This window comes from Streptomyces sp. NPDC008125, from assembly GCF_042957125.1.
Taxonomy (GTDB): Bacteria; Actinomycetota; Actinomycetes; order Streptomycetales; family Streptomycetaceae; genus Streptomyces.
Window position 1 is genome coordinate 113,240 of record NZ_JBIBHR010000020.1, and the last position, 49,598, is coordinate 162,837.

At 73.3% G+C, this 49,598-nt stretch carries 40 protein-coding genes, 1 other RNA gene and 1 pseudogene; 17 read left to right on the plus strand and 25 right to left on the minus strand.

Annotated elements, in window-relative coordinates; all coding sequences use genetic code 11:
* Positions 1-53: 53 nt before the first annotated feature.
* Positions 54-1,298: a peptidoglycan-binding protein gene (locus ACFZAX_RS28810; protein ID WP_390965211.1), complete on the minus strand. Its 1,245-nt coding sequence runs from the start codon at positions 1,296-1,298 to the stop codon at positions 54-56.
* A gap of 138 nt (positions 1,299-1,436) precedes the next feature.
* On the opposite strand from ACFZAX_RS28810, the gene ACFZAX_RS28815 reads away from it, so the two are divergent.
* Positions 1,437-3,503 (plus strand): DHA2 family efflux MFS transporter permease subunit, encoded by a 2,067-nt coding sequence (locus tag ACFZAX_RS28815; RefSeq protein ID WP_390965212.1) that lies wholly within the window; start codon positions 1,437-1,439, stop codon positions 3,501-3,503.
* Between the two features lie 726 nt (positions 3,504-4,229).
* Here ACFZAX_RS28815 and ACFZAX_RS28820 read toward each other — a convergent pair.
* Complete coding sequence (locus tag ACFZAX_RS28820) at positions 4,230-7,508, minus strand: tetratricopeptide repeat protein (RefSeq protein WP_390965213.1); 3,279 nt, start codon at positions 7,506-7,508, stop codon at positions 4,230-4,232.
* 181 nt (positions 7,509-7,689) lie between these two features.
* Between ACFZAX_RS28820 and ACFZAX_RS28825 the strand changes: the two genes are divergently transcribed.
* The 4 genes from ACFZAX_RS28825 to ACFZAX_RS28840 all read left to right on the plus strand — a co-directional run bounded on the left by ACFZAX_RS28825 (position 7,690) and on the right by ACFZAX_RS28840 (position 12,455).
* A complete protein-coding gene (locus ACFZAX_RS28825) occupies positions 7,690-9,807 on the plus strand; it encodes a tetratricopeptide repeat protein (protein ID WP_390965214.1) in 2,118 nt (705 codons plus the stop codon).
* 80 nt (positions 9,808-9,887) lie between these two features.
* Entirely contained in the window at positions 9,888-10,310 is a 423-nt protein-coding gene (locus ACFZAX_RS28830; protein ID WP_390965215.1) for a hypothetical protein, read from the plus strand.
* Between the two features lie 493 nt (positions 10,311-10,803).
* The gene (locus ACFZAX_RS28835; RefSeq protein WP_390965252.1) at positions 10,804-11,967 is read left to right on the plus strand and encodes a hypothetical protein; all 1,164 of its coding nucleotides are present in this window, start codon (positions 10,804-10,806) and stop codon (positions 11,965-11,967) included.
* Positions 11,964-12,455 carry a hypothetical protein gene (locus tag ACFZAX_RS28840; RefSeq protein WP_390965216.1) on the plus strand — a complete coding sequence of 164 codons (492 nt, stop codon included), beginning with the start codon at positions 11,964-11,966 and terminating at the stop codon, positions 12,453-12,455. The genes ACFZAX_RS28835 and ACFZAX_RS28840 overlap by 4 nt, the downstream gene beginning before the upstream one ends.
* Positions 12,456-12,690: 235 nt before the next feature.
* Here ACFZAX_RS28840 and ACFZAX_RS28845 read toward each other — a convergent pair whose 3' ends face one another.
* A complete protein-coding gene (locus ACFZAX_RS28845) occupies positions 12,691-13,170 on the minus strand; it encodes a GNAT family N-acetyltransferase (protein ID WP_390965217.1) in 480 nt (159 codons plus the stop codon).
* 209 nt (positions 13,171-13,379) lie between these two features.
* On the opposite strand from ACFZAX_RS28845, the gene ACFZAX_RS28850 reads away from it, so the two are divergent.
* Together ACFZAX_RS28850 and ACFZAX_RS28855 are read left to right on the plus strand one after the other, a co-directional pair.
* A complete protein-coding gene (locus tag ACFZAX_RS28850; protein WP_390965218.1) occupies positions 13,380-15,488 on the plus strand; it encodes a phosphatase PAP2 family protein in 2,109 nt (702 codons plus the stop codon).
* Positions 15,489-15,730: 242 nt separating this feature from the next.
* Entirely contained in the window at positions 15,731-16,849 is a 1,119-nt protein-coding gene (locus ACFZAX_RS28855; RefSeq protein ID WP_390965253.1) for an MFS transporter, read from the plus strand.
* A 95-nt stretch (positions 16,850-16,944) separates the two neighbouring features.
* Here the strand turns inward: ACFZAX_RS28855 and ACFZAX_RS28860 are convergent, their stop codons facing one another.
* From ACFZAX_RS28860 to ACFZAX_RS28890, 7 genes are all read right to left on the minus strand, one after another.
* Entirely contained in the window at positions 16,945-17,382 is a 438-nt protein-coding gene (locus ACFZAX_RS28860) for a transglycosylase SLT domain-containing protein (RefSeq protein WP_390965219.1), read from the minus strand.
* 271 nt (positions 17,383-17,653) lie between these two features.
* A complete protein-coding gene (locus ACFZAX_RS28865; protein WP_390965220.1) occupies positions 17,654-18,565 on the minus strand; it encodes an ECF transporter S component in 912 nt (303 codons plus the stop codon).
* Entirely contained in the window at positions 18,562-20,322 is a 1,761-nt protein-coding gene (locus ACFZAX_RS28870; RefSeq protein WP_390965221.1) for an ATP-binding cassette domain-containing protein, read from the minus strand. The genes ACFZAX_RS28865 and ACFZAX_RS28870 overlap by 4 nt, the downstream gene beginning before the upstream one ends.
* On the minus strand, positions 20,319-21,476 hold the full coding sequence (locus ACFZAX_RS28875) for an energy-coupling factor transporter transmembrane protein EcfT (protein WP_390965222.1): 1,158 nt from the start codon (positions 21,474-21,476) through the stop codon (positions 20,319-20,321). The genes ACFZAX_RS28870 and ACFZAX_RS28875 overlap by 4 nt, the downstream gene beginning before the upstream one ends.
* Positions 21,473-22,201: an SCO2322 family protein gene (locus tag ACFZAX_RS28880; RefSeq protein WP_390965223.1), complete on the minus strand. Its 729-nt coding sequence runs from the start codon at positions 22,199-22,201 to the stop codon at positions 21,473-21,475. Before ACFZAX_RS28880 ends, ACFZAX_RS28875 begins: the two co-directional genes overlap by 4 nt.
* Positions 22,198-23,484, minus strand: a complete 1,287-nt coding sequence (locus ACFZAX_RS28885; protein ID WP_390965224.1) for a prenyltransferase/squalene oxidase repeat-containing protein — start codon at positions 23,482-23,484, stop codon at positions 22,198-22,200. The genes ACFZAX_RS28880 and ACFZAX_RS28885 overlap by 4 nt, the downstream gene beginning before the upstream one ends.
* Before the next feature lie 340 nt (positions 23,485-23,824).
* The gene (locus ACFZAX_RS28890; RefSeq protein WP_390965225.1) at positions 23,825-24,427 is read right to left on the minus strand and encodes a TetR family transcriptional regulator; all 603 of its coding nucleotides are present in this window, start codon (positions 24,425-24,427) and stop codon (positions 23,825-23,827) included.
* A 163-nt stretch (positions 24,428-24,590) separates the two neighbouring features.
* Here ACFZAX_RS28890 and ACFZAX_RS28895 point away from each other — a divergent pair, with 163 nt between their 5' ends.
* The 3 genes from ACFZAX_RS28895 to ACFZAX_RS28905 are packed head-to-tail and all read left to right on the plus strand — an operon-like array spanning position 24,591 to position 27,764.
* Positions 24,591-25,904 carry a glycosyltransferase gene (locus tag ACFZAX_RS28895; RefSeq protein WP_390965226.1) on the plus strand — a complete coding sequence of 438 codons (1,314 nt, stop codon included), beginning with the start codon at positions 24,591-24,593 and terminating at the stop codon, positions 25,902-25,904.
* Between the two features lie 58 nt (positions 25,905-25,962).
* Positions 25,963-26,694, plus strand: coding sequence for a methyltransferase domain-containing protein (locus ACFZAX_RS28900; RefSeq protein WP_390965227.1), 732 nt, complete (start codon positions 25,963-25,965; stop codon positions 26,692-26,694).
* The gene (locus ACFZAX_RS28905; RefSeq protein ID WP_390965228.1) at positions 26,691-27,764 is read left to right on the plus strand and encodes a prenyltransferase; all 1,074 of its coding nucleotides are present in this window, start codon (positions 26,691-26,693) and stop codon (positions 27,762-27,764) included. The genes ACFZAX_RS28900 and ACFZAX_RS28905 overlap by 4 nt, the downstream gene beginning before the upstream one ends.
* 20 nt (positions 27,765-27,784) lie before the next feature.
* Here the strand turns inward: ACFZAX_RS28905 and ACFZAX_RS28910 are convergent, their stop codons facing one another.
* On the minus strand, positions 27,785-28,078 hold the full coding sequence (locus ACFZAX_RS28910) for a hypothetical protein (protein ID WP_390965229.1): 294 nt from the start codon (positions 28,076-28,078) through the stop codon (positions 27,785-27,787).
* 140 nt (positions 28,079-28,218) lie between these two features.
* On the opposite strand from ACFZAX_RS28910, the gene ACFZAX_RS28915 reads away from it, so the two are divergent.
* Positions 28,219-28,506 carry a hypothetical protein gene (locus ACFZAX_RS28915; RefSeq protein WP_390965230.1) on the plus strand — a complete coding sequence of 96 codons (288 nt, stop codon included), beginning with the start codon at positions 28,219-28,221 and terminating at the stop codon, positions 28,504-28,506.
* Between the two features lie 81 nt (positions 28,507-28,587).
* On the opposite strand, the gene ACFZAX_RS28920 is transcribed toward ACFZAX_RS28915, so the two are convergent.
* The 4 genes from ACFZAX_RS28920 to ACFZAX_RS28935 form a co-directional block, all read right to left on the minus strand.
* Positions 28,588-29,418: a hypothetical protein gene (locus ACFZAX_RS28920; protein ID WP_390965231.1), complete on the minus strand. Its 831-nt coding sequence runs from the start codon at positions 29,416-29,418 to the stop codon at positions 28,588-28,590.
* A gap of 202 nt (positions 29,419-29,620) precedes the next feature.
* Positions 29,621-30,532, minus strand: coding sequence for an N-acetylmuramoyl-L-alanine amidase (locus ACFZAX_RS28925; RefSeq protein ID WP_390965232.1), 912 nt, complete (start codon positions 30,530-30,532; stop codon positions 29,621-29,623).
* A 107-nt stretch (positions 30,533-30,639) separates the two neighbouring features.
* On the minus strand, positions 30,640-31,227 hold the full coding sequence (locus ACFZAX_RS28930) for a class I SAM-dependent methyltransferase (RefSeq protein WP_390965255.1): 588 nt from the start codon (positions 31,225-31,227) through the stop codon (positions 30,640-30,642).
* Positions 31,228-31,484: 257 nt separating this feature from the next.
* The gene (locus tag ACFZAX_RS28935) at positions 31,485-33,395 is read right to left on the minus strand and encodes an MFS transporter (protein ID WP_390965233.1); all 1,911 of its coding nucleotides are present in this window, start codon (positions 33,393-33,395) and stop codon (positions 31,485-31,487) included.
* Positions 33,396-34,067: 672 nt separating this feature from the next.
* Here ACFZAX_RS28935 and ACFZAX_RS28940 point away from each other — a divergent pair.
* On the plus strand, positions 34,068-35,495 hold the full coding sequence (locus ACFZAX_RS28940) for a DHA2 family efflux MFS transporter permease subunit (protein ID WP_390965256.1): 1,428 nt from the start codon (positions 34,068-34,070) through the stop codon (positions 35,493-35,495).
* Between the two features lie 19 nt (positions 35,496-35,514).
* Here ACFZAX_RS28940 and ACFZAX_RS28945 read toward each other — a convergent pair whose 3' ends face one another.
* From ACFZAX_RS28945 to ACFZAX_RS28970, 6 genes are all read right to left on the minus strand, one after another.
* Complete coding sequence (locus tag ACFZAX_RS28945) at positions 35,515-36,156, minus strand: response regulator (RefSeq protein ID WP_390965234.1); 642 nt, start codon at positions 36,154-36,156, stop codon at positions 35,515-35,517.
* 92 nt (positions 36,157-36,248) lie between these two features.
* Entirely contained in the window at positions 36,249-37,016 is a 768-nt protein-coding gene (locus ACFZAX_RS28950) for a DUF2071 domain-containing protein (protein WP_390965235.1), read from the minus strand.
* A 67-nt stretch (positions 37,017-37,083) separates the two neighbouring features.
* Positions 37,084-38,367 carry a histidine kinase gene (locus tag ACFZAX_RS28955; protein ID WP_390965237.1) on the minus strand — a complete coding sequence of 428 codons (1,284 nt, stop codon included), beginning with the start codon at positions 38,365-38,367 and terminating at the stop codon, positions 37,084-37,086.
* The gene (locus ACFZAX_RS28960) at positions 38,364-39,098 is read right to left on the minus strand and encodes an ABC transporter permease (RefSeq protein ID WP_390965239.1); all 735 of its coding nucleotides are present in this window, start codon (positions 39,096-39,098) and stop codon (positions 38,364-38,366) included. Before ACFZAX_RS28960 ends, ACFZAX_RS28955 begins: the two co-directional genes overlap by 4 nt.
* The gene (locus ACFZAX_RS28965; RefSeq protein WP_390965240.1) at positions 39,098-39,994 is read right to left on the minus strand and encodes an ATP-binding cassette domain-containing protein; all 897 of its coding nucleotides are present in this window, start codon (positions 39,992-39,994) and stop codon (positions 39,098-39,100) included. Before ACFZAX_RS28965 ends, ACFZAX_RS28960 begins: the two co-directional genes overlap by 1 nt.
* A gap of 861 nt (positions 39,995-40,855) precedes the next feature.
* Positions 40,856-42,466, minus strand: coding sequence for a hypothetical protein (locus ACFZAX_RS28970; RefSeq protein WP_390965241.1), 1,611 nt, complete (start codon positions 42,464-42,466; stop codon positions 40,856-40,858).
* 562 nt (positions 42,467-43,028) lie between these two features.
* On the opposite strand from ACFZAX_RS28970, the gene ACFZAX_RS28975 reads away from it, so the two are divergent.
* The 3 genes from ACFZAX_RS28975 to ACFZAX_RS28985 are packed head-to-tail and all read left to right on the plus strand — an operon-like array spanning position 43,029 to position 45,939.
* Positions 43,029-43,865, plus strand: a complete 837-nt coding sequence (locus tag ACFZAX_RS28975) for a Nif3-like dinuclear metal center hexameric protein (RefSeq protein WP_390965242.1) — start codon at positions 43,029-43,031, stop codon at positions 43,863-43,865.
* Entirely contained in the window at positions 43,862-44,605 is a 744-nt protein-coding gene (locus ACFZAX_RS28980) for a C4-type zinc ribbon domain-containing protein (protein WP_390965257.1), read from the plus strand. The genes ACFZAX_RS28975 and ACFZAX_RS28980 overlap by 4 nt, the downstream gene beginning before the upstream one ends.
* Positions 44,605-45,939: a bifunctional RNase H/acid phosphatase gene (locus ACFZAX_RS28985; RefSeq protein ID WP_390965243.1), complete on the plus strand. Its 1,335-nt coding sequence runs from the start codon at positions 44,605-44,607 to the stop codon at positions 45,937-45,939. Before ACFZAX_RS28980 ends, ACFZAX_RS28985 begins: the two co-directional genes overlap by 1 nt.
* A 39-nt stretch (positions 45,940-45,978) precedes the next feature.
* Here the strand turns inward: ACFZAX_RS28985 and eda are convergent, their stop codons facing one another.
* Together eda and yaaA are read right to left on the minus strand one after the other, a co-directional pair.
* A complete protein-coding gene (eda, locus tag ACFZAX_RS28990) occupies positions 45,979-46,638 on the minus strand; it encodes a bifunctional 4-hydroxy-2-oxoglutarate aldolase/2-dehydro-3-deoxy-phosphogluconate aldolase (protein WP_390965244.1) in 660 nt (219 codons plus the stop codon).
* 109 nt (positions 46,639-46,747) lie between these two features.
* Complete coding sequence (gene yaaA / locus ACFZAX_RS28995) at positions 46,748-47,548, minus strand: peroxide stress protein YaaA (RefSeq protein WP_390965245.1); 801 nt, start codon at positions 47,546-47,548, stop codon at positions 46,748-46,750.
* A gap of 259 nt (positions 47,549-47,807) precedes the next feature.
* Between yaaA and ACFZAX_RS29000 the strand changes: the two genes are divergently transcribed.
* Together ACFZAX_RS29000 and rnpB are read left to right on the plus strand one after the other, a co-directional pair.
* Entirely contained in the window at positions 47,808-48,362 is a 555-nt protein-coding gene (locus tag ACFZAX_RS29000; RefSeq protein ID WP_390965246.1) for a WHG domain-containing protein, read from the plus strand.
* Positions 48,363-48,453: 91 nt separating this feature from the next.
* Positions 48,454-48,855: RNase P RNA component class A (gene rnpB, locus ACFZAX_RS29005), an RNA gene on the plus strand.
* A gap of 107 nt (positions 48,856-48,962) precedes the next feature.
* Here the strand turns inward: rnpB and ACFZAX_RS29010 are convergent.
* The gene (locus tag ACFZAX_RS29010) at positions 48,963-49,481 is read right to left on the minus strand and encodes a hypothetical protein (protein ID WP_390965258.1); all 519 of its coding nucleotides are present in this window, start codon (positions 49,479-49,481) and stop codon (positions 48,963-48,965) included.
* A gap of 22 nt (positions 49,482-49,503) precedes the next feature.
* Positions 49,504-49,598, minus strand: a pseudogene (locus ACFZAX_RS29015) (IS5/IS1182 family transposase); the annotation flags it as partial.

Here is a 49,598-nt window from a genome sequence, read left to right on the forward strand (position 1 = left end):
AAAACCTGTCCCGGAATGCCAATCCCTCCGGGACGGGACAGCCGCCGGTCGGGTCAGCGCCCCCTCTTCCCGGTCGTCGCCGCCTCCAGGGCGCTCCGGGTGTTGGGCCCGTACACGCCCGAGGGATCGCCCTGGACGCGGTGGATCGACTGGTACGTGGCCACGGCCATCTCGACCCGGTCCGTGTAGTTCGAGTCGATCGCGCCGTAGAAGAGGTGCGCCTGCCGGAGCCGGGTCTGGAGTTCGGCGACCGCCGGTCCGTAGTCACCCCGCTGCAGGGTGGCGGCGACCGCCGGTGGCGCGGTCGTGGCCGAGGGCGAGGCGTCGACCGGCGGGGCGGAGGTCGGGTTGCTCGGCGTGGGCGACGGCATCCCGGCGGAGGCGGTCGGGGCCGCGCTCGCCCCGGTGGCCGAAGGGGACGCCGAGGCCGAGGCCGACGGGGAGGCGGAGGCCGCCGAGGCGGAGGGCGAGGCCGTGGCGGAGACCGACGGGGAAGCGGACGGGCTCGCCGGGGCGTCCGTCGCGTCGGCGGACGCGTCCGGAACGCTCGTCGTGGTGTCGGGCAGGCTCTCCTGCCGGGCGGCCTCGTCCCCGTCGAAGACGCCGCCGAGGACCGAGGCGGTCCCGATCATGACGACGACGGCCGCCGCCACCCCCAGCGCGACGAACGGGCTCCTGCGGCGGGGCTGGACGGGGTCGGGCTTCGCCTCCCCGGCCCCGCCGCCCACCGGCGCGGACCCGGGAGCGGGCGTGGGCGCGGGCGGGGGCATCGGCCCGGCGGGTCGGTTCGCCCCGCGTTCGGCCGGAGGCACCGCGGGCAGCCGCATCGTCGTGTCGGCGGGGGCGGGGGCGCCCGTACCTTCCGTACCGCCCACGAGGGGGGCCTCGGCGCCGGTGGCCGGGGCTCCATCGGCCGCCGCTGCTCCATCGGCCACCGGGGCCCCACCGGCCGCCACTACTCCATCGCCCGCTGCGGCCCCACCGGCCACCGCGGACCCACCGGGTTGCGCGCCCCTGCCCTCCTCCGGCTCCCCGGAGTTCGGCAGCGTCACGTACGGCCTGATCCGCAGCGGGTCGAAGTCCTCGGCCGCCGCCACCTCGGCAGCGTTCCTGGCGGCCTTCCCGCCGGCCTTTCCCCCGGTGCCGCCAGCGGCGTTCCCACCGGTGGCCCCCGCCCCGGCCTGTGCCGCCGCCGCGCCTTCGGCGGCGCATCCGCAGGCCGGTGCCGCGCCCGGCCCGGGTCCCGGCGGTCTGCTGCCACGCAGTCCGCCGCAGTTCGGGCACGTCTGTCCCGTCATCGTGGGTCCCCTCCCCTTGAATTGTCTTGGATTATGCAGGTCCCCGAGCGTGCGTTCGACGCGGTGTCACCGCTCAGCAGGCCATAAGCGGACATAGAGGTAAGGATGGTGTGTACCCGGAGATCCGAGGAGACGCCCATGGCCCAGCAGTCGAGTCCGCCGCTCGCGCCCGGGGAGGTGCGGTCTCAGCGGACGATTCTGGTGGCCATCGGCGCGCTGCTGCTCGGCATGCTGCTCGCGGCGCTCGACCAGACGATCGTCTCCACGGCGCTTCCCACGATCGTCAGCGACCTCGGCGGCCTGGAACACCTCTCGTGGGTGGTCACCGCCTACATGCTGGCGGCGACGGCGGCCACCCCGCTCTGGGGCAAACTCGGCGACCAGTACGGACGTAAAAAACTCTTCCAGACCGCCATCGTCATCTTCCTGATCGGCTCGGCGCTCTGCGGAATCGCGCAGAACATGCCGCAGCTGATCGGTTTCCGCGCTCTCCAGGGCCTCGGCGGCGGCGGGCTGATGGTGCTCTCGATGGCCATCGTCGGCGACATCGTCCCGCCCCGGGAGCGCGGCAAGTACCAGGGCCTCTTCGGGGCCGTCTTCGGCGTGACCAGCGTGCTCGGACCGCTGCTGGGCGGCCTCTTCACCCAGCACCTCTCCTGGCGCTGGGTCTTCTACATCAACCTCCCGATCGGCGCCGTGGCGCTGATCGTCATCGCCGCCGTCCTGCACATCCCGGTCCGGCGGACCAAGCACACCATCGACTACCTCGGCACCTTCCTCATCGCGGCCGTGGCGACCTGCCTGGTCCTGGTGGCCTCCCTGGGCGGTACGACCTGGGACTGGGGGTCCGCGCAGATCATCGGGCTGTCCGTCCTCGCGGTGGTGCTCCTGATCGCCTTCGTGGCCGTCGAACGGCGCGCCGCCGAACCCGTACTGCCGCTGAAGCTCTTCCGGATCAGAACCTTCAGCCTCGTCGCCCTCATCAGCTTCGTCATCGGCTTCGCGATGTTCGGCGCGATGACCTACCTGCCGACGTTCCTCCAGGTCGTGCAGGGCATCACCCCGACCATGTCCGGCGTGCACATGCTGCCGATGGTGCTGGGACTGCTGCTCACCTCGACCGGCTCCGGCCAGATCGTCAGCCGTACCGGCCGCTGGAAGATCTTCCCCCTCGTCGGTACGGCCGTCACCGCGATCGGCCTGCTGCTCCTGCACCGGCTCGACGTGAACAGCTCGACCTGGGAGATGAGCGCCTACTTCTTCGTCTTCGGTGCCGGGCTCGGCCTGGTGATGCAGGTCCTCGTGCTGGTCGTCCAGAACGCCGTCCCCTACGAGGACCTGGGCGTCGCCACCTCCGGCGCCACGTTCTTCCGGTCCATCGGCGCCTCCTTCGGGGTCGCCATCTTCGGCACGATCTTCACCAGCCTGCTCAACGACCGGCTGGCCGACGCGCTCAGCGGCCGGCCACTGCCGCCGGGCGTCGACCCCGGACGGCTGGCCGCCGACCCCCGCGGCATCGGGGAGCTCCCCGCCGACCTGCGCCCCTCCGTCCTCGACGCGTTCGCGACGTCCATCACCGACGTGTTCCTCTACGCGGCCCCGGTCGTGCTCATCGCCTTCGTCGTCGCGTGGTTCCTCAAGGAGGACAAGCTCCGCGGCTCGGTCACCGCACCCGACACCACCGAGACCCTGGCCTCGAACCCGGTCCAGCGCTCCTCCTACGACGAGTGCGCCCGTGCCCTCTCCGTCCTCGCCACCCGCGAGGGGCGGCGCGAGGTCTACGAGAAGATCACCGCACGCGCCGGGTACGACCTGTTGCCCGCCGCCGGCTGGCTGCTGCTCCGCATCAAGCGGCACGGGGCGGTCGAGCCCGCCCGGCTCGCCGGCGTGACCCCGCTGCCGCTGAAGGTCATCACCGACGCGTCCCGACAGCTGGAGGAACGCGGGCTCGCGCGCCGCGACGGCGTACAGCTGGTGCTCACCGAACCGGGCGCGGAGGCAGTCGTACGGCTCTCCCGGGCCCGGGAGGACTCGCTCGCCGAGATGCTGGGCGACTGGTGGGGGCCGGACCGGCCGACCGATCTGGTCGCCCTGGTCTCCGAGCTCACCGCCGAGGTCAGCGGCTCCCGGAGGGAGCGGCCTCACCTGCCCGAGGCTCCCCGCGACCACGCGGCCGAGCCGCGCCACACCGGCCCGGGTGTCTGACCGCCCGATCCCGGGCTCCGGCGCCGTGCCGGTTTCGGCTCTCATCGGGCAGCGACGTGGGATTCGGGCGCGCATGTCCTGGCTGCCCCGCGATGGCGGGCCGGAAACCGTCGGGCCGGAAACCGTCGGGACCGGAAACCGTCGGGACCGGGAACCGCCGGGGCCGGGAACAAGGGAGCTCCAGGTCCCTTCGACCTGGAGCGCACTTCGTGAGGGGAGTGAGCAGGGGCCGGGCTCGGGCTTCGGCCGCGTTCGGACCGCCGAAGCTGCTCGGGCCCGCATCACTCCGAGGTCGTCATGCCGGCACCTCCTTCGGCCCGTGGTGGTGCCCTCGAGAGCAACGACGTGTTCATCGGCGTCGAAGGCCTGCGCCGATCGCGCTCACCGCCCTGATCGGCGCCCGGCGGACAGTGAGCCGCAAAAGCCGTGACGGCGGGCCCACCGTTGATTCGTTCGCGGACTCGGCTGGAGCTCGCCCTCTACGCCGTGTCCGAAACGGACGAACGGATCCAAATCATGATGCAGCCGTTCTTCTGGTCGACGACGGTCGTTAGTCCTGCCGTCAGGACGGTCACACAAGCGATGCTGATCGCCACGAAGGAGCGCACTTGCAACTTTCCTCTCGACTCACGAAAGAGGGGAGATTAGCAGGTGCCGCGGTCCGTCGAGTGCGTCGGGGTCGCGTGGTGAATTCATGCATGCCGTGTGAATATGCCAAAGAGATATTCAGAATTCGATGCCGGCTTGCGGGAGGTCGACCCCCGTGCCATTGTCGAGCATTTGTTCGATTTCTGCCAGTCGGCTGCCGATCCGACCTGCGGTGACCGGGTCCCGACCCTGCGCCAGTTCGAATGCCTGATGCAGGAGCGTGTTGGCTTCGCCGACATCCCCCGCCGCGAGTCGCACTTCCGCCAGCAGCATCCGAACCGCGGTCTCCTCGTCGATGTCGTGCGTGCGGGCGGCGACGGCCGCAGCTGCTCGCAGCCGGTCCGTCGCGGCGTCCACATGGCCGTCCGAGTAGTCCGCCCGTCCGAGGTGGTGCAGGGCTTGGACCTCGTGGTGAGCTGCTCCTATGTCCTGTGCGATCTTCAGCGCCTCCCGGAGTTCGCGACCGGATTCTCCTGCGTTCCCGAGGCGCCAGTGCGCCTCGCCGATCCCGATCAGCGCCTCGGCCTGGCTTTTGCGGTCGCCGAGCGACCGGAATTCCGAGAGTGCTTCCTCGAACATGGAGAGGGCCGCTCCGGGTTCCCCTGATTCGGTGAGTGCTTCGGCCAGATTCCTTCGTACGGTGGCGCGGTCGTATCGACTTCCTTCGCTTTCCAGGAATGATAGAGATTCTTCGAACGAGCGACGGGCCGACGTCAGCTCTCCCGATTGCATCTGTAACTCACCGATATTATTGAGGGTCTGTGCGGATGCGATTTCGTCGAGCGATTTCCGAAATCCCGTCAGGGCCTCGCGAAAATGCATGAGTGCCTGCCCGCGCTCCCCGAGGAGCAGCATGGTCACCGCGATGTTGTTCCGACTGCGCGCCTTGTCCCAGGCGTCCCCCGCCCGCGACTTTATGGCGAGGGATCGCTGGAGCAGGGCCAGAGCCTTGCGGGTCTCGCCCAGATGCCAGTTCAGTGTGCCGAGGACCCTCAGTGCCTCGGCCTCGGCCGGTTGGTCGCCCAGCGAGTGCGCCAGTTCCAGCGCTCGCTCACCTGCCTTGGCAGCCTCCGGGTAGTCGCCGATGCTCGCGTCCGCGGCACAGAGATCGATCAGGGCCCGGCAGAGCGCTGACGGGTCGTCGCCCGTCCGGTCCCAGTGGGAAACGGCGTGTCGCAGAAGCTTCTTGGCGTCCTGCCAGTGGCATTCCGACTGAAGGAACCCCGCCAGGACGCCGGAGAGCCGGGCAGCCGCCTCGGGTGCGCCGTTGCTCCGGACATGCTCTTCGACGGCGAGGAGGTTGCCGCGCTCCGCGGTCAGCCAGGATCGTGCGGCGACGGAGTCGGGCAGGGGCGGCGGAGGCGTCGGCGACGGTGGCTCCGGTGAGGCGGGCCGTATGCGTCGGGGATAGGCCAATCGATCCGCCCGGTCGGCAGTCGCGGTGTAGAAGTCGGTGAGCCGGGTCATGGCCCGGCGGCGTTCCTGCTCGCTGTCCTCCGAGACGGACAGGCCGTGGGCGTACTCGCGCAGCAGGTCGTGGTAGCGATAGCGATCCGGGACGGGCTCCCTGAGCAGGTGGCACGCCAACAGGCCTTCGAGCAGTCGTTCGGTCGTGTCCTGCTCCAGTCCGAGCAGGGCGGACGCCGCGCCGGCGGTGAACTCGGTTCCGGGGTGCAGCCCGAGACGACGGAACGCGGTGCGCTGCTGCGCGGTGAGAGTTCGGTAGGACAGGGCGAACGCCCGCGTCATCTCCTGCTCCTGGTCGGCGCTGTGGATTTCCGTCAGCCGCCCGGGAGTCCGCGCCAGACGCTCGGCGAGGACGGTCAGCGTCCAGGAGGTACGGGCCCGGAATCTGTGCGCCACCAGTTCGATCGCGAGAGGGAGATATCCGCACAGTCCCACGATCCGTGCCGTCTCCGCGAGGTCCCGGGTGCGTTCCTCGCCCGCGAAGCCGCGGAAGAGCGAGACGGCGTCCTCCTCCGGCAGGGCGTCGAGCGGGACCGACAGCGCCTGGGGAATGCCGGTGAGATGGCGACGGCTGGCGATGATGGTGAGGGACGGCGACCCGCTCGGCAGCAGGGGGCCGACCTGCTCGGGCCCGGTCGCGTCGTCCAGGACGATGACCACCCGGCGCTCGGCCAGCATGGTCCGCCACAGGGCCGAACGCCCCTCCAGCTCGGCCGGAATGGAGAAGGCCGGAGCTCCCAGCAGTCTCAGCAGTGTCGCGAGCGCCGCCCTCGCGGTGAGCGGTTCCTGAGTGGGTGAGTGGCCGTGCAGATCGATGTACAGCTGGCCGTCCGGGTATCTGTCGGCGAGCAGATGGGCACTGGCCACGGCCAGGGCGGTTTTGCCCACCCCTGCCATCCCGCTGACCGCTTCCACGGTGACGATCGAGCCGTCGTGCGAGCTCCCCTCGGTGACCACGGAGGTGAGGGCCCGCAACTCCGCACGGCGCCCGACGAGCGACGGTTGCTGGGGAAGGTTCCGGCGCGGCGGCGATTCGGGTGGCGGCCCGGCGGCCTCGGGTGGCTCCGGAGGGGGAGCGGGAGGGGCACCGGCGACGGGTGCGAGTGGACCGGTCGTCAGCCAGGCACCGGCCCCATGGACCAGTTCGCGGGCCGGCACGCGGGCCAGCACGCCCCGGTGGATCGCGTTCAACTCCGCCCCCGGAACGGCCCCGTACTCCACCATCAAGGACTGCCGGGCCCGTTGATGGACACGGAGCGCGTCCGTGTACCGTCCACTGCCGTAGTACGCGAGCATCAACTGACCGATCAGCGTCTCGTCACCGGGATGCCGCGCGGCCAACGCGGAGAGCTCGCCGACCTGTTCGGCGTACCGGCCCAGTCGCAGTCCCGCGGCGACGCGCGACGCGGTGGCGCTGAGCCGCGACTCCCCGAGTGCCCGCCGCACGGTGGCCGCCCAGAATCCGGGCAGCCCCGCCAGGGCCTCGCCCTGCCACATCTTCTCCGCCCGGGACAGCAGGTCCACCGCCCGCGCGTCACTGTCGCACGTGGAGGCCGCGTCGACGAAGTGCTGGAAACGCTGCCGGTCCACGCAGTCGTGCCCGGCTCGCAGGGTGTAGGTGTGTGCCTTCCCGACGATGGTGGGCGCCTCCGGCCCCGCTCCGGCCAGCCGCAGCCGCCGGCGGACACGCGAGACGTAGGTGTGCGTGTTCTCGCGGGCGCGCACGGGTGGGTCGCCGTCCCAGAGGCGCTCCACCAGCTCACTCATCGCGACCGGACGATTTGCCTCAAGAGCCAGTGCGGCCAGCAGAAGTCGTTCCTTGTCCGAGCCCAAGCTCAGCAACTGCCCGTTGAGCCGAAGCCCCACCGGTCCGAGAATCTGGATTTCCACCAGCGCCCCCGCCGGTTCGTCGGATGGTTCACGAGCATGACATCGCGCGCAGAGTTCCGCCATACGACTCTGAGGCACGTGGCGTGATCGGCTCATTCCGGACGGTCGTTTCCGGTCGTGCCGGGGTAGAACGCGAAAGAGCTCGGACAACGGGCCGATCGATCATCTCGGGGGCGGATGGATGAATGATTCGAGCAGGGCCGCGCCAGGGCCCCACGGGAACGAGATCAGTGGCGGGGCGAGCCTGTACGGCCCCACCGTCCAGGCTCGTGAGGTGCACGGAGGCATTCACCTCCACTCCGTGTCCACGGGGCCCGCCCGGCCGGCGCGGCCGCGCCAACTCTTGCCCGTTCCGGCGAACTTCACCGATCGGAGAAGTGATCTGGCGGCACTGGACGATCTACGCTCCACGGGATTACCACTGATCGTCGTCAGCGGTCCGGCCGGAATCGGCAAGACCACCCTGGCGTCCAGATGGCTGCATTCGCTGAGCGCCGAATTCCCCGACGGGCAGCTGTACGCGGACCTGCGCGGGCACTCGGTGGACGAGCCGGTACGGCCGACGGAGATCCTTGGCCAGTTCCTCCGGGCGTTGGGCGCGGGGCCACCGCCCGCCGACATGGCCGAACTGTCCTCGCTGTGGCGGTCCCTGACCGCCGACCGCCGTATCGCGATCATGCTGGACAACTCGTTCACGGCCGCCCAGATACGGCCGCTGCTGCTCAGCGGCCCGGGCGGCCTCGTGGTCGTCACGAGCCGTCACCGGCTGACCGGCCTGCGTATGCAGGGAGCGGGCTTCCACCAACTTGCCGCGCTCGGTCCGGCCGCCGGGGTCGAACTGCTCACGCGGGCGATCGGGGCGGAGCGTGTCGAGGGTGAACTCCCGTCGGTCCAACGCTTGGTGGACTTGTGCGGGGGCCTTCCGCTCGCGGTGTGCCTGGCATCGGCCCGGCTGGCGACGCGGCCGGGACAGTCGGTCGGGGCGCTGGCCGACGCCCTCGCACGGAACGCGGGCGGTGATCGACTCGCCGCGCTCGAAGTTGAGGGGGAGACCTCGGTGAGCAAGGCTCTGGACGCGTCGTACGCAGTACTGGGAGACGGGACCGCGCGGCTGTACAGGAGGCTCGGTCTGCTTCCCGTGCGGACTTTCGACGCGACGATCGCGGCGGCGACCTGCGGTGAGTCGCTGGAGTGGGCGGAGCGCCGGCTGGACGAGCTGGTAGAGGCGAACCTCGTCGAGGACGTCGGTCCGGAGACATGCCGCTTCCACGATCTCCTGCGGATCCATGCGCACCACCGTGCCATGGAGGACGACACCGCCGCCGCTCGTGAGGAGGCCCTGCGCCGGTTCTGCGACTGGTGCCTGTATACGGCGACGGCGGCTCAGGAACGGCTGACGCCCGTGCAGCTCACGCTTCCCCGGTCCTACCGCCACCGGCCGGACCTTCCCCTGCCGTTCGCCGACGACGTCACGGCGCTCGGCTGGCTCGACGCGCGGCGGAGCCAACTGCTGGATGCCGTGAGACTCGCGGCGAGCAGCGGCTGGTACGACACCGGCTGGATGCTCGTGGATGCCCTGTGGCCCCTTTTCGTGAGGCTGCGCCACTACTCCGAATGGATCGAGGCCCACGAGATCGGACTGGTGGCCGCCCGTGAGGCCGGCAACAGGGCGGCCGAGCGTCAGATGCTCAACTCCGGAGCCATCGGCCTGAGCGCCGCAGGACGCATCGGGGAAGCCACCGCCTGGTACCAGGACTCGCTCCTGGCCGCACGCGACGCCGGTGACCCGCGGGACGAGGGGCAGGCGCTGCTGGGCCTCGGTGCCTGCCACCGCGAGGCCGGGCGGTACGCCGAGGCCGAGACCCGCCTGAGACAGGCGATCTCCGTCTGGGAGGGCTGCGGCTACCCGCGGGGCGCGGCCCTCGCCCGGACCACGCTCGGTGAGATCGCACTCGCGAGGGGCGCCGCTGACGAGGCGGTCGACTGCTTCGCCCGGGCCCATGCCGCGATGGTGGCGGTGAACGACCCCCACGACGCGGCGCGGGCCCTCGTGTTCCTCGGGCGCGCCGACGTCCGGACGGGGGCGTACGAGCAGGGCGTGGCGAGGATGAACGAGGCCCTGGCCGTCTTCACCGGCTCCGGAGCGGTCTTCTGGCAGGCGCGCACCCTGGAGATGCTCGGCCGGAGCGCCGCGGAGCACGGCCATGGGGCGGTGGCGGAGAGCCTCCTCGCGCGTGCCTTCGCTCTGTTCGAGACCACGAGCCCCGCAGACGCGCACCGGCTCGGCGGAGGCGGGTGATCCGCCCGTGCGGGAAAACCGTCCGTCCGCCCGACAGCGCCCGACCCGTGGCTGTGGAACACCGACCCAGGGAGCCTGAAATGGACCAGATCACGGTAGCCGCCCTGACCGCCCTCGCCGGCGGTGTCGGCGGCGACGCCGGCCGCCAGGCATGGCAAGCGCTCACCGCGCTGGTGAGACGTCCGTTCCGGCGCGGCTCGGCGGACGACACGCGCGCCGAGGTGCCGCCCGGCATCAGCTCGGGCGAACCGGAGATCGCTGAACTGGAGAGTGATCCGGCCGATCCGCTGCGCGCTCAGGCGCTGGCGACGGCGCTCGGCGTACGCGCCGCCCTGGACGAGGAGTTCCGCGCCTCCCTCGAAGAGTGGTGGCAGGCGGCGCGGAGCGGTGCGGGCGACGAGGTGCACAACAGCATCAGCGGGGGCACCCAGCACGGTCCGGTGATCCAGGGCCGGGACTTCTCACATCTGACCTTCAACATGCCTGAAAACAGAGACCGTTGATGCCTGGCTCAGCGTTCTGACGACACGTCCGGGCAGTCTCCGTGCGAACACCGGGGCAGGTGAGTCGCGCTGCCACACGTCGCGGGCGACAGTGCGCGTCCTGGCCGGGCCTCCTGTCGCGCGCCGTCCGTCCGGGCGCCCATCCGCCCTCGTGCCGATACCCGCTGAACCGCGGCCCCGTCGGCGCGCTCGCCCCTCATCTCAGCGCCGGGCCGCGGCGCTTCGCCGTGCCCGGAAACATATGAGGGCGCGCTCCATGCCCGTACCGCATCCCGCCGGGATCCGCCGACAGAACCCTGCAAGGTTCTGGCAAGGCTCCGTCGAGCCTTCCGTCTCCGCTGCGGGGCATCTCTTCGGCAGAAGCAGTTCGTGGCATTCGAGGAGAAGCCAACAGGGGGACGTCATGACGGCGTTGAACACGACCGCGGCGAGCAGATTCGAAGCGGGCACCATCGAGGGAAGCGACACCAGGCCACGACAGTGGCTGACTCTGGTGGGCAGCAAGCGGGTACTGGCGGTGGTCCACACCGTGACGTACGGGAAACGACTGCTCGACGTCCTTTCCCTGCTGGAAGGGGACTTCCGGCTCCAGGTCTTCTTCACCGCACCGCCTCACGACTTCGGCGACGACGTGCCTGCCTTCCTGGCGAAGCTCGGCAGCGTGGTGCTGCCGTGGGACCAGGCGATCGCCATGACCTTCGATCTCGCGCTCACCGCGGGTCCGCGCGGCGTTCAGTACGTCGACGCGCCGCTGATCACGCTGCCGCACGGGGCGAACTACCTGAAGAGGGTGACCGAGGGGGCGGAGGCAGGCGTTGCGGGACTGCGCAGACAGGATCTCCTGCCCGGTGGACGGCTGCCTGCCGCAGTGGCGGTACCGCACCACGCCGATCTGCGCGAGCTGGTCCGCAACTGCCCCGAGGCGCTGCCGCTGGCACACGTGATCGGTGATCCCGCGCACGACAGGATCGCCGCCAGCCTGCCTCTGCGCGCCGCGTACCGCCGCGCGCTCGGCCTTGTCGAGGGACAGAGACTCGTCGTCGCTGTTTCGACGTGGGGAGCGCACTCCTCCTTCGGCAGGTTCGACGCGCTGCTGCCGAGGTTGATCGGCGAACTGCCGACGGCACGCTACCGTACGGCCCTGCTCGTCCACCCCAACGTGTGGGCCGGGCACGGGGCGTTCCAGGTCAGGTCGTGGCTGGCGCGCTGCGCCCACCTCGGCATCGGGATAGTGCCGCCCGAAGCCGACTGGCGCAGCGTTCTGATCGCCGCGGACTGGATCATCGGTGATCACGGCTCGGTCACTCTCTACGGGACGCTCACCGGGGCGCCGATTCTGCTCGCCGCCCCGCCCGCGCAGGAGATCAATCCCTCGTCGCCGGCGGCGACCCTCGCCGCTCACGCGCCCACCCTGTCCCCCACCCACCCGCTCGTGGACCAACTCGACTACGTGGCAAGGGAGCACCGGCACGAGGAGTACGCCGCGGTCAGAGCGCGCATCACGTCGGAGCCCGGCCGGTTCAACCGGAACATGCGCAGGCTCATGTACGAGCTCCTGGGGATGGGGCAGCCCGCGCACGAGCCGGCGACCGTCCCGCTGCCGGATCCCCTCCCGCTGACCGCGCAGGCGTCGGGGCGCGGGGAGGTGTCGGCGTGAAGCGCTTCGTCGTGGTCGAGGCACCCGCGTTCGGGGACGTACTGCACGCCCGTTGCGCGAACGCCTCATTCACCGTCCGGCTGAGCCCTGGACGCCGTGCCCACAGTCCGGAGGTCGTCGACGAGCACCTCGTCGTGGACGTGGACGCCTGCCGGGACGCCTCCCTGCTGGACTGCGCCGACGTGCTCCAGGGCAGCCTGACGCACTCGACCCCCGGGGCACTGCGCCGGCTGGCCGAACTGATGTCGGCGCATCCGGCCTGCGGTATCGCCGCGGTGCCCGTGTCCGTGGCCGGGGCCGGAGGCGCGCGTGGCTGGGCCCTGGCCGCCGGCGCCGACCGGACCGTGGTCCTTGCGCCGAACGGCCCTCACCGGCCGTATCGGGGCTCCGCGGGTCAGTCGTTGCTGCCGTCGTGCGTGCATGCCTGGCTGGTGGAGGGGCGCTCGCTGCGGGAATGGCCGTCCGCCCGCGCCGCACCGTCCGACTGAGCACCGCGATTCCCGCCGCACCGGCACCGGGCCGCCGACCCCGGCCCGGTTGCCTTGCGGGATGCGCACGATGGGACACCGGGTGAACGGATGCCGGCCGACGCCGAGCGTGGGGGCGCAGAGTGGGGGTGGTTCTCCTCCCCCTGCGGAGAAGCGCGGACCGAGCGTGTTCGGGCTCCGGGTACCTGCAGGTGCCCCGGCTCACCGCCTTCGCTCCTCACACTGTCTTCGCTCCTCACAGCTCCTTGGCGAACCAGTGGTCGGCGTACGGGCCGTCGTTGTACGCGGGGATCTCCCGGAACCCGTGCTTCGCGTACAGACCCCGTGCCTCCACCAGGTCGCTCCGGGTGTCGAGCCGGAGCACCCGCATCCCGGCCCCGCGCGCCACCTCCTCGGCCGCAGCCACCAGCAGCCCGCCGCCTCCGGTGCGCCGGAAGCCGGGGCGTACGTAGACCCGGGTCAGCTCGGCGACGGCCGTCGCCGGGTCCAGGAACACCCCGACGCAACTCGCCGGCTCACCCGCGTAGCGGCCGACCACGAGCCGGCCGGTGGGCGGGACGAGGCGGTCGACGCCGTCGTCCGTCAGTCCGTCGTCTATCTCCGCCTCGGTCGCCCGCCGCTTCCAGTAGCGGCTGGCGAGTTCGTCGTAGTAGTCCCGCAGCAGTCGCGCCGCGTCCGGCGTATCGAACCGCTCCGGGGTCAAAGTCCAGGTCATGGGCCGATCCGATCACCGTACGGATCGGGAGGGAAGCGAATTTCGCCGCGGGCGCCGGGTCGCCCGGGACCGGGGAATCCGGTGGCCCGTGGGACACGGCTGGCATTCTTTTGGGCAAAACGACGTGACGGTCAGGCGAAGTGGGGGTTGATGGTGTCTATCCCCAGGGGCAATGCGAGGCTTCATGGGCACAGCCCGTATCCACGGGAATGTGCCAGGAGCGGTGGGAGGGTCGGCGCAGCGTGACACATGCGGAACACGGCGTGCACGGGAGCGTGGCGACGGACGCGGAGACGAGGACCGGGACGGCCCGGATCGTGCTCTGGCTGGTCGTCGCCGCTCTCGCCGTACGCCAGATGACGGTGGTACTCAGACAGCCGCCGGGTGAGCGGCTGACCGATCTGGAGACGTGGATCGGGGAGAACGGCGTCCTGCGCGTCAAGGGCTCGCTCTACGACCCGGACCGGTTCACCGGCACACCGTTCGCTGGGCTCGTCCTCAAGCCGCTCGGCGCGTCGGCGGAGGAGGCCCTCGGGATCGCCTGGACCAGCGTCTCCCTGCTGCTCGTGGTCGCACTCGGCCTCGTCGCCGCCCGCGCGCTGCCCTCCCCGGTGGGCCGCCGCACCGCGCTGTTCGCCGCCCCGGCCGCCATCACCCTCCTGATGCTGTCCCTGCCGGTGCGCAACGCGCTGCACCTCGGGCAGACCAGCATCCTGCCGGTGCTGCTGGTCCTCGTCGGCTGCCTCACGGTCCGCGACCACCGGGCCCAGGGCGTCCTGGTCGGGATCGCGGCGGCGCTCCAGCCGCCCGTCCTGCTCTTCGCGGTCCTCCTCTGGCTGACCGGGCGCCGACGCGCCGCGCTGACCGGCGGCGCCACCTTCGTCGCGCTCACCGCCGTCGCCTGGGCCGCGCTGCCGCACGACTCCTGGACGTACTGGATCCACCACGTCGCCGGAGCAGGGCTCGGCGAGCGCCCGGACGGCCTCGCCAACCAGTCGCTGCACGGCGCTCTGCTCCGCCTCGGCCTCGAAGGCCCGCTGGAGATCACCGTCCTGCTGGTCCTGGCCGTCGCCGTCGCCGTGCTCGGACTGCGCCGCGCCGCCCGGTACGCCCGGGACGGGCAGCTCCTCCTCGCCGTCTCGGTGACCGGCTGCGTGGCCGTCGTCGTCTCCCCGACCGCCTGGCAGCACCAGCTGCTCTGGGTGCTGCTCGCGGTGGTCGGCCGGGTCGGGAAGCGGGCCTCCGACCGGCTGGTCTGGCCCGCAGTGGTGGTCCTCGTCCTCACCCTGCCCGGCACCATGCTGCTGCCGAACATCGGGGCGCTCCACCCCGTGCGCGACAACGTGCTGCTGCTCACGGCGCTGGCCGCGGCCTGCGCCGTGCCGTTCCTGCCGCGTACCTCGCCGTACTGGTCGGCGCCGGTCCCCACCGACTACGCCCGCCCGGTGCCGGCGCGCTGGAGCCGGGTGCCGCTGCTGCCCTTCTGGCGCCGGGTACTGACCCGCCCCAACCTGCTGCTGGAACTCCTGCTCATCCGGGTCGTCTACTCCGCGTACGCCAAGGTCAGGCTCGCCGCGACGGCGGGCCGCCCCACCGCCGAGAAGCACGGCCGGCAGGTCCACTCCATCGAGCAGTGGCTGCACATCGACGTCGAGCACTGGTTCAACCACAAGGTCGCCGGAATCGGCTGGATGCGGGACTTCTTCGACTACTACTACTCGACGTTCCACTTCATCATCCCGCTGACCATCCTCGGCGTGCTCTACGTACGCCGCCCCGCCGACTACCGCTGGGCCCGCTCCACGATCGGCTTCGCGACCCTCCTCGCGCTGGTCGGCTTCTGGCTCTACCCGCTGGCCCCGCCCCGGCTCATGCCCGGCCTCGGGTTCATCGACACCGTGCACGGCGTCCAGGACTTCTCCAAGCCCGACTACGGGACGCTGACCTCGGTCACCAACCAGTACGCGGCCATGCCGTCGCTGCACTTCGGCTGGTCGCTCTGGTGCGGGCTGATGATCCTGATCCTCGCCCCGAAGGTCTGGATGAAGCCCTTGGGACTGCTCCACCCGTTCTTCACCATCTGCGCCATCGTCGGCACCGGCAACCACTGGATCCTCGACGCGGCGGGCGGCGCGCTGGTCGTCTCGCTCGGCTTCCTGCTGACGTACGCCCTGGCCGGACCACGCCGGCTCCGGAGTCCTGACCGCGACAGCGATCGCGAGCCGGTGGCGGGGAGTGGCGGGAGACCCTCGGCGGACGACGCCCGGACCCTGGCCGGCAGAGGCACGGCGGCGACTACGGGCGCGGCCCGCGAGTGAACCGGCTGGACCCCGGGGCGGCCCGGGCGTGAGGAGGGGGTGCCGGGGCGGTGGACGCCCGGGCACCCCCTCGTCACGGCCTCGACGGGGCCGGAAACCGGGTTGCGGCGGCCCGGCGGGCCCGGTGGGCTACCTCCATGGACGGAACCACGGAGCCGGTGCGCCGGGCGGGGCCGGGACACGACCGCACGGCTGCGCCACGGCGGGCTCCCCGGCGTGGGGCGGCGGTGCTCGCGGCCCTGATGCTGGCCGCCCTCACCTTCAACACGGCGGAGAACCTGCCCGTCGGCCTCCTGGAGGTCATCTCCGGAGATCTGCGGGTGTCGGTGCAGGCGGTCGGGCTGCTGGTCACCGGGTACGGCGTGACCGTGGCCGTCGCGTCCCTGCCGCTCGCCCACGCCGTGCGGGCGGTGCCCCGGCGTCACGTGCTCACGGGTCTGCTGGCCGCGCTGGTCGTGTCCAGCCTCGCCGCCGCGCTGGCCTCCTCCTACGGGACGCTCCTCGGGGCGCGGCTGGTGACCGCCCTCGCCCAGGCGCTGTTCTGGGCGGTGATGGGGCCCGTCGCGGTGGGCCTCTTCGCGGCCGAGGTCCGCGGCCGGGTGATCGGGGCGCTCTCCGTCGCCGGCTCGCTCGCCCTCGTCCTCGGCGTGCCCGCCGGCTCCTGGCTGGGCCGCCGGAGCGGCTGGCAGGTGCCGTTCGCCCTGCTGGCGGCCGCCGGAACCGTCTCCCTGGTGACGGTCGCCGCCCTGCTGCCGACCTCGCGTCCGGAGGACGAGCCCGCCGCCCGCGGAACCCGTCCCGACGCCCGCCGGTTCGTGATCGTGCTGGTGTCCGGGGGCCTCTCCGCCACCGGGGCGTTCGCGGGATTCACGTACGTCGTGAAGTTCCTGGGGGACGTGAGCGGCTTCCCGCCCGGCACGGTCGGCGCCCTGATCATGGCGTTCGGCGTGGCGTGTCTGGGCGGGGTGACCCTCACCGGGGCGCTGCTGGACCGCTTCCCCCATGCCGCGCTGTGCGCCGCCGTGGCCGCGCAGGCGGTGGGGATGCTCGGCCTGTACGCGACCGGCACCGAGCCGGTGACGGCGGTGGTGTTCCTGGTGCTGATGGGCGGTGCGCTCGGCCCGGTGTTCATGGCCACCCAGAACGCGATGCTCTCCTGCGCCCCGGGCCGCACGGACCTGGCGCTCGCGGCGAACTCGGGTTCCTACAACGCCGGTATCGCGGCGGGCGCCGCACTCGGGGGACTGGTCCTGTCCCACGCCGACGTGCGGGGCGCCTTCCTCGCCGGCGGTCTGCTCTCCGTCGTGGCCTGCGCGGTGGCCCTCCTCGGAGGGGTACCGCGCAGGCGGACCGAGGCGTGAGGGACCACGCGGCGGACACGGCGAAGCCCGGGCCGGGACCTCGGTGAAGAGGTCCCGGCCCGGGCTTCGTCATGCGGGCTGCTGCGCGGGCCGGCTCAGTACCAGCTGTTGGCCTGCCAGAAGCTCCAGGCGGCGCACGGGCTGCCGTAGCGGCTGTTCATGTAGTCCAGACCCCACTTGATCTGCGTGGCGGGGTTGGTCTTCCAGTCGGAACCGGCGGACGACATCTTGGAGGCGGGCAGGGCCTGGACCAGGCCGTACGCGCCGGAGGAGGCGTTGGTGGCGCTCGGGTTCCAGCCGCTCTCGTGCGACACGATGTTGCTGAAGCACTGGAACTGGGCGCTGTCACCGATCATCTGCTGCGCCGTGGCCTGCGCGCCGGTCGCGGCGGTCGTCGCGGTGGGCGTGGCGGCGGACGCCGTACCGGCGCCGAGGGCCAGGCCACTGCCACCGAGGAGTACGGCGGCACCGACGAGGACGGTCTTGCGGCCTGCGATGCGGGGCTGGGCGAGGAAACGACTGGCGATCGACACGAAGAAACCTAACGTCGGGGGCAGGTGGCGTCGCGGGCCGGTTCTGTGGTGAATGATCCGGGCGTCCCCACCTGGGCCCTGGTGACCGGATGACGGTCGAGCGGGCCACCGAGGTGTTCGGCGACAAGAACCATGGTTAGCCCCGGCGTTCGGCGCTGGCAATGCCCTCCCGACGGCGGCCGTACGACCCCGGGTCGGACCCCGGGCCCAAGGTCCCGAACCGGGGCAAAGAGGAGTCGGGGCAGCTCAGGGGCGGTGCGAAAGGGGCGATTCAGTCACCAGTGTCGCTACTATCCGGCTTGGGGGAGGACCTTGTGCCTGTGGGTGTCCTCACGTCGCCGGGACCCTCGAATGTGACCTGGGCCTCGAAGGAAGCGCGCCGGGTCGCCCGGCGGAGCGCCCGCAGGAGTACCGGCCCCACGGCGAGCGTCAGCACCACGGTCAGCGCCGCCCGGCCCAGGTCCCAGCCGAGCGAGGTGGTCAGGCAGTACGCCAGGAAGCGGACCAGGTTCTCGTGCACCGGGTCGCCCGCCACGAAGGAGATGCCCGAGCCCAGCCCGGGCACGATCGTCCAGCCGTACAGGTTCATCACCGTGCCGTAGAGCAGCGAGGCCGCCGCGCCGTACGCCGCGAGCATCGCGGTCTCCGCCCGGCCGCGCAGCCGCTCCGGCCCCGGCAGCAGACCCGCGCCCATGGTGAACCAGGCCATCGACAGCATCTGGAACGGCATCCACGGCCCCACCCCGCCGGTGAGCAGCGCCGACGCGAACATCGTCACCGCACCCAGCACGAAGCCGAAGCCGGGCCCGAGCACCCGCCCGCTGAGCACCATCAAGAAGAACATCGGTTCCAGCCCCGCCGTCCCCGCCCCCAGCGGGCGCAGGGCGGCACCGACCGCCGCGAGCACTCCGAGCATCGCGACGGCCTTCGCGTCGAGGCCGGCGTCCGCGATCGTCGCGACGGCCACCGCCACCAGCAGCGGCAGCAGTGCGCCGAAGAGCCACGGCGCGTCCTGCGCGTGCGCGGTGCCGAACGCGGGCCCGGCGAGCAGCGGCCAGCCGAAGGCCGCCACCCCCACCGCGCTGACCAGCACCAGCGCCACGACCGAACGCGGCCCGAGCCGGACCGGGCGGACCCGCCGACCGCCGCTCGTGGGGACGGGGGTGAGTGCGGTGCCGGTCATGCGCCCGCCTCCAGGGCCGTGCGGACCTGGTTCACGGTGAGCCACTCCTGCGGAGCGAGGATCTTCGCGGTCTGCGGGGCGTACGCGGGGGAGGAGACCACGACCTGCCGGGTCGGGCCGTCCGCGACGACCTCCCCGCCGGCCAGGATCACGACCCTGTCCGCCAGTTCCGCCGCCAGCTCCACGTCGTGGGTGGCCAGCACGATCGCGTGCCCCTCGGCCGCCAGGCCGCGCAACACGCCGACCAGCCGGGACTTGGCCGCGTAGTCGAGCCCCCGGGTCGGCTCGTCCAGCAGGATCAGCGGCGGCCGGGCGGTCAGTACGAGCGCCAGCGCCAGGGTCAGCCGCTGGCCCTCGGAGAGGTCACGGGGGTGGGTGGCGTCCGGTACGCCGGGCAGCAGCCGCGAGACGAGGGCCCGGCAGCTGCCCGCCGGGGCGCCCGCGTCGGCGTCGGCCGCCGCGCACTCGGCGGCGACCGTCTCCGCGTACAGCAGGTCGCGGGGCTCCTGCGGCACCAGCCCGACCCGGCGCACCATCGTGCGCGGATCGGTGCGGGACGGATCGAGGCCGCCCACGCGGACCCGTCCGGCGGTCGGCGTGACCATGCCGACGAGCGCCCCGAGCAGGGTGGACTTCCCGGCGCCGTTGCGCCCCATCAGGGCCACGGTCTCCCCGGCCCGGACGTCCAGGGTCACCGCGCGCAGCGCCTCCACCCGGCCGCGCCGCACCCCGAGTCCCTCGGCCCGTGCCAGGGGCGCGGTGGGGTCGGGGGCGGGCACGGACACCGTCCGTGCCCGGCGTGCGCGCCGGAGGCCGAAGAGGCCGGTGCGCGGTGCGGGCGCCGGTGCGGGGGCCTCGGCAGGCGTACCGGACGCGCCCGGCGCGAGGCATACGGGACGCGTGGGACACCCGGGCACCGGCGCCGCCACGGCGGGCGACCGGCCGGCCAGCCGCTCCCGCAGCCCCGCCGCCCGCCGCCGGGCGTCGCGCACGGAGAGCGGCAGCGGGTCCCAGCCCGCCAGCAGCCCCAGTTCGGCGACGGGCGGCCGGACCGGCGAGACGGCCATGATCTGCGCCGGGGTGCCCACGACCGGGGCGGCGCCGGGCGCGGGCAGCAGCACGACCCGGTCCGCGTACTGCACCACGCGCTCCAGCCGGTGCTCGGCCATCAGGACGGTCGTGCCCAGGTCGTGCACGAGGCGCTGGAGCACCGCGAGGACCTCCTCGGCCGCCGCCGGGTCCAGTGCGGACGTCGGCTCGTCGAGCACCAGCACCTTCGGGTGCGGGGTCAGCACCGAGCCGATCGCGACCCGCTGGCGCTGTCCGCCGGAGAGCGTGGCGATCGGCCGGTCCCGCAGTTCCGCGAGCCCCAGCAGGTCGAGGGTCTCCTCCACCCGGCGGCGCATCACGTCCGGGGCCAGCCCCAACGACTCCATGCCGTAAGCGAGTTCGTCCTCCACGGTGTCCGTCACGAAGTGCGCGGAGGGGTCCTGGCCCACCGTGCCCACCAGATCGGCGAGCTCGCGCGGCTTGTGGGTGCGCGTGTCCCGCCCGCCGACCGTCACCCGGCCGCTCAGCGTCCCGCCGGTGAAGTGCGGCACCAGCCCCGGCACCGCACCGAGCAGCGTCGACTTGCCGACCCCGGACGGACCGACGAGCAGCACCAACTCGCCCTCGGGCACGGTCAGATCGATGCCCGACAGGGTGGGCTCGGCCGCGCCCTCGTACCGCAGGGAGACCTGCTCGAACCGGATCACTGGTCCTCCTTCGGATACGGCGGTACGGCAGCCGGACGCGGCGGTACGGGGGCGGCGAACGCGGGCAGCAGCCCGATCAGGACGCCCGCGGCGGGCCACAGCGGCAGCACCGGCGGGGACGGCGGGACGACCCCGGGCCGCAGCGCCGCCGGGTCCACCGAACCCGCCCGGATCATCACCGCGGCGACCAGCACACCCGACCCCGCCACCAGCCACGCCCGCCCGCCCCACCGGTCGGGCCGGTACCGGGTGCGCACCGAGCGCCGGCCGCCCAGGCGCAGCCCGGCCGTCGCCGCGACGAGGCCCGCCACCAGCAGCGGCGGCCCGTAGGCCGCGCCCTCCGCGGCGAGCAGCCCGTAGGTACCGGCGCACACCCCCAGCAGGCCGCCGAGGGTGAGAACGTCGGTGGTGTGCCGCACACGGGCCGGTACCCGGGCGGTCCGCCCGTACCCCCGCGCGTCCATCGAGGCGGCCACCGCCACCGACCGCTCCAGCGCGCCCTCCAGCACCGGCAGCCCGATCTGGGCGACCGCCCGGATCCCGCCGGTGGGACGGCCCCGCAGCCGCCGCGCGGTCCGCAGCCGCGCCACGTCCGCGACCATGTTCGGGGCGAACGTCATGGCGACGACGACCGCCACCCCCGCCTCGTACAGCGCGCCCGGCAGCGACTTCAGCAACCGGGCGGGACTGGCGAGGGAGTTGGCCGCGCCGACACAGATCAGCAGGGCGGCCATCCGCGCACCGTCGTACAGCGCGAAGAGCAACTGCTCCCCGGTCACCCGGCCGCCGATCCGGACGCCCTGGGCCCAGTGGGGCAGCGGTACCTCGGGAAGCGTGACGAGGGTGTGCGTGCCCGGGATCGACGACCCCAGGAACGCCGAGAAGACGAGCCGCACCCCGACGACGAAGAGACCCAGCTTGACGAACGCCCCGTACGAACGGGCCCACGGCGCGTCCGTGCGCCGTGCGGCCACCACGTAACCGGCCACCCCCACCAGCAGGCCGAGCAGCAGCGGGTTGGTGGTGCGGGACGCGGCGGTCGCCAGGCCCAGCGCCCACAGCCACCACGCGCCGGCGGGCAGCGCGTTGCTCCGGTGCGCCCCGGGCGCGCGCAGGTCGCGCACGCGGCCCGTCGCGGCGGGAAGGCGGCTCATCGCCGACGGCGTGCCTGGAGGACGGCCGCGGCGCCGAGGACCACGACGGCCCCGACACCGGCGAGCACGCCGACGGAGGGACCACCGCCGTCACCGTCCGCCGCCCCGCCCGCCGCGGCGGACGAGGTGGCCGGGGAACTCGCGGCGGGAGCCGTCCCGGCGGGCGCCGGTGAGGCGTCGCCCGAGATCTGCTCGCCGCAGCCCGTCTCCGGGTAGCCCGAGACGGCGCAGAGCAGGGCAGCGCTGTCGTACCGGAGCGGCTTCGCCACCGAGGCCAGCGCCTCGGCGGTGCTCGCGTCGGGGGAGACCCGGGCGCAGGCGGTACGGAGCGCGGGCGGCTGCTCGCCTGCGGGGGCGTCGGCCGCCGTGCCGGGGTCGATGACCAGCGCGACGCGCTTGCCGCCGTCCTTCGCGGGCGTGTCCCCGCAGACGGCGGCGAAGTCGGGGGTGCGGCGCGGCTGGGCCGCGTCGCCGGAGTCCTCGCTCACCGCGAACCGGAAGCCCTGCACCGAACCGTCCTCGGGGCGGACCAGGGACGGCCCCTGGGTGGCGTACGCCCACCGCGGGCCGTCGCCCTCCCAGAAGGACCAGTAGCGGTACCCGGCGGCCTGCGCGGTGCCCGCGACGCAGAGCGTCACGACCGCCGTGAGCGCCGTCAGCGCCACGAGCGCCGCCGCCCGGCGGAGAATTCCGCCGGGCGTGCTCCGGAACGCGGGCGCGGTCACCGGCCGCCCTTGTCCTTGCCCCGGTTGCTGATCAGGAAGCCGATGCCCGCGCCGACGGCCAGACCCACCGCGATCAGCCACCAGACGCTGAAACCGGAGCTGCCCGTGGAGCCGGCGGCGGGCTGCGCACCGGTCGGGGTGGGGGAGGGCACCGCGGTCGCGGCGGGCGCCGGGCCGGTCGCGTTGAGCTGGGCGACGAGGTCGGCGCCGCCGAAGTCGCGGGCGTCGGTGCCGGTCGCGTGGGCCGCGAGGATCAGCTGCGCGTACGCGGCCGGACCGGACTGCTTCGCCCAGGCGGCGGAGTTCTTCTCCAGCCAGGTGATGGCGGACGCGGCCTTGTCCTGGTGGCCGGAGGCGGCGAGCGCCACGACGGCGTCGGCGGTGTTGCCGAAGTCGGGCTGCGGGTCGGTGCTCTCCGCGCCCGGCATGGGCGCCTGGTCGAGGTGGCCGGAGCCGGCGAGCGCGGCGGCCAGCCAGTGCGCGCCGTTCTGGGCGACCTGCTCCGTGGTGAGGCCGGTGCCGGGGGTGCAGACGGGAGCCTTGCCCGGGTTGTAGCTGCCGGCCGCCAGGCCCTTGCCCATGGTGCCGAGCACGGCCGCCGCCGTGGCGTCCGCGTTGGCGGCCGGCGCGCCCTTCTTGTCCGGCTGGTAGGCGAACGCGCCACCGTCCTCGCCGCCGCACGGCAGCGCGAGCCCGCGCAGTACGTCGTACGGGGTGTGCCCGGCGGACGAGGTCACGTCGGTCAGCTTCTTGCCCGCGCGGGCGAAGGCGCCGACGACCACGGCGGTCGAGTTCGCGTCGCTGGGGCTGCCGGGGGTGTAGCCCCAGCCGCCGTCGTCGTTCTGCACGGACGCCAGCCAGTCGATGCCGTTCGCCACGGCGGTCTTCTCGCCGGTCAGCTCGGCGAGCGCCTGCACGGCGGCGGCGGTGGAGTTGGTGTCCGTCATCGTCTTGGCGTCGCACGGCTTGCGGAAGTCGCGGTACGCGGCGAAGGCGCCGCTGTCGCACTGCTGGAGCTTCAGCCAGTTCACCGCCTCCACGGACGGGGTGACGTACTCGATCTTCTGGGCCAGGAAGGCCAGCGACTGGCGCCAGACACCGTCGTACGTCGGGTCCGAGGTGCCGTAGAGCCCGGCGTGCGGGTCGGCGGGAACGGAGAGGGGGGCGGAGGAGCCGGAGGGGGAGGGCGACGGGCTGGACGAGTCCGCCAGCGCCGCCGGGGCGGCGGACGCCAGGAGCACGGCGGTGGTCGCGAGCGCGGCTGCGCTGCGGCGTACGGTCATGACTGGCGAGTGCCTCTCCTGCGGGGGCCGGGCGCGGGCACGTACCGGTGCCGGGCTCGGCTCCGTCTGTTGCGACGGATGCGGACCACCGGACCTCCCGGCGGCATCGGCCGTTCGCGCCCGCCCCGGATCCCGTCCGGCGTGCGGGCGGCTCACGGACGGCGACGGCCCGGTGCGGACCGGGCCGGGTGGGGAGCGGTACCGGTTCGCACCGGAATTCCCCGTACGGGCGTGATGAACGACGGGTTCACTCTACCGGGGGAGTCGGGACCGGCCCCGAGGCCGGTCGTCCGCGGTCGCCCCGAGGCCCCAGGTCACGGGGCGGGCAGCCGCGCCGCTCTCAGCCGGGCGCCACCGGGTCCAGCAGCCGGCAGACCGTCTCGATGTCCGTCCGCACCTGCCCGGCCCCCGCGCGGCCGGACAGCCAGGAGGTGAGGGTGCAGTGCCAGGTGTGCCCGACCACCCGCACCGCCGACAGCTGCCCGGTGTCCGGGTCCGTCAGCCCCGCCGCGTCCAGGACGATGGTCGTCACCAGCCGGGAGACGGCGTCCACCTCGGTGCTCACGCCCCGGTCCGCGCAGGTCAGCGCCCGCAGCATGGCGTCGGCGAGCTCCGGTTCGCGGCGCAGCGCCCGGAAGGCGCGCAGCAGCGTCGCGGCGGCCCGTTCCCCGGGCGTGCGCCCGGCCGGCGGGTGGTCGGCCAGCGTGGTGCTCAGCAGCCGCAGCCGGTCGTGCAGGGTGGCGACCAGCAGATGAGCCTTGGACGGGAAGTAGCGGTAGAGGGTGCCGAGGGCGACCCCGGCGGCCTCCGCGACCTCGCGCATCTGCACGGCCTCGAAGCCGCCCCGTCCGGCGAGTTCCGCGGTGGCGTCCAGGATGCGGGCGCGGCGGGCCCGCTGGCTCGCCGTCAGCGGAAGCGCGGGTGGCCGGGCGTCAGCGGTCATGAGGTCACCTCCGTGCCGTGGCGTGAATCACCTGATCAGGTCGTCACGCCGACGCTACCTGCCGGTAGATTCGAACCTCATTGGACGGGTCGGTCTGAAACTTGTTCCAGATTATCGGCAGCGGTTACGCTCCGGAAAACGCAGTGATGAAGGGGGCCCGGGAGTGACCGCTGAGGCCATGAGGACGGACCCCAGCGCGGGACATCGCGCCACCGCCGGAGCGGACGACCGCCCCTTGCGGATCGCCCTCCTCACGTACAAGGGCAACCCGTTCTGCGGCGGCCAGGGCGTCTACGTCCGCCACCTCGGCCGCGAGCTGGCGCGTCTCGGCCACAGCGTCGAAGTGATCGGCGCCCAGCCCTACCCGGTGCTCGACGAGGGCGTCCCGCTCACCGAGCTGCCCAGCCTCGACCTCTACCGGCAGCCCGACCCGTTCCGGACCCCCGGCCGGGACGAGTACCGCGACTGGATCGACCTCGCGGAGGTCGCCACCATGTGGACCGGCGGATTCCCCGAGCCGCTCACCTTCTCGCTGCGGGCCGGACGCCACCTGCGGTCCCGGCGCGGCGAGTTCGACGTGATCCACGACAACCAGACGCTCGGCTACGGCCTGCTCGGCGACCTCGGCGCCCCGCTCGTGACCACCATCCACCACCCCATCACCGTCGACCGCCGGCTCGACCTGGCCGCCGCCACGACCCGCGTGCGCGCCCTCTCCGTGCGCCGCTGGTACGGCTTCACCCGCATGCAGAAGCGGGTCGCCCGGCGGCTGCCGCACGTCCTGACCGTCTCCGGCTCGTCCCGCCAGGAGATCGTCGACGACCTCGGCGTGAGCCCCGGCCGCGTCGACGTGGTCCACATCGGCGCCGACACCGACCTCTGGTCGCCCGACCCCTCGGTCCCCGAGGTACGGGGGCGGATCGTCACCACCTCCAGCGCCGACGTGCCCCTCAAGGGGCTCGTCCACCTCGTGGAGGCGCTCGGCAAGGTCCGGGCCGGCCACCCCGACGCCCACCTCGTGGTCGTCGGCAAGCGCGCCGAGGACGGACCCGTCGCCCGGGCCATCGAACGCCTCGGCCTCGGCGACGCCGTCGAGTTCGTCAAGGGCATCAGCGACGCCGAACTCGTCGACCTGGTGCGCGGCGCCCAGGTCGCCTGCGTCCCCTCGCTGTACGAAGGGTTCTCGCTGCCCGCAGCCGAGGCGATGGCCACCGGCACCCCGCTCGTCGCCACCACCGGCGGGGCGATCCCGGAGGTCACCGGCCGCGACGGGGAGACCTGCCTCGCCGTGCCGCCCGGCGACCCCGACGCCCTCGCGACCGCCCTCACCCGGATGCTGGACGACCCCGGGCTGCGCGCCAGACTCGGTGCGGCCGGCCGCGACCGGGTGCTCGCCCGCTTCACCTGGGCCAGGGCGGCGGCCGGCACCGCCGACCTCTACCGCCGGGCCATCGCCGCCCGGGGGGCCCGCAGGTGACCCCACCGGACTCCGTTCCCGCCCGTGCCCGTACCACCGACCTCGAAGGCAGGCCCCCGTGCTGACCGTCGACTTCACCCGCTTCCCGCTCGCCGCCGGTGACCGCGTGCTCGATCTCGGCTGCGGCGCCGGCCGGCACGCCTTCGAGTGCTACCGGCGCGGTGCCCAGGTCGTGGCCCTGGACCAGAACGGCGAGGAGATCCGCGAGGTCGCCAAGTGGTTCGCGGCGATGAAGGCCGAGGGCGAGGCCCCGGCCGGCGCGACCGCCACCGCGATGGAGGGCGACGCCCTCAACCTGCCGTTCCCCGACGACTCGTTCGACGTCGTCATCATCTCCGAGGTGATGGAGCACATCCCCGACGACAAGGGCGTCCTCGCCGAGATGGTCCGCGTCCTCAAGCCCGGCGGACGCATCGCCGTCACCGTGCCCCGCTACGGCCCCGAGAAGGTCTGCTGGTCCCTCTCCGACGCCTACCACGAGGTCGAGGGCGGCCACATCCGCATCTACAAGGCCGACGAACTCCTCCGCAAGATCCGCGAGGCCGGACTGAAGCCGTACGGCACCCACCACGCCCACGCCCTGCACTCGCCCTACTGGTGGCTCAAGTGCGCCTTCGGCGTGGACAACGACAAGGCCCTGCCGGTCCGCGCCTACCACAAGCTGCTGGTGTGGGACATCATGAAGAAGCCCGCGGTGACCCGGGTCGCCGAGCAGCTGCTCAACCCGGTCGTCGGAAAGAGCTTCGTCGCGTACGCGACGAAGCCGCACCTCCCGAAGGCAGAGGCGTGACCCTCCCCGAACGGACCGAACACCTCGTCCTGCCCGGCGTCCTGACGTCGGATCAGGCGTCCGAGACCGTCGCCGCACTCCTCGGGGTGCAGTGCGAGGACGGGGCGCTGCCCTGGTTCCGCGGCCACCACCTCGACCCGTGGGACCACACCGAGGCCGCGATGGCCCTCGACGCCGCCGGCGAGCACGAGGCCGCCGAAAGGGCCTACGAGTGGCTGGCCCGGAACCAGAACCAGGACGGCTCCTGGTACGCCGCCTACCACGACGGCGATCCCGAGCGCCCCACCGACCGCGGCCGGGAGTCCAACTTCTGCGCGTACGTCGCCGTCGGGGTCTGGCACCACTACCTCGCCACCGGCGACGACGCGTTCGTCGACCGGATGTGGCCGATGGTCTTCGCGGCCGTCGAGTTCGTCCTCGGACTCCAGCAGCCCGGCGGGCAGATCGGCTGGAAGCGCGAAGCCGACGGAACCCCCGTCACCGACGCGCTGCTGACCGGCTCCTCCTCGGTCCACCACGCCCTGCGCTGTGCCCTCGCGCTTGCCGAGCGACGTGAAGAGCCCCAGCCGGACTGGGAGTTGGCGACCGGAGCGCTGGCCCACGCCATCGCCGGCCACCCGGAACGCTTCCTGGACAAGGGCCGCTACTCGATGGACTGGTACTACCCGGTCCTCGGCGGCGCGGTCACCGGCGCGGAGGCCCAGCGGCGCATCGACGAGCGCTGGGACGAGTTCGTCGTTCCCGGCCTCGGCGTGCGCTGCGTGCTGCCCAACCCGTGGGTCACCGGCGGCGAGAGCTGCGAACTCGCCCTCGCACTCTGGGCGATGGGCGAATCCGACCGGGCCCTGGAGATCCTCCAGTCCATCCAGCACCTGCGCGAGCCCGGTGGCCTCTACTGGACCGGATACGTCTTCGAAGGCGAACGCGCCTTCTGGCCCGATGAACTCACCACCTGGACCGCCGGATCACTGCTGCTCGCGGTGGCCGCACTCGGGGGGGACGAGGCGACCACCGCGGTCTTCGGGGGAGAACGGCTGCCGAGGGGCCTGGAACCGGACTGCTGCTCCTGACCGGGCCGGGCCGCCGGGACTCACGTACGACGGAGACGGCCCGCCACCGCGTGACCGACGAAGAGGTAGACGGCGGCGGCCAGCCCGTAACCGGCGACCACCCGCGCCCACGCCTCGTCGAAGGTGAACAGGTCGTACGACCAGCCGGCCAGCCACCGTGCGGAATCCTGGACGAACTGCACCAGCTCGTTGCCCCTGTTGGCATCGAGCAGGTACATCAGGATCCACAGAATGATGATGAAGGCCATGACGTCCGCGACGACGGCGATCGCGCGCCCCGCGGTACTGCTTCCTGAGCCTCGTCTGTAGGACATGCACACCGGATTGCCGCTGCCTCCGGCCTGAAACCCGGACGGCCCAACCCGGTGGCGGGGCGGCGCCGCGGGGGCGAGCCCGGCGGGGCGTGCCGGTATCGGCCCGACACCGTCCGACCACCCCGTGAGGACGGCCCGCCGTGCTCCGGCCCGTACCGCCCGGCCGCCTGCCGACGGCGCTGCTGCTCGTCCGCGCTCTGCTCGTCGGCGCTCTGCTCGTCGGCGCCCTGCTCGTCCGCGCCCTGCTCGTCGGCGCCACCGCCTGCGAAAGCGGCAAGGTACCGGCCACCAAGTTTCGCGAGGGTGAAGCCGGTGACTCCGGCATCGGCAGCCTCGAAGACGTCATCAGCTGGGTCGAGGACGCGGGGACGAGCGCCGGTGCCGAGGTGAAGAACCGGGTGCCGTCGGTGTCCCGACCGGCCGGGTGACGTGGCCCCCGTCCCGCACGAAGGCCCCCGGCCGCTGAACTCCCGCGGTCGGGGGCCTACGTGGTGAACGGGCGGGCGGGATCAGCCGCGCTGGATGCCCGAGGTGTCCTGGAGGACGCCGCGGCGGCCGTCCTGCGTCTGCGCGATCAGGCTCTGACCGCGCTGCTCCACCGCGAGGTACCAGGTACCGGGCGCCAGTTCGGCGATCTGGCCGGACGAACCGTCCTCGCCGTACAGCGGACGGGGCACCGGCACCGCGAACCAGAACGGCGCGAAGTCGGCCGCCGGCGTACCGCCGGACTGGGGTGCCTGCGGCGTCCGTTCGGCCTGCGGGGCCGGCTTGCCCTGCTGCGCGCCGTACGGCTGGGGCTGGGGCTGCGGCGCACCGGCCTGCGAACCGAAGGACGGCTGACCCGGGTAGCCGTACCCCTGGCCCTGTGGCTGCGCACCGTACGGCGACTGGGTGGCCGGAGCCGGGCGGGGGCCGGCCGAGAGCGGCGCCTTGAGCGCGGGAACCAGCGGCCCGGCGACCGTCGCGGCGGCGAGCACCAGGGAGGCCAGCAGGCCCAGGATCAGCCCGGCACCCGCGTCACCCGCGTCGATGGTCGTCCAGAACGCCGTCCACAGCGCGAAGACGGTGAGGGCCACGCCGAACTGCCCGAGGTCCAGACCGACGAGCTTGCGGCCCGGCGCCGAGCGGCTCACGATCACCAGCGCCGCTCCGATGACACCGGCGAGGAAGATGCTCATGAGAAGTGAGAGCGAATCCCAGGCGCTCGCGCTGTCGTAGCCCGAGCAGTCGATGTTGCTGGGGCAGTCGTAACCGGAGAGGTCGAGGAAGGAGGCGATGAACAGCACGACCGCTGCTCCGATCACCACGCCGTCGCCTCTAGTGAGGGAGCGGATATTCACGTGAAGGTCCTTAGTCGGTCGTCTCGTCGGGGACGGTCGTCGCTGCGCCCGGGACTGTCCCTCGGGCGCGCCGAGAAGCCCGGGGCGGCTCCCCATCGTACGGATGAATCTATCGTCTGCCCGGGCGGGTTGGCCCCCGGCTTGCCCGACGGCCCGTCATCCCCCCGGTATCAGCGCAGAACTACCCCGAACCGGGGCGGAACTACCGCTTCAGGTAGCTGCTGATGCCGTCACTGATCCCCTGGGCGGCGCTCTGCCGCCAGTGCGCGCTCGTCAGCAGTGCGGCGTCTTTCGGGTCGCGCATGTTGCCGCATTCGATGAACACCTTCGGAACCGTGGACATGTTGAGCCCGCCGAGGTCGTCGCGCACGTCCAACCCCGTGCCCCCGCCGATGTAATTGGACGGCGAGCTCCCGGTGGCCGCCACGAACCGGCCCGCGATACGGGTCCCCAGGTCGCGCGAGGGGCTCACGATCCGCGAGGTGTCCGCCGCCCCGTCCCGTACGAGCGCGGGCAGGATCACGTGGAACCCCCGGTTGCCCACCGCCGAACCGTCCGCGTGCACGGAGACCACGGCGTCCGCCTCCGCCTCGTTGCCGATCCGCGCCCGTTCGTCCACGCACGGACCGTACGCGCGGTCGTCGTCGTACGTGAGGAGCACCTGCGCGCCCTCGGCCTCCAGCAGCTCCCGCATCCGGTGGGCCACGTCCAGGGTGAACCGGGCCTCCGCGTAACCGGCGTCCGTGGACGTCCCGGTCGTGTCGCACTCCTTGTGCCCCGTACCGATGTTCACCTGCCGCGCGATCTCACGGGTGTGCTCGTGGTTGTGCGGATTGTGGCCAGGGTCGATCACCACCGTGCGGCCCGCCAGCGGCCCCCTCGACGAGGCCCCCTTGGGGCTCTCGTCGGGCGCCGGTGCGGACGTGGCGGGTGCCGTGGTCACCGAGGGGGCCGGGGCCCCCGCGTGCGGCTGCGCCTTCACCTCCGCACCGCCGCACCCGGTGAGGGGCAGCAGGCAGAGGACGGCGAACGCGGCGTACGTGGCGGTGCGGACGGGACGGCCGGCTGCCGGGCGGACGGTGGGCGGGGTGGGGGGAACGCTGGAGTACGGCACGCGGGCGATGGTACCGACGGCCCCCGGCTCCCGGTCGCGGTCCCGGGCCCCGGCCCCGGATTCCCGTCCCGGATCCTGGTCCCGGCTCCCCGTCCCGCTCACCGGTCTCAGATGCCCTGCCCCGTACGCCGCAGCACGCGCAGCGAGTCGGTCACCGAGATCTCCGCGAAGGCACCGGAGGCGAGCGCCCGCTGACGTACCCGGTACGGCGCCTGCCCGCCGTCCGCCGGATCGGGGAACACGTCGTGGATCACCAGCAGCCCGCCCTCGGCGAGGTGCGGCGCCCAGCCCTCGTAGTCGCCGTTCGCGTGCTCGTCGGTGTGCCCGCCGTCGACGAAGACCAGCCCGAGCTGCCCGCCCCAGACCGCCGCGACCTGCGGGGAGCGCCCCACCAGCGCCACCACGTGGTCCTCGAGGCCGGCCGCGTACAGGGTCCGGCGGAACGTCGGCAGCGTGTCCATCCGGCCCACCTCGGGGTCGACCAGGGACGCGTCGTGGTACTCCCACCCCGGCTGCTGCTCCTCGCTGCCCCGGTGGTGGTCGACGGTGAGCGCGGTCAGTCCCGCACGACGGGCCGCGTCGGCGAGGAGGACGGTGGAGCGCCCGCAGTAGCTCCCGACCTCCAGCAGCGGCAGCCCGAGCCGCGCCGCGTCGACGGCCGCCGCGTACAGCGCCAGCCCCTCGCGCACCGGCATGAACCCCTTGGCCTTCTCGAAGGCGGCCAGCACCGCGTCGGCGGGACGGGCGTCGGGATCGGCGACGGGTGCGGCGGACTCGGCGGCCACGGGTTCCTCCAGGTGGTGCGGGTGTGTCGACGGCGGCGGGGTGCCGACAGTGGCGGTGCGTCGGCGGCGGCCCCATCGTGCCGCACGCCCCCGCCGGACGGACCGGCGGGGGCGTGCGGGTGTGTCTTCTCCCGGTGGTTCCCGGCCGGGCGGCCGGGCCGGTTCGGTCAGGCGTGCTGCCCGTCCGCGTGCGCCTCCGACGACGCCCGCACGGTGCCCTGCCGCTCCGGAGCGGCGGCGGTCAGCACCAGATCGGTCACCACCGGCCGCCCGTTCGCCGCGCACACGGCGGGCCGGGCGCGCGGTGCGTACCCGGCGGCGGTCACGACCAGCACATGGCCCGGCTCGGGCGCGGCGGCCAGCGCGTACCGCCCCGCGTCGTCGGCGACGGCCAGACCGGCCTGCCGGCCCTGCCGGTCGACCAGGGTGACCGTGGCCCGCGCCACCGGCGCGCCCGCCGCGTCCAGCACCCGGCCGTGGAAACCGGACGAACCCGCGACGATCCGGGAACCTCCGGACGGTACGGACGCCCCGCCGCCCGGGACGGACGCCTCGCCGTGCAGCACCGCGTCGATCGCCACCAGCGCCTCGGCCTCCGCGAGCAGCGCCTCGCTCTCGCTGTCGGCGACCAGCACCAGGCGCGAGGCCGGACGCTGCGAGGGGAGGAACGCGGCCAGGACGAGACCGACCAGCACCGCCCCGGTCGCGATCATGAACGACAGCCGGAAGCCGTGCATCGAGGGAACCGCCACCCCGCCCAGGTGGACCGAGGTGTTCGCCAGCACCATGCCGATCACGGCGCTGGAGGCGGACGTACCGATGGACCGCATCAGGGTGTTGAGGCCGTTCGCGGCCCCGGTCTCCGAGGCGTCCACCGCGCCGACGATCAGCGCGGGGAGGGAGGAGTACGCCAGTCCGATACCGGCGCCCAGCACCGTGGAGATCACCAGGGTCTGCCAGGCGGCGTCCATCAGCAGGGACCCCGCGCCGTAACCGACGGCGATGACCAGCATGCCGATCATCAGGGAGACCTTCGGGCCGCGCCGGGCGGCGATCCGCGCGTACACCGGAGCGGTGAACATCATCGTCAGCCCCAGCGGCGCCATGCACAGCCCCGCGACCACCATGGACTGGCCGAGGCCGTACCCGGTGGCCTTCGGCAGCTGGAGCAGCTGCGGCACGACCAGGGAGACGGCGTAGAAGGAGATGCCGACCATGATCGAGACCAGGTTGGTCAGCAGCACCTCGCGCCGGGCCGTCGTCCGCAGGTCCACCAGGGGAGCGGCGATCCGCAGCTCGTACAGACCCCAGACCAGGAGGACCAGCAGACCGCCGGCCATCAGCCCGAGGGTGAGCGGCGCGGTCCAGCCCCACTCGCTGCCCTTGGTGATCGGCAGCAACAGGGCGACGAGCCCGAGCGAGAGCCCGAACGCTCCCGCGTAGTCGAAGGTGCCGGGCGCGCGCAGCGGCGGCTCGGGCACGAGGAAGACCGTCAGCACCAGGGCCACCACGCCGACCCCCGCGGAACCGAGGAACAGCGCGTGCCAGTCGGCGTGCTGGGCGACCAGCGCCGCGCCGGGCATGCCGAGCCCACCGCCCACGCCGATCGAGGAGCTCATCAGCGCCATCGACGAACCGAGCTTCTCCGGCGGCAGCTCGTCGCGCATGATGCCGATGCCGAGCGGGATCGCACCCATCGCGAATCCCTGGAGCGCCCGGCCGACGATCATGATGACGAGATCGTCGGTGAAGGCGCAGACCAGCGAGCCGATCACCATCACGGCGAGGCTGGCTATCAGCATCCGCCGCTTGCCGTAGAGATCGCCGAGCCGCCCCATGATCGGGGTGGACACGGCACCGGCGAGCAGCGTCGCCGTCATCACCCACGTCGCGTTCGACTGGGCGGTGTGGAGAAGGGTGGGCAGATCCTTGATGACGGGTACGAGCAGGGTCTGCATCACCGCGACGGTGATGCCCGCGAAGGCCAGTACGGGGACGAGCGCTCCCCTGGGTTCCTTGATCTCCTGAAGCGGACCGGGGTTTCCCCCGGTGGTCTGTTCGTTCGTCGTCCGGTCCATACGTACGCCTTCCGGGCAGCAGTGATCACCGGAGGGACCCCCCCAAGTGCATGCATGGCGAACGCTTCTGGGGGCGGGTGTATTCCCGGGACAAGGGCGCTCGAACTCAGTTGCGTCAGTGGCCTGTTGCTCCCGGATGTCGCCAGCGGTCAGTTCCGGACAGGCCTCGGGGTGAACCCGTCCAGGGAGTCAGGCCGGGTATCGGCAGGCGCCCCGTGGTGGACATGGGGTGGGCGCCCGACGGGCGTGCCACCTGGCAGTACGGCGACGAGGTGCGGCCGGGTGAGCCGCACGTCGTCCGGCGCCGAGTCGGCGGGCCGGAACCGCCCCGGTGATCGCGACCCCGCCCGCCACGACCAGCGATGCCACCCGTGCGGCCCCCGCACGGACCCCCCCCGCCCGGCGGCGAGAGACCCACCGTGTGCGGCCCGGTGCGCGGCTCCGGCCCCGACGCCGGGGTGGGGGTCCAGGTGCTGCCGTCGGCTCCGGTGCCTCCGTCGGCTCCGGTGCCTCCGTCGGCTCCGGCGGCTCCGTCGGCTCCGGCGCCTCCGGGTGCGTAGGCCGAGGACCGGTCCGGGGCCCGGCCCACGCCCCCCGTGTACGCACGGCGCGGCGCCAGGGACGATGGCGGACATGACAGACGTTTCCCTGGACGACATCACTCCGGACGGCATGTCCGCCGCCCCTCGCACGGCTCCCCGCCGCTTGAGACCCCGCACCTGGGCGGCGGTGGCCGCGGCGTGCACCGGTCAGTTCCTGGTCGTGCTCGACGTGTCCGTCGTCAACGTGGCGCTGCCCTCGATGCGGACCGACCTGGGGCTGAGCGCCTCCGGGCTCAGCTGGGTCCTCAACGCCTACTCGATCGCGTTCGCCGGGTTCATGCTGCTCGGCGGACGGGCCGCCGACCTCTTCGGCCGCAAGCGGATGTTCCTCCTCGGCCTCGGGCTCTTCACCGCGGCCTCCCTCGCGGGCGGGCTCGCCCAGGAGGGCTGGCAGCTGCTGGCCGCCCGTGCCGGACAGGGGCTCGGTGCCGCCGTCCTCTCACCGGCCACCCTCACCCTCCTCACCGCCGCGCTCCCGGAAGGCCCGGCACGGGTCCGCGCGATAGGTACCTGGATGGCGGTGGGCGCGGGCGGCGGCGCGGCGGGCGGGCTGATCGGCGGGGTCCTCACGGACCTGCTCTCCTGGCGCTGGGTCCTGCTGATCGACGTGCCCGTCGGCGCCCTGGTCCTGGCCGGTGCCGCCTTCCTGCTCGCCGAGGGCCGGGGCGGCGAAGGGCGAAGGATCGACCTGCCGGGCGCCGTCCTCGTCACCTCGGGCCTCGCCGCCCTCGCGTACGGCATCGTGCAGACCGAGGCGGCCGGCTGGACGGCCCCCGTGACGCTCGGGCCGCTGCTCGGCGGCATCGCCCTGCTCGGCGTGTTCGTGCTGGTGGAACGGCGTACGACCGCCCCGCTGATGCCCCTGCGGGTGCTGGGCGTACGGGCCGTGGCCTCGGCCAACGCGTCGATGCTGCTGCTTGGCTCGGCCACCTTCTCCATGTGGTACTTCATGACCGTGTACGCACAGAACGTCCTCGGCTACACCCCGCTGGAAGCCGGACTCGCCCTGCTGCCCACCTCCGCCGCGATCGTCCTCGGCTCGAAACTCGCCCCGCGCTTCATGGCGCGTACCGGTGCGAAGCCGATGGCCCTCACCGGCATCCTGCTCACCGTCGCGGGCTTCGGCTGGCAGTCCACCATGGGCGCGGAGAGCCACTACACGGCCGGCATACTGCTCCCGGGCGTCCTGATGGCCTTCGGTATGGGCTTCGTCTCCACCCCGCTCGCCTCCCTCGCCACCTCCGGTGCCGCGCCCGGGGACGCCGGCCTCGTCTCCGGGCTGGTCAACACCTCCCGCACGATGGGCGGGGCGCTCGGGCTCGCGGTGCTGTCCACCGTCGCCGCCGCCCGCACCGGCGACTCGGCCACCCCGGCCGACCTCACCGCCGGATACGCCCTCGCCTTCCGTACCGCCTCCGGGGTGCTGCTGGCAGCGGCCCTGCTGGTGCTCCTCTGGCTGCCGGGGGCGAGGGCGGGACGGGCGGCCGAGGGGCGCTGAGGGCCACGCACGAGGCCGGTCAGAGCCAGCCCTGCCGCCGGGCCGCCCGGGCCGCCTCCGTGCGGTTACGGGTACCGGTCTTGCCGATCGCGGAGGAGAGGTAGTTCCGCACGGTCGACTCCGACAGGTGCAGCTTCCGCGCGATGTCCGCGACGGTCGCACCGCCGGACGCCGCGTTCAGGGCGTCCCGTTCCCGTCCGGTCAGCGGGCTCGGCCCCGCACCCAGCGCCGCCGCCGCGAGGGCCGGGTCGACCACGGTCTCCCCGGCCAGCACCTTGCGGATCGCCCCGGCCAGCTCCTCCACCGGGCCGTCCTTGACCAGGAACCCCGAGGCACCCGCTTCCATCGCCCGCCGCAGATAGCCGGGACGTCCGAACGTCGTCAGGATCAGCACCCGGCAGTCGGGCACCTGCTCACGCAGATCGGCGGCGGCGTCCAGGCCGCTGCGCACCGGGAGTTCGATGTCGAGCAGCGCCACGTCGGGCCGCGAGGCGAGAGCCGCGGGCACGATCTCGTCCCCGGAACCCACTTGGGCGACCACCTCGAAGTCCGGCTCCATCCCCAGCAGCAGGGCGAGCGCGCCCCGCATCATGCCCTGGTCCTCGGCGAGCAGCACGCGTACGGACGTGGCGGGGCGGTGGTCCTGCGGCGTTCCGGTCACGGGTAAGAGGGTAGGACCCGCGCGCGTCCCGGGTGTACGGCTTCGGTGTCCGGTGCGTCCGGCTTCGGGATCGCGTGCGTACGACGTCCGGGTCAGGGCGTGGGGACACCCGCCGGAGTGCGGGGCGGGAGCCCGAACCGTACGGGGACGCCCGGCGAGTACAGCACGCTGACGGGCCCGTCGGCCGGTGCGGGCAGCCCTGCCGCGGCGACGAGGTTCTCGCTGTGGCCGAGGAGTTCGGCGCGGTGCAGGGGCCAGCGGGGGTGGGTGTTCGGAAGGTAGCGGGAGCGGCCGAAGAAGGCGCTGTGCATGCCCCAGCGCGCGGTCAGGAAGTGTTCGAGCTCCGAGGGCTCCTCGACCCGGTCGCCGACGCGTACGGTGATCCGGCTGTACGCGCCCGCAGGCCGGCCCCACCGCCGTCGGCTGGTGTACGTCACCGTGTCGCCCTCCCGCCGGACCTCCATCTTCGACCACACGTAGGGCAGGCCGAACCCGCTCCGGCCGACCGCGACGGGAAGCAGGCGGGAGGCGTCGAGCGAACGGAAGACGACGCCCCGGCGGCCATGGGCGTCCACCGAGTACAGGCGGACGTTGGTCTCCGGGAAGGAACCGAGATACGGGATGCCGGGAAGCCCGAACCACCCCACCCGGTGCATCCGGAAGGCGACGAGCCCGACGTAGGTGGCACCGTCCAGCGTGTCCGGCCGGGTACCGGCGGGCAGCAGCGGGGCGACGAGTGCCGGGTCGACGGCCCAGTGGAGGAAGGCCAGATCGAGCCAGGACTGGGTGAGCACGGGACGGTCCGCCGTGTGGGGAGGGTCGGCCGTTATCGGTTCCGGGATCGTGGTCAGCGGCACCATCGTGTCAGTGTGCCATCGGCGTACCGGTGTTCGAGGTGACGCCGGACACACGCACCCCCGCCCCCGCTCACCGCCCCGGTTCCCCGGGCAGCTCCGCGCGTACGACGAACCCGCCGTCCGGACCGGGTCCGGCCCGCAGCGAGCCGCCCGCCAGCGCCAGCCGCTCGGAGAGCCCCACCAGGCCCGTACCCCCGTAGGAGTACGAGGGCTCCCCGCCGTCCGCTCCGGGACCCCGGCGGGGCCCCGGGACGGCCCCGCCGCCGGGCTCGGCGAGGGAACCGTCGTCGGTGACCGTCAGCACCACCCGCTCGCTCCCGGACGTGACGGAGAACACGCAGTGGGTCGCGCCACTGTGCCGTACGACGTTGGTCACCGCCTCGCGCACCACCCAGCCCAGCAGCGCCTCGCTGCGCGGGGCGAGCGGCGGGCCGGCGCGGTGCACCGTCCCCTCGATGCCGGCGGCGGCCAACGCCGACACCGCGCCGTCGAGTTCACCGGTGAGGCTGCCCTCGCGGTACCCCGTCACCGCCTCCCGTACCTCGGTGAGCGCCTGCCGGCCGACCGACTCGATGTCCGAGATCTGGCCGAGCGCCGCGTCCAGGTCCCGGGGTGCCAGCCTGCGGGCCGCCTCCGACTTCACCACGATCACCGACAGGGTGTGCCCCAGCAGGTCGTGGAGGTCCCGGGAGAACCTGAGTCGTTCCCGCTCGACCGCGTTGCGCGCCAACTCGGCCTGAGCATCACGTAGTTCCCGCACGGTCTCGGACAACGCGAGGATCGCGGCCGTCACCGCGCCGGAGAGGAACGTCCCGTAGCCGATCGTCCACGGGTCCGACACCCGGTCGCCGCGCCAGACGGCGACGGCCACGCCGCAGGCGGACAGTCCGACGAGCGCGCAGGCGAGCGGCCGGCCGCGCAGGACCGTGCCGCTCGCCAGCGAGAGCAGCGGGAAGAAGAGCAGCCAGCTCCCGCCGTAGCCGGCCGCCAGGCCGAAGGTGATGGCGGCCAGGGCGCCGAGCAGTACGTACGACCCGGTGGTCCCGCGTCGAGCCGGGACGAAGCTCCGGAACACCAGGTGGATGTAGAGGGAGTTGAACAGGAGGACGCCCACCGCGCCCACCACCGGGTTCGGCGTCTCGCCCTTCCAGAGGTTGGAGAAGGCCCCGAGCCCGAGCAGCAGCCACGGCATCAGCGCGTACGGCCCCGGGCCCGCCGGTCGCCGTCCCGCCGTTCTCCGGCCCGCCCTGTTCCGGCGAGGGGGCCACCACCGGCCGGGCGGGTGCTCCGCGCACCCCGGGTGCGGCTGCTCCGCACCGTCGGCGCCCGGGGTGCGCGCGGTGAGCGTCTTCACGGGGTCCTCGCCGCGCGCCGGTACGAGACGACCGCGTAGGCGCCGAACAGAGCTGTCCAGAGCAGGAGTTCGGCGATCGAGGTGAGGTGCGGCGCCTGGCCGGCGACCGTCGTCCAGCCGAGATCGGCGAAACCGTGCGCCGGCGTGTGGGCGCCGACGGCCCGCAGCGGGCCGGGCAGGGAGTCCAGCGGGAACCACAGCCCGCCGATCACCGCGAACCCCGTCATGCAGGCGATGTTGACCACTCCGGTGCCCTGCGGGGTGAGGCGGTAGCCGTTGCCGATTCCGAGCAGGGTGAACGGCAGGGTGCCCAGCCACAGCATGCCCACCAGTGACCCCCACTGCCACCAGCCGAGTTGGATGTGGTTGACCAGCGCTCCCGCCAGCAGCACCCCGACCAGCGCCGGGAGCACGGTCACCGAACCGCTGACGGCCCGGCCCGCGACGATCCGCGACGGCGCGAGCGGTGTGATCCGCAACTGCCGTAGCCAGCCGAGCGACTTGTCGGACGCGATCCCCGTACCGACCGCCATCGCCGAGCCCAGCGCCCCGTACGCGGCCATGCCGGTCATCGAGTACGCCCTCCAGTCGTCCGCGCCCGTGCCGCCCCCCGACGTGTCGCCGATGTTGGTGAAGAGGAGGTACATCAGCACCGGCATCCCGGTCCCGAAGATCAGGAACGCGCCGTCCCGCAGGGTCCGGCGGACTTCCAGCATCACGTACGCGTACATCAGCGTGCCTCCCCGGGCGCGGCGGGGCCGGCGGTCAGGGCGAGGAACGCGTCCTCCAGAGTGGCGCGGGAGACGAGCAGCCCGCGCACCGCCCCCATTCCGGCGAGCGCGACGACCGTGGCGTCCGGATCACCCGAATGCAACAGGGCCCGATCTCCCCGGACTTCGACGCCGACCACCCCCGGCAGACGCTCCAGCCCGTCGGCCGTGCGGCCCGCCAGATCGATCCCGACGAGCCCGCCGCCCACCGTGCGCCGGATGCCGTCCCCGCTGTCGTCCGCGACGATCCGCCCCCGGTCGAGGACGACGATCCGGGCGGCGTTCTCATCCGCCTCCTCCAGGTAATGCGTGGAGAAGAGCACGGTGTTGCCGCGTGCCGCGAAGGCGCGCATCGAGTCCCAGAACGCCCGCCGCGCTTCCACGTCCAGTGCGGCGGTCGGCTCGTCCAGCACCACGAGCCGGGGATTGCCCGCCAGCGCGACCGCGAAGCGCACCCGCTGTGTCTGGCCGCCGGAGAGCTTGTCGATGCGCCGGTCCGCGAACGCCGAGGCGCCCGAGAGCCCGAGGACCTCGCCGGTCTCCATCGGCGCGGGGTAGGTGGACGCCACGAACTCCACCAACTCCCGCACGGTCACTCGGGGAATGGGCCGGCCCTCCTGGGGCATCGCGCCGACCGTCCCCGCCCGCACCGCCTGCCCCGGCGGGCGGCCGAACAGCCGCACCGCCCCCTCGTCGGGGTCGTCGAGCCCCAGCAGCATCCCGATGGTGGTCGACTTCCCGGCGCCGTTGCGGCCCAGCAGCGCCACCGTCTCACCGGCCCCGATCGACAGATCGATGCCGTCCACCGCGCGCACGAGCCCGCCCGAACGGCCCTCCGTCCGAAAGGACTTCGACACTCCGGCGAAACTGACCGCCAGGGCGTCCGCGCACCTCCCGCTCTTCCGGGCCTTGCTTTTTTGGGCCCCCGCCGGGACTCCGGCAGCCGTCCACGTCGGGGCCGGCCCCCCGCCCGCACTTCCCGTTGTCGTCATGGTGGCGACGGTACGGGGGTGCCGGACCGGGCGGCAGAGCCGTGCGTACGGCTTCCGGCAGGACAAATGTCATGGGTGCCCGCATGGGCGGAGCGGCGCCTCTGCCACCCCGTGGCGCACGGAAAGGCGGGGGTCGTCCCGGCCGTTGCCGGCCCGGACGACCCCCGCCCTGTCCTTGCCGCCGCTCTCAGGACACTCCGGAATCCCCGTGGGTGGGCCGACGGTGCCGGCCGTGCGTCTGTGCGGAGTCGGTCTCCGCGGACATGCCCCCTCGGTGCTTTCCGGGGCCGCCTGCGTCGGCCCGTTGCGTGTCCGCCCCCGGCGGGCGCGTCTGCATCGTGTCGGTTCGGGCTTCGGACATCTGGGAAGTCACCCCGTTGCTCGCTTGCGTGTGTACCGGGGCCCGCCGCCGCCCGTTCCGGTCTCTCCCGGACCTCGTCCCACGCGTCCGGAAACCCCCTGGACGCACGGTCACACCGCGCACCCGTACGGAACGACTGCGTAGCCCCCGGGAGAATCCTAAGGGCTTGCCGGGAAACAGCCTGCGGGTTCTGCGACCTGCGCTCGCAGGTCAGCGCGCTGGCGGCCCACATGTTGTTCTCCGGCAAACCCTTGGGCCAAGGCCGTGTCCGACCATGCGCGCCGGCCGCCCGGCGGGAGCGGTCGGACACGGCCCGGTGCCGCGCCCGCCAGGGTTTGACCCGGCCCGATCCGAACGAAAGGCCCCTAACGGTCCTCCCGGGGCGGACCGCCGTGCAGCGGCGCCTGCCCCAGCGGAACCGGCCTACACCCCTCAGGAGATGATCCGTCGGCGGATGGTTGCGTTCCGGATTCGTCCGCCGGCCCGGGACCGCGTCGCGCACCCCCGTACGCCTCCGGGGCGACGTCCTCCGGAACCTCCAGCCGCACCAGCCCGCAAGGCGTTTCGGGGCGCTCGTACGGCAGGCTCAGGACGCCCTCGCGGCTCCAGGAACCCGCCCCGGCCAGCCAGCCCGCCGGGGCGACGAACTGGTGGAGCCGACGGCCCGACGGGCGCCAGACGCCGAGCCAGCTGCCCGCCGCCCCGTCGATCCGCAACGCCACCGCGCAGGTCTCCGGCATCAGCATCTGCCCCGGCTGCACCGCGAACGGTGCGACCGCCACGTCAGCCGGACGCAGGCACTCCGGGAAACGTACGGGCAGGGCGCTGCCCAGCACGCCCCAGCCGAGCCGGTCGTGTCCGGGCGCGTCGGAGCGGAGCAGGAAGAGTCCGCTGTCCGGATCGGCGATCAGCAGCCGGTCGTTGCTCTCCGGTGCGATCTGGAGGAGCGGAGTCGTCTCGCCGCGGCGTTCGAGGTCGACGGCGACCGTCTTCACCGGCCCTCTGCCGGGCGGCCGGCGGTCGAGCGCCAGCACACGGCCCGCACGGTCCAGCCAGACCCCGCCGGAACAGAGCCCCGGCACGTCGGCCACGTGTTCGGGTCCGAACGAGCCGCCCGCCACCCGCCAGACGGAGGTGGTGAAGATGCCCGGCGCCAGGGCATAGACGCTCACCCCGTCCGGGGCCGGAGGGAGCAGCGTCATCCGCTCGCACTCCACGGTCCCCAGGGAGAGCTCGCCGGTCCCGGGACCGGTCGGGTAGAGCAGTGAGAACGCGTGCCGGTCGGCGACCCGTCGCCGGATCAGCACCCGGCCGTCCGCCAGCGGCACCACCTGAGAGTCGGGCTCCTCGGGCTGGTCGAGCGGGAGCGGTACGGCGTACGGCTCCGGGCCGTCGAGCGTCCACCGCTCCGGGTACCAGCCCCGGCCGAGCGCCTCACCGCCGCCCATCGTGAGCCGCGCCGCGTACGCGCCGTCCGCCGAGAGGGTCAGCGTGCCCGCCGCGTGCGGGGCCCGGCGGGCCGCCATCGCGGGGGGCCGGACGGACGGGGGCGGGATGCGGCGGGGGAGGGGCGCGGCCCCGGCGGGGGGCGCCGGGCGCAGGGTGGCCGCCATCCCGGCGGCGTTGGCGGAGGCTCGGGCGGGAGCGGCGGGAGCGGCGGGAGCGGCGGGAGCGGCGGGGGCGGCAGGGGCTTTCGGCGCGGGCCGGGGCGAGGTGGCGGGGGGACCGGTCCGCCCGCCGGCGGTGGTGGGGGACCCGGCTTTCGCGCCGGTGGTGGTGGGGGACCCGGCCTTCGCGCCGGTGGTGGCTGCCGTTCCGGCGGGCGCCGATCCGGTGGACGTGTGGAACGAGGCCGCCGCGGGCGAGCCGACGACCGCCCCGACCAGCGGGACCAGCGTGGTCGCGTCGACGCCCCGGCCGGCCGGGGCGCCCGTGGGCACGACCGTCCGCCCGGTCACCACGACCCGGATGGCCATGCCCCCCACACCTTCGCCGGTACGGGACCCGGTGGCTCCGGACCCGCCGGGCGCGGACGCGCGGGGGCCGGGCACGGGCAGGGCGCCGGCGCCCGGTGCGGCGTCCGGCGTGGTGGTCCGTCCGGATTCCACCGGTCCCCCCGGCCCTCGCTCCTCCGGCTCCTCACGTCCGTGCGAGTTCCCGGGGGTCCCGGGATCTTCTGGTTCTTCGGAGGCGGGCTCCGGCTCCCCGGCAGCCCCGACGCCCCCTTCGGTCGGACCTTCTTCGACACAGGCAGTCATGGGTGTGTCACCTCCGGCGACCGAAGGTAGTTTTCACGCTTTCCCAAGGCCAACGCCACACCCGCCGCTTCACACATACGGATGGTGTAAACCCGATTTGCCCGTGAAGCCCTCCGGGGCTGTGCTTCTGCCGGGCGATCCACGTCCCGGCCCGTCCGACGCCCGTCCGACGCTCGTCCGTCGCCTGTCCGAGGTGACGATGCGTGACCGGAGAGGACCGCTACGGGTGGGTACGCGCAGCCAGGACCGGTGGGGTGCGCAGGCCAGGTAGCCTTTCCCCGTGCCCCGTCTGTCTGAAGTCATCGCCGAGCTCGACGCCCTCTGGCCCCCCGAGCGGGCCGAGGGGTGGGACGCGGTGGGTACGGTCTGCGGCGATCCCGACGCGGAGACCGACCGGGTCCTGTTCGCCGTCGACCCGGTGGGGAGCGTCGTCGACGAGGCGGTACGCCTCGGCACCCAGCTGATCGTCACCCATCACCCGCTCTACCTGCGGGGTACGACGACCGTCGCGGCCGACACCTTCAAGGGCCGGGTCGTGCACACCCTCATCAGGCAGGGCATCGCGCTGCACGTCGCGCACACCAACGCCGACACCGCCGACCCCGGGGTCTCCGACGCCCTGGCCGGAGCGCTCGGCCTGCGGGTCACCGGCCCCCTGGTGCCCGACCCCACCGACCGGCACGGCCGCCGCGGCCTCGGCCGGATCTGCGAGCTGGACCACCCCGAGACGCTGAGTGACTTCGCCGCCCGCGCCGCTGCCCGGCTGCCCGCCACCGCGCAGGGCGTCCGGCTGGCCGGCGACCCGGAGGCGACCGTGCGTACGGTCGCCGTCAGCGGCGGCTCCGGCGACAGCCTCTTCGACGCGGTGCGCGCGGCGGGCGTCGACGCCTTCCTCACCGCCGACCTGCGCCACCACCCGGCCTCCGAGGCCGTGCAGCACTCCCCGCTCGGCCTGGTCGACGCCGCGCACTGGGCCACCGAGTGGCCCTGGTGCGAGCAGGCGGCGGCGCAGCTGGACGCGATTTCCGACCGCCACGGATGGGACCTGCGGGTCCACGTCTCGAAGCAGGTCACCGACCCCTGGACCACCCACCACTCTTCTGGAGCCCCCAACTGAACGCCGCGCCCGCCGACCAGATCCGACTCCTCGACGTCCAGGCTCTCGACGTTCGCCTCGCGCAGACCGCGCACAAGCGGGCCTCGCTGCCGGAGCACGCGGAGATCGAGTCCCTCAACAACGACCTCACGCAGCTCCGCGACCTGCTGGTCGCCTCGCAGACCGAGGAGAGCGACACCAGCCGCGAGCAGACCAAGGCGGAGCAGGACGTCGACCAGGTGCGCCAGCGCTCCGTCCGCGACCAGCAGCGTCTCGACTCCGGCGCGGTCTCCTCGCCGAAGGACCTGGAGAACCTCCAGCGCGAGATCACCTCGCTGGCCAAGCGCCAGGGTGACCTGGAGGACGTCGTCCTCGAGATCATGGAGCGCCGCGAGGCCGCGCAGGAGCGGGTCGCCGAGCTGACCGACCGGGTCGCCGCCGTGCAGGCCAAGGTCGACGACGCCACCGGGCGCCGCGACGCCGCGCTCAAGGAGCTCGACGCGCAGGCCGAGACGATCACCAAGGACCGCGCCGTCGTCGCCGACGTCATCCCCGCCGACCTGCTGAAGCTGTACGACAAGCTCCGCGCCCAGCAGGGCGGCGTCGGTGCCGCCCGGCTCTACCAGCGCCGCTGCGAGGGCTGCCGCCTGGAGCTGAACATCACCGAGGTCAACGACGTGAAGGCGGCGTCCCCCGACACCGTGCTGCGCTGCGAGAACTGCCACCGCATCCTGGTGCGCACCTCGGACTCGGGCCTGTAATGACCGCGTCCCACCAGCTCGTCGTCGAAGCCGACGGAGGCTCCCGGGGTAACCCGGGACCCGCCGGCTACGGCGCCGTCGTCGTGGACCCGGCGACCGGCGAGACCCTCGCCGAGGCCGCCGAGTACATCGGCATCGCGACGAACAACGTCGCCGAGTACCGGGGCCTGATCGCCGGCCTGCGGGCCGCGAAGGCGTTGTTCCCGGAGGCGGCGGACGGTTCCGTCCGGGTCCACGTGCGGATGGACTCGAAGCTGGTGGTCGAGCAGATGTCGGGCCGCTGGAAGATCAAGCACCCCGACATGAAGCCCCTCGCGGCGGAGGCTGCCACCGTCTTCCCGCCCTCCGCCGTCACGTACGAGTGGATGCCGCGCGAGCGGAACAAGCACGCGGACCGGCTCGCCAACGAGGCGATGGACGCGGGCCGCCGGGGCGAGCGGTGGGAGCCCTCCGCCTCCACCGCCGGCCTGGACGCCCCCGCCCGCCCGTCCGTCGGCGAGTTCGGGGACGTACCGCCCGGTGAGGTGGGCGACGCGTCCGCCGGAGCCGCCAAGGTGCGCGCCGCCCTCGCCGCCGCCCGCACCGGCTCCACGGACTCCGCGAGCGCCTCCGGCGGGGTGTCCCGTACGCGTACCCCCGAAACGGCCGTCGTCCCGGACGCCGTCCCCGCTGCCGCGCCCCGGAGGGGGTGGGCCGCCGCTCCGGACATGGGCGCCCCCGCCACCTTCCTGCTGCTCCGGCACGGGGAGACCGTCCTGACCCCGGAGAAGCGGTTCTCCGGCAGCGGCGGCACCGACCCCGAACTCTCCGCGACCGGCCGTGAGCAGGCCGAACGCGCCGCCGCGCACTTCGCGGCCCTCGGCACGGTCCAGGACATCGTCAGCTCGCCGCTGCGCCGGTGCCGGGAGACGGCGGGCGCGGTGGCGGCCCGGCTCGGTCTCGACGTGACGATCGACGAGGGGCTGCGCGAGACCGACTTCGGCGCCTGGGAGGGGCTCACCTTCGCCGAGGTCCGCGAACGGTACGGCTCCGACCTGACGACCTGGCTCGCCGACCCCCAGGCGGCACCCACGGGCGGTGGCGAGAGCTTCGTGGAGGTCGCGGACCGGGTGGCCGTCGCCCGCGACCGGCTGGCCGCCGCGTACGCGGGCCGTACCGTGCTGCTGGTCAGCCATGTGACGCCCGTCAAGACCCTGGTCAGGCTGGCATTGGGCGCTCCGCCGGAGTCCATGTTCCGCATGGAGCTCGCCGCCGCGTCGCTCTCCGAGGTCGCGTACTACGCCGACGGCAACGCGTCCGTACGGCTCTTCAACGACACCTCGTACCTGCGGTAGCCGCCCCGGTCGCCCGACCGGGGCGAACTCGGCGCCGCGTCAGGTGCGCAGCGCCGCCGCCTCGGCGGCCAGCCGCTCCACCCGCGCCCAGTCCTTCGTAGCGACGGCCTCACGTGGAAGCATCCAACTGCCGCCCACGCAACCGACGTTGGACAGCGCGAGATAGTGCGGGGCCGAGGCCTCGGAGATGCCCCCGGTGGGGCAGAACCGCGCCTGCGGCAGCGGGGCGGCGAGCGCCTTGAGATAGGCGGTGCCGCCTGCCGCCTCCGCGGGGAAGAACTTCATGTCGGTGACCCCGCGTTCGAGCAGGGCGACCACCTCGGACGCGGACGAGACGCCCGGCAGGAAGGGCAGCCCGGACGCCCGCATCGCCGCCAGCAGGGTGTCCGTCCACCCCGGGCTGACCAGGAACCGTGCCCCGGCGGCCACCGTCTCCGCCACGTTCGCCGCGGATATCACCGTGCCCGCCCCCACCACGGCCTGCGGCACCTCGCGGGCGATGGCCGCGATCGCTTCCAGCGCCGCGGACGTCCGGAGCGTCACCTCGATCGCCGGGAGACCGCCCGCGACGAGCGCCCGGGCCAGTGGCACGGCGTCCGACGCGTCCTCCAGAACGACGACGGGAACGACAGGGGCCAGATCGAGCACGGAGTGGACAGGGGTGGAGGCAGCGGCAACGGGCGCGGGGGAGGCGGTCATGGCGCCATCCTGCCGCCGGACCGCACACCCTGCAACGGTCGTTGCGCATGCTGCAACGCGGCCCCGGTGCCGGGTGGAGGCGGACCCTCAGTGGATCTCGGGATCTCCGTCAGTGGATCTCCGTCACCACGACGTCGAGCGACCACGGCCGCCCCGCGCGGGCCGGCGCCTCGGCCTCCACCACGTGGCCGAGGTCCCGCAGCACCTCCACGAGCTGCTCCGGGCTCGCCGGTGCGGCGCCCGCCTCCAGCAGATCGCGGACCATGCGGCCCTTCGTCGCCTTGTTGAAGTGACTGACCACGGAACGCTTCTCGACCCCGTCGGCCCTCTGCGAGTGGAGCACCCGCACGCTCGCCGTACGCCCCGCGAGCTCCCCCTTCGGCTTCCACGCCGACGCGTACGCGGAGGACCGCAGATCCAGGACGAGCCCGTCGCCGGCGGCCTCCGGCAGGACCGGCTCCATCGCCGCACGCCAGTGCGCGGCGAGCGAGCCGAGGGCCGGAAGCTTCACACCCATCGAGCAGCGGTACGACGGAATCCGGTCGCCGACCCGCACGGCGCCCCAGAGCCCGGAGAAGATCAGCAGCGAGGCCGACGCCCGCCGCCGGGCCGCCGCGTCCAGGGTGGCCAGCTCCAGCGCGTCGTACAGGACCCCCGTGTAGATCTCGCCGGCCGGCCGGGTCGGAGCCGTACGCAGCTCCGCGTTCTTGCCGACCTCGCCCCGCAGCCCCTCGGTGAGCCCGAGCACACCGCGCGCCTTCTCCTCGTCGGCCAGACACAGCTCCACCAGCTCGTCCAGCACGGCCGCACGCGCGGGGGCGAGCCCCGGCAGCGACAGGGACTCGGGCTTCAGGGGTGCTCCGCGTCCCGGGGCGGCCTTGCCCTCGGAGGGCGGCAACAGCACGAGCACGGCGGTTCTCCTTCGTACGGGGGCGGAACAACCAGGTTACGGGGCCGGGGGAGGGCTCCGGCCGGTCGCGGGCGCTCCCCGGGCGCTCCCCGGGCGCTCCCCGGGCGCTCCCCGGGCGGGGGCCTGGGTGGGACCTTGGTGGGGCCTGGGTGGGGGCTGGGTGGGACCTGGGCGGGGTCTCCTTTCAGCCACCTCGGCCGGATCTCGTACGATCGCGCTGGCCGCCACGGACGCTCCGGGGCCAGGAAGGGTGATCCGCGTGACCGACCTCGCCGTCCGCGTCGCCGCTGGCAGCCCCGCCACCGGCCGCCCCCGGCAGATCGTGGCAGCCGCCCGCGCCCTGCTGGAGGAGGAGGGCCCGGAGGCCCTCACCATGCGGCGCCTGGCCGAACGCGTGGGGTTCCGGGCCTCGTCCCTGTACAAGTACTTCCCCGACAAGTCCTCGGTGGTGGCGGCTCTGGCGGCCGAGATGTACCGCGAGACGGCCGTCGTGCTGACCGCCGCCGAGGCGTCGGCGCCCGGCTCGTTCCCCGCCCTGGCCACGGCCTACCGCGCCTACGCCCTGGCCCACCCCCACCTCTACCTGCTCGCCACCGGCTGCCGTCCGGACCTCCCGGCCCTCGTCCCCGACCGCCGCGAGGCCGCCGCCCCCCTCTACCGGGCCGTGGCCGGCGACGCGGACCGCGCCCGGGCGGCCTGGGCGTTCGCGCACGGCATGGTCGTCCTCGAACTGAACGGCCGCTTCCCGCCGGACACCGACCTCACCGAGGCCTGGACCGCGGGCATCGCCGCCTTCACGGCCTTCCCGGGGTGAGGCGGGGCGGCCTTCACGGCCAGGAGCGGGGAGCGGCGAGGAGCCGCAGGCGGGAGCCCTTCCGCGCCGGGTACGATGGCCCCACGGCAGACGAGCCGGGCGGACGGCCGCGTGGGGATCTCCGGATCTCCCCGAGGAACGTCCGGGCTCCACAGGGCAGGGTGGTGGCTAACGGCCACCCGAGGTGACTCGCGGGACAGTGCCACAGAAAACAGACCGCCCGGGACCCAGGTCCTGGGTAAGGGTGAAACGGTGGTGTAAGAGACCACCAGCGCCTGAGGCGACTCAGGCGGCTAGGTAAACCCCACCCGGAGCAAGGTCAAGAAGGACCGTCGCAAGACGGCCCTGCGCGAACGTTCGAGGGCGGCCCGCCCGAGTTCGCGGGTAGACCGCAGGAGGCCGGTAGCAATGCCGGTCCTAGATGGATGGCCGTCTCCCCGGCCGCCGCGAGGCGACCGGGCGACAGAACCCGGCGTACAGCCCGACTCGTCTGCCTTACAGCTTCGGCTTTGCCAGAGAAAGGGCCCCGGCGTGCACCGGGAGCTCTTTCCGGGCAGTTCCGGGGGCCGCCGCTCACGCTCGACGGTCAGCCCTTCGGGATCAACGGCAGTCGTCCAGGATCTGCCCGATCGCCCCTTTGTGCGCTCGCGGAAGACCGCGCGGAAGTTGTCCCAGCTTTTCGACCACCGCGGAAACCCATGCGGGGTCGCCGAGGCGTGATGCCTCTCCCCGCTCGGTCACCTGGCCGAGGAACCGGGAGAGAATCCTGATCTCCCCTGGGGGATACCAGCGCGCGTGGTGGCTGAACACCGCTTGCCAGTCGCCGCGTCCGTTGCGCAGGTGCGCCGTGAGGTGGGCCGGTCCGCCGCCGGAGACGGATGCTCCCCTGAGATTCGCCATGATCTCGTTGGTCTTGGCGAGCCCCTTGGAGTTGCCCAGCCGCGTCGCGGCGGCGTAGATCCGCATGTCGGTGAACGCCTTCCAAGGCACGAGGGGCGCTTCCACGCCTCCGACCCAGTGGGACATTCCGCTCTGCTCGAAACGGAGGTGGTCCTTGTTCGGATCGCCGATGACCCAGGAGCCGTTTGCACACTCCAGAGGGCCGAAACGGTCGTACATTTACTGAGCCTCTTTCATCCTGATAGTCGCAGGTCAGTAGCGTGTGGACGGCCTGGACGATGGTGCCGATACGGCGGGTGGAGCATCGCGCTCGTCGGAGTAGTCGCCAGGTCTTCA

Coding starts and splice junctions, on each gene's coding strand:
- ACFZAX_RS28810 (WP_390965211.1), bottom strand. CDS start 1,298: ATGACGGGACAGACGTGCCCGAACTGCGGCGGACTGCGTGGCAGCAGA.
- ACFZAX_RS28815 (WP_390965212.1), top strand. CDS start 1,437: ATGGCCCAGCAGTCGAGTCCGCCGCTCGCGCCCGGGGAGGTGCGGTCT.
- ACFZAX_RS28825 (WP_390965214.1), top strand. CDS start 7,690: ATGAATGATTCGAGCAGGGCCGCGCCAGGGCCCCACGGGAACGAGATC.
- ACFZAX_RS28830 (WP_390965215.1), top strand. CDS start 9,888: ATGGACCAGATCACGGTAGCCGCCCTGACCGCCCTCGCCGGCGGTGTC.
- ACFZAX_RS28845 (WP_390965217.1), bottom strand. CDS start 13,170: ATGACCTGGACTTTGACCCCGGAGCGGTTCGATACGCCGGACGCGGCG.
- ACFZAX_RS28850 (WP_390965218.1), top strand. CDS start 13,380: ATGTGCCAGGAGCGGTGGGAGGGTCGGCGCAGCGTGACACATGCGGAA.
- ACFZAX_RS28855 (WP_390965253.1), top strand. CDS start 15,731: ATGCTGGCCGCCCTCACCTTCAACACGGCGGAGAACCTGCCCGTCGGC.
- ACFZAX_RS28865 (WP_390965220.1), bottom strand. CDS start 18,565: ATGACCGGCACCGCACTCACCCCCGTCCCCACGAGCGGCGGTCGGCGG.
- ACFZAX_RS28875 (WP_390965222.1), bottom strand. CDS start 21,476: ATGAGCCGCCTTCCCGCCGCGACGGGCCGCGTGCGCGACCTGCGCGCG.
- ACFZAX_RS28885 (WP_390965224.1), bottom strand. CDS start 23,484: ATGACCGTACGCCGCAGCGCAGCCGCGCTCGCGACCACCGCCGTGCTC.
- ACFZAX_RS28890 (WP_390965225.1), bottom strand. CDS start 24,427: ATGACCGCTGACGCCCGGCCACCCGCGCTTCCGCTGACGGCGAGCCAG.
- ACFZAX_RS28910 (WP_390965229.1), bottom strand. CDS start 28,078: ATGTCCTACAGACGAGGCTCAGGAAGCAGTACCGCGGGGCGCGCGATC.
- ACFZAX_RS28930 (WP_390965255.1), bottom strand. CDS start 31,227: ATGCCGGTGCGCGAGGGGCTGGCGCTGTACGCGGCGGCCGTCGACGCG.
- ACFZAX_RS28935 (WP_390965233.1), bottom strand. CDS start 33,395: ATGGACCGGACGACGAACGAACAGACCACCGGGGGAAACCCCGGTCCG.
- ACFZAX_RS28940 (WP_390965256.1), top strand. CDS start 34,068: ATGTCCGCCGCCCCTCGCACGGCTCCCCGCCGCTTGAGACCCCGCACC.
- ACFZAX_RS28950 (WP_390965235.1), bottom strand. CDS start 37,016: ATGGTGCCGCTGACCACGATCCCGGAACCGATAACGGCCGACCCTCCC.
- ACFZAX_RS28960 (WP_390965239.1), bottom strand. CDS start 39,098: ATGTACGCGTACGTGATGCTGGAAGTCCGCCGGACCCTGCGGGACGGC.
- ACFZAX_RS28970 (WP_390965241.1), bottom strand. CDS start 42,466: ATGGCCATCCGGGTCGTGGTGACCGGGCGGACGGTCGTGCCCACGGGC.
- ACFZAX_RS28985 (WP_390965243.1), top strand. CDS start 44,605: ATGACCGCGTCCCACCAGCTCGTCGTCGAAGCCGACGGAGGCTCCCGG.
- eda (WP_390965244.1), bottom strand. CDS start 46,638: ATGACCGCCTCCCCCGCGCCCGTTGCCGCTGCCTCCACCCCTGTCCAC.
- ACFZAX_RS29010 (WP_390965258.1), bottom strand. CDS start 49,481: ATGTACGACCGTTTCGGCCCTCTGGAGTGTGCAAACGGCTCCTGGGTC.